Annotated in this window: 53 protein-coding genes, 1 pseudogene and 2 riboswitches (1 of these 56 only partly in view); of the genes and pseudogenes, 17 read left to right on the forward strand and 37 right to left on the reverse strand. The window is 39.1% G+C overall.

Going from position 1 to position 57,671, the window contains the following annotated elements:
- Window positions 1–98: 98 nt before the first annotated feature.
- The 3 genes from RCG17_RS09485 (at window position 99) to RCG17_RS09495 (ending at window position 4,347) form a co-directional block, all read left to right on the forward strand.
- Window positions 99–1,940 (forward strand): bifunctional diguanylate cyclase/phosphohydrolase, encoded by a 1,842-nt coding sequence (locus RCG17_RS09485; RefSeq protein WP_308174927.1) that lies wholly within the window; start codon window positions 99–101, stop codon window positions 1,938–1,940.
- Window positions 1,941–2,092: 152 nt separating this feature from the next.
- Window positions 2,093–3,769 carry a biosynthetic-type acetolactate synthase large subunit gene (gene ilvB, locus RCG17_RS09490; RefSeq protein WP_308174928.1) on the forward strand — a complete coding sequence of 559 codons (1,677 nt, stop codon included), beginning with the start codon at window positions 2,093–2,095 and terminating at the stop codon, window positions 3,767–3,769.
- Window positions 3,770–3,870: 101 nt separating this feature from the next.
- Window positions 3,871–4,347 carry a VanZ family protein gene (locus RCG17_RS09495; protein ID WP_308174929.1) on the forward strand — a complete coding sequence of 159 codons (477 nt, stop codon included), beginning with the start codon at window positions 3,871–3,873 and terminating at the stop codon, window positions 4,345–4,347.
- Here RCG17_RS09495 and RCG17_RS09500 read toward each other — a convergent pair.
- The 3 genes from RCG17_RS09500 to galE all read right to left on the reverse strand — a co-directional run bounded on the left by RCG17_RS09500 (window position 4,292) and on the right by galE (window position 6,172).
- Complete coding sequence (locus RCG17_RS09500) at window positions 4,292–4,681, reverse strand: SMU1112c/YaeR family gloxylase I-like metalloprotein (RefSeq protein ID WP_308174930.1); 390 nt, start codon at window positions 4,679–4,681, stop codon at window positions 4,292–4,294. The two genes, RCG17_RS09495 and RCG17_RS09500, sit on opposite strands and share 56 nt — an antisense overlap.
- 84 nt (window positions 4,682–4,765) lie before the next feature.
- Window positions 4,766–4,945 carry a hypothetical protein gene (locus RCG17_RS09505; protein WP_308174931.1) on the reverse strand — a complete coding sequence of 60 codons (180 nt, stop codon included), beginning with the start codon at window positions 4,943–4,945 and terminating at the stop codon, window positions 4,766–4,768.
- Between the two features lie 40 nt (window positions 4,946–4,985).
- A riboswitch (cyclic di-GMP riboswitch) is annotated at window positions 4,986–5,070 on the reverse strand.
- A gap of 130 nt (window positions 5,071–5,200) precedes the next feature.
- Window positions 5,201–6,172, reverse strand: coding sequence for a UDP-glucose 4-epimerase GalE (gene galE, locus RCG17_RS09510; protein ID WP_308174932.1), 972 nt, complete (start codon window positions 6,170–6,172; stop codon window positions 5,201–5,203).
- A gap of 1,225 nt (window positions 6,173–7,397) precedes the next feature.
- On the opposite strand from galE, the gene RCG17_RS09515 reads away from it, so the two are divergent.
- The 3 genes from RCG17_RS09515 (at window position 7,398) to RCG17_RS09525 (ending at window position 10,780) form a co-directional block, all read left to right on the forward strand.
- Window positions 7,398–8,726: an MFS transporter gene (locus tag RCG17_RS09515; protein WP_308174933.1), complete on the forward strand. Its 1,329-nt coding sequence runs from the start codon at window positions 7,398–7,400 to the stop codon at window positions 8,724–8,726.
- Window positions 8,727–10,085 (forward strand): amidase, encoded by a 1,359-nt coding sequence (locus tag RCG17_RS09520; RefSeq protein ID WP_308174934.1) that lies wholly within the window; start codon window positions 8,727–8,729, stop codon window positions 10,083–10,085.
- A gap of 383 nt (window positions 10,086–10,468) precedes the next feature.
- Window positions 10,469–10,780 (forward strand): spore coat protein, encoded by a 312-nt coding sequence (locus RCG17_RS09525; RefSeq protein WP_308174935.1) that lies wholly within the window; start codon window positions 10,469–10,471, stop codon window positions 10,778–10,780.
- A gap of 63 nt (window positions 10,781–10,843) precedes the next feature.
- On the opposite strand, the gene RCG17_RS09530 is transcribed toward RCG17_RS09525, so the two are convergent.
- Together RCG17_RS09530 and RCG17_RS09535 are read right to left on the reverse strand one after the other, a co-directional pair.
- Window positions 10,844–12,004, reverse strand: coding sequence for a serine hydrolase domain-containing protein (locus RCG17_RS09530; RefSeq protein ID WP_308174936.1), 1,161 nt, complete (start codon window positions 12,002–12,004; stop codon window positions 10,844–10,846).
- Window positions 12,005–12,149: 145 nt separating this feature from the next.
- Entirely contained in the window at window positions 12,150–12,320 is a 171-nt protein-coding gene (locus RCG17_RS09535) for a hypothetical protein (RefSeq protein WP_308174937.1), read from the reverse strand.
- Between the two features lie 397 nt (window positions 12,321–12,717).
- Between RCG17_RS09535 and RCG17_RS09540 the strand changes: the two genes are divergently transcribed.
- The gene (locus RCG17_RS09540) at window positions 12,718–13,878 is read left to right on the forward strand and encodes an iron-containing alcohol dehydrogenase (protein ID WP_308174938.1); all 1,161 of its coding nucleotides are present in this window, start codon (window positions 12,718–12,720) and stop codon (window positions 13,876–13,878) included.
- Window positions 13,879–14,122: 244 nt separating this feature from the next.
- On the opposite strand, the gene hxlB (RCG17_RS09545) is transcribed toward RCG17_RS09540, so the two are convergent.
- The 7 genes from hxlB (RCG17_RS09545) to RCG17_RS09575 form a co-directional block, all read right to left on the reverse strand.
- A complete protein-coding gene (gene hxlB / locus RCG17_RS09545; protein ID WP_308174939.1) occupies window positions 14,123–14,680 on the reverse strand; it encodes a 6-phospho-3-hexuloisomerase in 558 nt (185 codons plus the stop codon).
- Window positions 14,681–14,691: 11 nt separating this feature from the next.
- A complete protein-coding gene (locus tag RCG17_RS09550; protein WP_308174940.1) occupies window positions 14,692–15,750 on the reverse strand; it encodes an ABC transporter permease in 1,059 nt (352 codons plus the stop codon).
- 210 nt (window positions 15,751–15,960) lie between these two features.
- Entirely contained in the window at window positions 15,961–16,767 is an 807-nt protein-coding gene (locus RCG17_RS09555; RefSeq protein ID WP_308174941.1) for an ABC transporter permease, read from the reverse strand.
- The gene (locus RCG17_RS09560) at window positions 16,764–17,930 is read right to left on the reverse strand and encodes a sugar ABC transporter ATP-binding protein (protein WP_308174942.1); all 1,167 of its coding nucleotides are present in this window, start codon (window positions 17,928–17,930) and stop codon (window positions 16,764–16,766) included. Before RCG17_RS09560 ends, RCG17_RS09555 begins: the two co-directional genes overlap by 4 nt.
- 20 nt (window positions 17,931–17,950) lie before the next feature.
- Window positions 17,951–18,292, reverse strand: a complete 342-nt coding sequence (locus RCG17_RS09565; protein ID WP_308174943.1) for an ATP-binding cassette domain-containing protein — start codon at window positions 18,290–18,292, stop codon at window positions 17,951–17,953.
- Window positions 18,293–18,399: 107 nt separating this feature from the next.
- Window positions 18,400–19,413 (reverse strand): autoinducer 2 ABC transporter substrate-binding protein, encoded by a 1,014-nt coding sequence (locus tag RCG17_RS09570; RefSeq protein WP_308174944.1) that lies wholly within the window; start codon window positions 19,411–19,413, stop codon window positions 18,400–18,402.
- Window positions 19,414–20,044: 631 nt separating this feature from the next.
- Window positions 20,045–20,833 carry a DeoR/GlpR family DNA-binding transcription regulator gene (locus RCG17_RS09575; RefSeq protein WP_308174945.1) on the reverse strand — a complete coding sequence of 263 codons (789 nt, stop codon included), beginning with the start codon at window positions 20,831–20,833 and terminating at the stop codon, window positions 20,045–20,047.
- Between the two features lie 442 nt (window positions 20,834–21,275).
- Here RCG17_RS09575 and rpiB point away from each other — a divergent pair, with 442 nt between their 5' ends.
- The 7 genes and pseudogenes from rpiB (at window position 21,276) to RCG17_RS09610 (ending at window position 28,242) form a co-directional block, all read left to right on the forward strand.
- A complete protein-coding gene (gene rpiB, locus RCG17_RS09580; RefSeq protein ID WP_308174946.1) occupies window positions 21,276–21,755 on the forward strand; it encodes a ribose 5-phosphate isomerase B in 480 nt (159 codons plus the stop codon).
- Window positions 21,739–22,739, forward strand: a pseudogene (locus RCG17_RS09585) (dihydroxyacetone kinase subunit DhaK). The gene rpiB and the pseudogene RCG17_RS09585 overlap by 17 nt, the downstream one beginning before the upstream one ends.
- A 12-nt stretch (window positions 22,740–22,751) precedes the next feature.
- Window positions 22,752–23,402, forward strand: a complete 651-nt coding sequence (gene dhaL, locus RCG17_RS09590; RefSeq protein WP_308174947.1) for a dihydroxyacetone kinase subunit DhaL — start codon at window positions 22,752–22,754, stop codon at window positions 23,400–23,402.
- Window positions 23,403–23,500: 98 nt separating this feature from the next.
- Window positions 23,501–24,178, forward strand: coding sequence for a fructose-6-phosphate aldolase (fsa, locus tag RCG17_RS09595; RefSeq protein WP_308174948.1), 678 nt, complete (start codon window positions 23,501–23,503; stop codon window positions 24,176–24,178).
- Complete coding sequence (gene tkt, locus RCG17_RS09600) at window positions 24,162–26,177, forward strand: transketolase (protein ID WP_308174949.1); 2,016 nt, start codon at window positions 24,162–24,164, stop codon at window positions 26,175–26,177. Before fsa ends, tkt begins: the two co-directional genes overlap by 17 nt.
- 101 nt (window positions 26,178–26,278) lie before the next feature.
- The gene (glpX, locus tag RCG17_RS09605; RefSeq protein ID WP_308174950.1) at window positions 26,279–27,268 is read left to right on the forward strand and encodes a class II fructose-bisphosphatase; all 990 of its coding nucleotides are present in this window, start codon (window positions 26,279–26,281) and stop codon (window positions 27,266–27,268) included.
- Between the two features lie 87 nt (window positions 27,269–27,355).
- A riboswitch (FMN riboswitch) is annotated at window positions 27,356–27,490 on the forward strand.
- A 167-nt stretch (window positions 27,491–27,657) separates the two neighbouring features.
- Window positions 27,658–28,242 carry an ECF transporter S component gene (locus RCG17_RS09610; protein WP_308174951.1) on the forward strand — a complete coding sequence of 195 codons (585 nt, stop codon included), beginning with the start codon at window positions 27,658–27,660 and terminating at the stop codon, window positions 28,240–28,242.
- A gap of 171 nt (window positions 28,243–28,413) precedes the next feature.
- Here RCG17_RS09610 and RCG17_RS09615 read toward each other — a convergent pair whose 3' ends face one another.
- Both RCG17_RS09615 and RCG17_RS09620 read right to left on the reverse strand, forming a co-directional pair.
- On the reverse strand, window positions 28,414–29,661 hold the full coding sequence (locus tag RCG17_RS09615) for an NADP-dependent malic enzyme (protein WP_308174952.1): 1,248 nt from the start codon (window positions 29,659–29,661) through the stop codon (window positions 28,414–28,416).
- A 413-nt stretch (window positions 29,662–30,074) separates the two neighbouring features.
- Window positions 30,075–31,076: a homoserine dehydrogenase gene (locus RCG17_RS09620; protein ID WP_308174953.1), complete on the reverse strand. Its 1,002-nt coding sequence runs from the start codon at window positions 31,074–31,076 to the stop codon at window positions 30,075–30,077.
- A gap of 172 nt (window positions 31,077–31,248) precedes the next feature.
- Here RCG17_RS09620 and RCG17_RS09625 point away from each other — a divergent pair, with 172 nt between their 5' ends.
- Both RCG17_RS09625 and RCG17_RS09630 read left to right on the forward strand, forming a co-directional pair.
- Window positions 31,249–31,419 carry an acyltransferase gene (locus RCG17_RS09625; protein WP_308174954.1) on the forward strand — a complete coding sequence of 57 codons (171 nt, stop codon included), beginning with the start codon at window positions 31,249–31,251 and terminating at the stop codon, window positions 31,417–31,419.
- A 161-nt stretch (window positions 31,420–31,580) separates the two neighbouring features.
- Entirely contained in the window at window positions 31,581–33,611 is a 2,031-nt protein-coding gene (locus RCG17_RS09630) for a molybdopterin-containing oxidoreductase family protein (protein ID WP_308174955.1), read from the forward strand.
- Between the two features lie 45 nt (window positions 33,612–33,656).
- Here the strand turns inward: RCG17_RS09630 and RCG17_RS09635 are convergent, their stop codons facing one another.
- From RCG17_RS09635 to RCG17_RS09735, 21 genes are all read right to left on the reverse strand, one after another.
- Entirely contained in the window at window positions 33,657–34,085 is a 429-nt protein-coding gene (locus RCG17_RS09635; protein ID WP_308174956.1) for a VOC family protein, read from the reverse strand.
- A gap of 287 nt (window positions 34,086–34,372) precedes the next feature.
- Entirely contained in the window at window positions 34,373–35,212 is an 840-nt protein-coding gene (locus RCG17_RS09640; RefSeq protein ID WP_308174957.1) for an alpha/beta fold hydrolase, read from the reverse strand.
- 162 nt (window positions 35,213–35,374) lie between these two features.
- Window positions 35,375–36,487 (reverse strand): RNA-guided endonuclease TnpB family protein, encoded by a 1,113-nt coding sequence (locus RCG17_RS09645; RefSeq protein ID WP_308174958.1) that lies wholly within the window; start codon window positions 36,485–36,487, stop codon window positions 35,375–35,377.
- A gap of 380 nt (window positions 36,488–36,867) precedes the next feature.
- Window positions 36,868–38,211 (reverse strand): 2-hydroxycarboxylate transporter family protein, encoded by a 1,344-nt coding sequence (locus RCG17_RS09650; protein WP_308174959.1) that lies wholly within the window; start codon window positions 38,209–38,211, stop codon window positions 36,868–36,870.
- Window positions 38,212–38,329: 118 nt separating this feature from the next.
- Entirely contained in the window at window positions 38,330–39,037 is a 708-nt protein-coding gene (locus RCG17_RS09655) for a response regulator (RefSeq protein WP_308174960.1), read from the reverse strand.
- Entirely contained in the window at window positions 39,034–40,635 is a 1,602-nt protein-coding gene (dcuS, locus tag RCG17_RS09660; RefSeq protein WP_308174961.1) for a DcuS/MalK family sensor histidine kinase, read from the reverse strand. Before dcuS ends, RCG17_RS09655 begins: the two co-directional genes overlap by 4 nt.
- Before the next feature lie 403 nt (window positions 40,636–41,038).
- Window positions 41,039–41,782, reverse strand: a complete 744-nt coding sequence (locus RCG17_RS09665; protein WP_374120911.1) for a sulfite exporter TauE/SafE family protein — start codon at window positions 41,780–41,782, stop codon at window positions 41,039–41,041.
- A 156-nt stretch (window positions 41,783–41,938) separates the two neighbouring features.
- On the reverse strand, window positions 41,939–43,186 hold the full coding sequence (locus tag RCG17_RS09670; protein ID WP_308174962.1) for an NADP-dependent malic enzyme: 1,248 nt from the start codon (window positions 43,184–43,186) through the stop codon (window positions 41,939–41,941).
- Window positions 43,187–43,590: 404 nt separating this feature from the next.
- Window positions 43,591–44,139, reverse strand: a complete 549-nt coding sequence (hxlB, locus tag RCG17_RS09675) for a 6-phospho-3-hexuloisomerase (protein ID WP_308174963.1) — start codon at window positions 44,137–44,139, stop codon at window positions 43,591–43,593.
- A gap of 3 nt (window positions 44,140–44,142) precedes the next feature.
- A complete protein-coding gene (hxlA, locus tag RCG17_RS09680; RefSeq protein WP_308174964.1) occupies window positions 44,143–44,778 on the reverse strand; it encodes a 3-hexulose-6-phosphate synthase in 636 nt (211 codons plus the stop codon).
- A 106-nt stretch (window positions 44,779–44,884) separates the two neighbouring features.
- The gene (locus tag RCG17_RS09685; RefSeq protein WP_308174965.1) at window positions 44,885–45,856 is read right to left on the reverse strand and encodes a LacI family DNA-binding transcriptional regulator; all 972 of its coding nucleotides are present in this window, start codon (window positions 45,854–45,856) and stop codon (window positions 44,885–44,887) included.
- A gap of 249 nt (window positions 45,857–46,105) precedes the next feature.
- On the reverse strand, window positions 46,106–47,386 hold the full coding sequence (locus tag RCG17_RS09690) for an MFS transporter (protein WP_308174966.1): 1,281 nt from the start codon (window positions 47,384–47,386) through the stop codon (window positions 46,106–46,108).
- Window position 47,387: 1 nt separating this feature from the next.
- Entirely contained in the window at window positions 47,388–48,338 is a 951-nt protein-coding gene (locus tag RCG17_RS09695) for a sugar kinase (RefSeq protein ID WP_308174967.1), read from the reverse strand.
- Entirely contained in the window at window positions 48,335–49,105 is a 771-nt protein-coding gene (locus RCG17_RS09700; RefSeq protein WP_308174968.1) for a sugar phosphate isomerase/epimerase family protein, read from the reverse strand. Before RCG17_RS09700 ends, RCG17_RS09695 begins: the two co-directional genes overlap by 4 nt.
- A 325-nt stretch (window positions 49,106–49,430) precedes the next feature.
- Window positions 49,431–50,759, reverse strand: a complete 1,329-nt coding sequence (locus tag RCG17_RS09705) for a sensor histidine kinase (RefSeq protein ID WP_308174969.1) — start codon at window positions 50,757–50,759, stop codon at window positions 49,431–49,433.
- The gene (locus tag RCG17_RS09710; RefSeq protein ID WP_308174970.1) at window positions 50,752–51,423 is read right to left on the reverse strand and encodes a response regulator transcription factor; all 672 of its coding nucleotides are present in this window, start codon (window positions 51,421–51,423) and stop codon (window positions 50,752–50,754) included. Before RCG17_RS09710 ends, RCG17_RS09705 begins: the two co-directional genes overlap by 8 nt.
- A gap of 66 nt (window positions 51,424–51,489) precedes the next feature.
- Complete coding sequence (locus tag RCG17_RS09715; RefSeq protein WP_308174971.1) at window positions 51,490–52,032, reverse strand: hypothetical protein; 543 nt, start codon at window positions 52,030–52,032, stop codon at window positions 51,490–51,492.
- Window positions 52,033–52,213: 181 nt separating this feature from the next.
- On the reverse strand, window positions 52,214–53,620 hold the full coding sequence (locus RCG17_RS09720; protein ID WP_308174972.1) for a sensor histidine kinase: 1,407 nt from the start codon (window positions 53,618–53,620) through the stop codon (window positions 52,214–52,216).
- The gene (locus tag RCG17_RS09725) at window positions 53,574–54,284 is read right to left on the reverse strand and encodes a response regulator transcription factor (RefSeq protein WP_308174973.1); all 711 of its coding nucleotides are present in this window, start codon (window positions 54,282–54,284) and stop codon (window positions 53,574–53,576) included. Before RCG17_RS09725 ends, RCG17_RS09720 begins: the two co-directional genes overlap by 47 nt.
- 136 nt (window positions 54,285–54,420) lie before the next feature.
- Window positions 54,421–55,071, reverse strand: a complete 651-nt coding sequence (locus RCG17_RS09730) for a PspA/IM30 family protein (protein WP_308174974.1) — start codon at window positions 55,069–55,071, stop codon at window positions 54,421–54,423.
- A complete protein-coding gene (locus RCG17_RS09735; RefSeq protein ID WP_308174975.1) occupies window positions 55,058–55,510 on the reverse strand; it encodes a hypothetical protein in 453 nt (150 codons plus the stop codon). Before RCG17_RS09735 ends, RCG17_RS09730 begins: the two co-directional genes overlap by 14 nt.
- Before the next feature lie 144 nt (window positions 55,511–55,654).
- On the opposite strand from RCG17_RS09735, the gene RCG17_RS09740 reads away from it, so the two are divergent.
- A complete protein-coding gene (locus tag RCG17_RS09740; RefSeq protein ID WP_308174976.1) occupies window positions 55,655–56,083 on the forward strand; it encodes a VanZ family protein in 429 nt (142 codons plus the stop codon).
- A gap of 86 nt (window positions 56,084–56,169) precedes the next feature.
- On the opposite strand, the gene RCG17_RS09745 is transcribed toward RCG17_RS09740, so the two are convergent.
- Window positions 56,170–57,363 (reverse strand): FtsW/RodA/SpoVE family cell cycle protein, encoded by a 1,194-nt coding sequence (locus RCG17_RS09745; RefSeq protein WP_308174977.1) that lies wholly within the window; start codon window positions 57,361–57,363, stop codon window positions 56,170–56,172.
- Window positions 57,364–57,410: 47 nt separating this feature from the next.
- Window positions 57,411–57,671 carry the final stretch of an Nramp family divalent metal transporter gene (locus RCG17_RS09750; RefSeq protein ID WP_308174978.1) on the reverse strand. It continues 993 nt past the right edge of the window, so the window shows 261 of its 1,254 coding nt (coding positions 994–1,254); the start codon falls outside the window, past its right edge; its stop codon occupies window positions 57,411–57,413.

Raw genomic sequence — 57,671 nt, forward strand, 5'->3', positions numbered from 1 at the left:
GATGGAGATTAGTATAATAATGTAAAAAGGGAGAGGATGACTTTTTATCACTTCTCCTTATACTTTTTAATATAATTTAAATGTGAGTGATGAAGAACATGCAATCATTAAAAAAAGCACCCAATCTATATATCCTTTTTGTTTCAGTACTTGGCAGCTTTTCCTTTTTATCTTCTAGCGACCTTCGATCAATCACTACTTTCAACATCTCTATTTTATGCGCACTAGTTGTCGCAAATTTGATTTTAAACTATTTTTTAATTCCTGTTCCGCCTAATGGGAACAGTCTTTCCATGGATTCTGTTATCTATTTAACCAGCATTTTCTTATTTGGAACCCATTTTGCATTGTATGCATTACTTATTCATTCGATTATGAATACCATTCTCCTTTATAGGACGAAATGGTGGAAGCATATCTTTAATTTTTCGAATTACACCCTGATGATCGTTATTTCCAGTTTTGTTTTTACTTTTTTCGGCGGGAAAACGGGTTCTATTAGTCCCTCCCACCTTGTTCCCTATATTCTTTCTTTAACTGTTTACTTTTTGATCAATTCATCTTTGATTGGCATCTATTTCCTGCTGGCCGAAAGAGAAAGCCTCTATGTTCTTCTTAAAGAGTTAATCAAAGATAAAACTTTTATATTCAGTTATATTAATATCTTCTTGTTAACGTTTGTGTTAAGTATTCTATTACAAAATGTCGGTTTCTTTGGATTGATCCTTTTTGTCTGCATTGCGCTATTACTGTCCATTGCCTTTACCCAGCATTTTGAGCAATATCAAGAGATTTATGCGAAAGCCAACAAAGATTTTCTAACCGGCTTGAATAATCATGGCTACTTTAAAGAACTTCTGGAAAAAGCAGTGGCAGACTTTAAATGCCACGACGAGCCACTTTGTGTCGGGATTATTGATATCGATGATTTTAAAAAATATAATGATATTTATGGGCATATACAAGGAGATCATTTGCTTCAGGAATTTGGGAATCTATTAAAAACAGAGACTGAAGCCAAAAACTATACCGTTGCCCGCTATGGCGGTGAAGAATTTTCTTTCATGATGCCAAATACCAATCGAAATCAAGCATTTGCTTTTTTGGACGAGCTAAGAAAGAAAGCAAATGATACTTATATTAATGGGGTTGAAGGTCTCCCCTATGGCTGTTTGTCTTTTTCCGCAGGGGTTGCCGAGTGTGAAAAAGAGACGTACAGCATTTCCGAACTATTGAACAAAGCCGACCAAGCTTTATATGTGGCAAAAAATCAAGGGAAAAACTTAGTGAAGATCTTTAACAGTCTTTTAGACTATGGGGTAAAAAAATCCCTTTCGATCGAAAAAGAACTTGATGAAGTGGAACAGCAGCTGAAAATTTTCCTTTCGAAGGATGTTTATACATATCGGCACAGTAAGAGGGTGTACCAATATGCGGTCGATTTTTCCCGTCAGCTTGCTTTAAGCGAGCATGAACGAAAAACCCTTATACTCGGAGCACTAGTTCATGACATTGGAAAAATTGAAATCCCACGGGATATCCTTAATAAAAAAGGGAAACTTGATCCTGTTGAATGGGATATCATGAAAAAACATGTTACTTGGGGTAAGGAAATTATCTCTACCAACAAAAAGCTGGAAGAAGTCATTCCGCTTGTTGAACTCCATCATGAACGTTTTGATGGAAAAGGCTATCCATATGGACTAAAGGGAAAAACGATACCAAAGTTATCGCGGATTCTCAGCGTGGTAGATTCATTCGATGCGATGACAACAGAGCGCCCTTATAAAAAAACGAAAACAGTTACCGAAGCCATTGCTGAATTACGGGCATGTTCCGGCAAGCAGTTTGATCCACAATATGTCGAGCCATTCATTGGGATGATTGAAAAATTAGATAATACAGAGGAATTCGTAACGAAAACAACCGTTCATTCCTAGTGTAAAGCATGTCTTTCAAATGAAGGCATGCTTTTTTCTTTGAAAAGGACCCACTCTAAACAACCAGAATTTTCTCATTAGTATGACGTACTTCACATCTGATTTTTTTCTAATAATTTAAAATGTTAGAAAAGACGAAACTGGGTGAAAATATGTCATTAGTAATGAACACGTCAGAGGTGAAAGTGCTGTTCGATACCTTAACTGCTCATGGTGTCGAAATTGTATTTGGGAGCAATGAAAAGGAGCTATTGGATTGTGCGGTAGAGTCGGAGCTCCGTATATTCCAATTAAAACACGAACAAGGTGCCGTTCATGCGGCCGACGGATTTGCTCGTGTCACTGGAAAACCGGGAGTCGTTATTTTAACAACGGCTTCAGGAGTAGCAAACGGAATTACAGGGATGGCAACAGCATACAGTGACTCTGTTCCGCTTGTCATCATTGCTGGACCGCTCGTTGAAAAAGCCAGCAACCCTTCCTTTCAGGAATTTGATACCGCTGGAGTAACTATGCCCATTACCAAGCATGTTTTTTATGTTAATCATGCTAGTGAACTTGAAGCCGTTATTGGTCCTGCACTTTCAATTGCTGCCAGCGGAAGGCCAGGACCCGTGTTGATTGAGTTTACCCCTGATACGATTAAACGCCGTCCTGTCAGTCTTGGTCCCCGACACGGAAAAGACAGCAAGCCGAAAAAAGTGCAAAAGTTGATCGATTTAGCATCACAATATATTGAGTCGGCACATAAACCTGTATTTTTTATTGGCGGCGGAACAATTATTTCAGAAGCAACCGAGCTTTTAACGGAGGTTGCTCAGCAAGCAAAGATTCCAGTGGTCAGCTCATTGATGGGGATTGGCGCCTTTCAAGCTTCAGACCCGCTTTTTTTAGGAATGTTAGGAATGCATGGAACATTTGCTGCCAACAAGGCGGTCCATCAATGCGATCTATTAATTAGTATTGGGGTACGATTTAGCGATCGGACAACCGGAAAAGTAAACAGCTTTTCTCCTAAATCCAAGAAAATTCATGTGGATATCGATTCAGCTGAAATTAACAAAATTATTAAAGTTGACTTGCCAATCGTGAGTGATGCGAAAGAGTTTCTCAGTGGCATGAAAGCCCAATTAAATTTTGAACAAATTCGCTCCAATACGGAAAGCTGGGTAAATGAGGTGACCCATCTAAAACGAACTGTTCCCCGTTTTGAAAAATCGAACAGTATCCTTAGCCCACAAACGGTTATTCGCTTGCTTGACCAGTTTTCCGAGGATGATACGATCGTTGTTACAGATGTTGGACAGCATCAAATGTGGACCGCCAACCATTATAAATTTACTAGGCCTCGCACCCTGATCACTTCAGGAGGACTAGGAACAATGGGCTATGGATTACCTGCTGCCATCGGTGCAGCGAGTGCGGCCCCAGCAAAACAGGTCATTCTTGTTTCTGGTGACGGCAGCTTCCAAATGAATCTTCAAGAGCTCATTACTGCAGTTGCCTACAAACTTCCACTCAAAATCGCAATTATGAATAATGGCTATCTCGGCATGGTCCGCCAATGGCAGGAGATGTTTCATCAAAAACGTTACTCTGCTGTAAAAATATCTTCGCCAAACTTTGCGAAACTTGCGGAAAGCTATGGTGCAGTTGGTCTGAAAGCACGGACAGAGCAAGAGGCCAGGCAAATCATAGAGGCCGCCTTTAGTCAGCCTGGCCCGGTTATTATGGAGTTTGATGTAATGGAAGAAGAAAACGTCTTTCCGATTGTTCCTCCGAACCAGGGTAATGATCAATTACTTCTATCCCATTCAAAAAACAGCTGATAGAATCCATCAGCTGTTTTTCTTCCACTGTTAATAATTTGTTCATAATTTTCATTTATTCTATAATGAAAAGAACGATAACACTGCTGGGAGTTACAATTATGGTACAAAGTCCTACCACCGTAAAAATGAATCAAACACAAAAACGAAAAAAGATCCTTTTGGTTATTTTTTGGGGATTGATCTTATCTTTAAATACATGGACAGACAACTTGGATAAGATGTTGGAATTTCGGTCGATTGGGTTTCGCTGGGTCACATCGCCGAATTTTCGGTCATTTTTTTATGTTTACGATATCACAAGAGTCCATCATGATTTTATCATTGTAAAGCTTGGCCATTTCTTCGGTTTTGCGATCATGGATTTTCTTATTTTCCAGCTGCTAAATAAACATAAAGAATCCATTCTTGTCTCCATCACGTTTGCTTTTTTCACCGAATTCTTTCAGCTATTTTTTGGCAGAGATGGACGGCTTTACGATCTGATTATCGATACTTTAGGCGTATTGATGGTCTATCTCATTATGACCGTTCGTAAAGCTCGATCGGTAATCCATCTGGATCAGCAAAAAAGGTAAACCTTCGTTCGGTAAACGGATCCAAACGAATGGGTTCAACATCAAGTCCATGCCCTAATAAATCCTCAACGGCTGCATCAATATCATCTACCTCAAATGCTAAGTGTCTTAATCCAGCTGCCTCCGGGTAGCTGGGACGTTTTGGGGGATTGAGAAACGAGAACAATTCAATTTGATAATCTCCGTTCACCTGAAGGTCTAGTTTATAGGAGTCTCTTTCCTGACGAAAAACCTCTCGTATTGGATTCAGTCCCAGGATTCGCACATAAAAATCCTTCGACTTTTCATAGTCAGAACAAATAATTGCGATATGGTGAATTTTATTCAGCTTCATCTTGGATAGCCTTCTTTCTATTGTTAAAAATAAAAAACCCTGGAAAATCTCCAGGATTGATTGGTATAAGTTTCTACTCACATTTTATATACTGCATTCCATTTTGTAAAATAATTCAAGAACCTTGCTTTGATGATACAATGCCTTGATTTTAGATTTCGATTTCAGTTCTTCACTAAGACAATCCTCAAGTAATAATTCATGATGTCGCTGCTGAAACAGGTGCCAATAAAAACTTACTTTCACGAACTTTAACTTTAACACAAGTTTCCCTCCTTTGGTTACATAAATCGCAGGAGTCGTATTCGGTAACTGGCTGGCATTGTTGAGTAACATTAGCCCCTTAAGTTTTGCGTCACTATTTTTCAATAGCTTTGCCTTTTCGAACGATTTATGTGTGTCTATCTATTATATAGGACTATTTTTTCTAGGTAAAGTATGGAATCTGAATTTTTTTAATAGTGTTGCATATAGAGCAAAAAAGCCCTTGCCTTTTTATTAAAGACAAGAGCTATCTATTTAGTATGTTTGTTGCTGATGCCATTTCCAGGCACTTGCGATAATCGTTTCTAAATCCCGTTCTGCTTTCCAGCCAAGTTCAGAAAAGATTTTTTGAGAGGAAGCCACAAGTCTTGCTGGATCGCCTTCACGCCTTGGCGCGATCTCAACGGTTGCCTTCCTGCCTGTTACTTTTTCACAAGTTTCAATTACTTCTTTTACTGAATAACCGAGGCCATTTCCTAGATTATAGATTTCCGTCGATTTTTTCTCGGAGAGTAATGCTTCAACTGCAAGGATATGAGCATTGGCTAAATCCGTTACATGAATGTAATCTCGAACGCATGTACCATCTGGTGTATCATAATCTGACCCAAACACAGAAACCTTTTTGCGCTTGCCAACAAGATGCTGCAGGACAATCGGAATTAGATGTGTTTCAGGATCATGGCTTTCACCAATTTCAGCAGTATGATAAGCTCCTGCCGCATTAAAATAACGAAGAACAACATAATTCAAACCGTAAGCTTTGGAAAAATCCGCTAAGATACGTTCAACCATTAATTTGGATTGACCATAAGGATTAATCGGCGCTGTTGGGCATGTTTCATCAATGATTTCCACATTTGGAATTCCATATGTAGCAGCTGTTGAAGAAAAAATAAAGTTTTTGACGTCATGCTTCAACATCATTTTTAATAATGTCAAAGTAGAAGCTACATTGTTTTGATAGTACTTTAACGGATCGACGACAGATTCACCAACAAGACTATTCGCCGCAAAATGCATAACAGCCTTAATCGGATAACTTGAAAAGATCATTTGCAGATCTTCTTCATCGCCTAAATTACCTTTTACAAAAATAGCCCTGCTGTCAACCGCTTCTCGATGACCAGTCGATAGATTATCAAGTACGATGACATCTTCCTTTTTAACTAATTCCTTCACAAGGTGACTGCCGATATAGCCGGCACCGCCAACAACAAGAATCATGTTCATTTCCCCTTATGTTAAATTTCACATGAAAGAATCATACCTATACCTACATAATATATCTTCTCCCCCCTTGTCCGAGGAATCAGCTTACGTAGCATAGAATGGTTCAAGAATAAACATCAACCCTCACATTTTACCACAAAACAACAAAAAAAGAGAGCTATGACCATTTACGTTATAAAACGCCTATAAAGCTTCTATCTTTTTTTGCATTAATGAAAAAATATCAAAAATAGTCAGAATTTATCGAAGACAATAAGTTCACACTGTTTAGCTAGTACGATTCACTAAGTTTACTAGTATTCTTAGAGAGGTGGTTGACATGCCATTACTGCATATGAAAGAGATCTTTACCCCCTCAAATTCTTTGGTATTAAATTATTTAAAACCTTTGAAGGGGAAACCTATATTAAAATTGGCAATAAACCTCGAAAAAAACTTTTCTATTGAACTAAGATTTTCCAAAGGGCTCTCCAGACCTATCCTCATCACCTCCCCCTTTCTCTCCAATGTTTGTATCCTTCTGTTCATCTTTTTCTCTCTCTTGTCGTTTTAAAAGAAACTCCTTTCATTTTGGGTTTCATAGTTTAAATATTTAGATGCTTAGTAAAATTAATTTTTCACTAAATATGTCTAAATATTGTGAATAGATATTTTACTATATTATTATTTACAAATAATTTGAAAAGTTGTAATCTTTTTTTTATAGGGGGGATGAAAAAGGGGTTTTTTAATCAAAACTATTAATATTCCATAATAGTTCTAAATGTATTGAAGGTTCGTGAAAAAGAAAAATAATGTAAGCCCTTTCAAAAAGTAAGGAAATGCAATTTTAACTTTTCTTTATTTATTTTTTTATTTAAGAAGTTTCAAAAAGCAAAAAAGATTATAAATCCTTTCACACCACTGTAAAGCTTTCTAGTTAACTATAATCTTGTAAGCCCTTTCACAAACTTTTTCAACATTTTCATTAATTACAAGTTAATAAATTTATTCAGTTCGTCATGATTTATTTAGTTTCGTACATTTGAATTTATTTTACTTTATCGAAGTTCTCAACGAGTATTTGGTTCAAATCTATAAAACTAGTAAGGCTAGGTCCATAGAAAAAGATAAATACATTTCCCCGTTTTAGAGGGGAATTAGACAAGAAGAAATGAAATAGGGGAAAAGCAACAATCAGTAACATCGGGGATTTTTAATTACCAAGGGGGAGATTGTAATGCGGGGAAACTATCGTTATAAAATCATGATGATGATGGTCGTTATCACCATCATCAACTACATCGACCGTGGAGCCATTTCATACGGACAAGGATCCATTATTAAGGAATTTGGTTTTGACCCAATCGCTTGGGGAGCAGTACTTGGGTACTTTGGATACGGATATATTTTCGGTTCTCTATTAGGGGGAATTATGTCCGACAAAAAAGGACCAAAATTTGTATGGATTACCATTGGGATTGCTTGGTCCATTTTCGTTATGGCCACTGCCATCGCAGGTAATGTAGGGCAGGCATTCTTTGGCGGATCAGCTATTGCAGGATTTGCAATGGTTCGTATTTTGTTTGGATTTTCTGAAGGTCCAATGTTCTCAACAATCAATAAAACAAACGCCAACTGGGCAGCTCCAAAAGAGCGCGGTATTGCTGCATCTGTTGGACTCTTAGGAACTCCATTAGGACAATTGCTAACTGCTCCTATTGCTGTTGCATTATTATCTTTCACAAGCTGGAAAACAGTATTCGTTGTTCTTGGAGCTCTAGGTATTATCTGGGTTATCTTCTGGGCCAAAATGTTTAAAGACATGCCTGAACAACACTCGAAGGTTTCTAAAGATGAACTTGCAAGAATTCGTTCTACTGAAGGCTTATTGGCAAATGAAACGATTGTTACAAAAGAAGAACAAAGTGTTAAATGGTATGAATTCTTTAAAAACCCTACAATGGTTTTCAACGCAATCGGTTATTTTGCATTCCAATATGTTAACTTCCTATTGCTGACTTGGACACCAAAATACTTACAGGATCAATTCCACTTCCAATTATCTTCTCTATGGTATTTAGGAATGATTCCTTGGGTCGGTGCAGTATTTACCGTATTACTTGGCGGTAAAATTTCTGACGCTCTTCGTGCAAAAACAGGAAGCTTACGCATTGCCCGTTCTGGTCTTGCTGTTGTTTCCTTATTATTAACAGCTGCATGCTTCTTGATGATTCCAACTCAGCATTCCGTTGCAGGTGTTCTGACATTTATGGCAATTGGTAACGCCTTTAACTTCTTGCCTAACTCTGTTTATTGGACAGTTGTTGTAGATACAGAACCACGCCGTGCAGGAACTTACGGTGGAATCACTCATTTCATTACGAATATTGCAACTGTAGTTGCTCCAACATTAACTGGATATTTAGTTGTTACTTATCATGGTTATTCTGCTATGTTCGTTGCAGCAGCGATTGCCGCTGTTATCGGTATGATTGCTATGATGTTTGTTAAACCAGGAGTCAGAGCCGCAAAAGTTTCTTCTTCATCACGTAAGGTGGCAAACTAAATGGATTTAGTCACGACATCTAGACTCATCAGAAATAAAGAACTTTCACCCGTTGAGCTTGTTAACAATGCCTTGCATCAAATATCTGTAAAGAACTCGGAAGTGAATGCGTTCATTACTGTATGCGAGGACGAAGCTCTAGAATCTGCGAAAACCTTGGAACAGGAAATGCTGGACGGAAATCTGCGGGGTCCCTTGCATGGTATTCCTATTGCGGCAAAGGATTTAATTTTCACAAAAAACATCCGCACGACGATGGGTTCAAAACTATACGAATCTTTTGTTCCAGATAAAGATGCAGCAGTGATTGAACGGCTAAAAGGTGCAGGTGCCATCATTATTGGAAAAACCAATACACATGAATTTGCTTATGGACCAATAGGCGATCGCTCTTATTTTGGACCATGCCGAAATCCACATCAATTAGAAAAAATCTCCGGCGGCTCCAGCAGCGGTTCTGCTGCTGCTGTTGCTGCTGGGATGGTGAGCGGTGCGATCGGTACCGACACTGGCGGATCGATTCGCATCCCTTCCTCTGCCTGCGGGGCAGTCGGGGTGAAACCTACATTTGGTCTAGTTAGTAAAAGAGGCGTCTTTGATTTAGCTTATACCCTTGACCATGTTGGGCCGATTACCGCCAACATCTCAGATAATGCTTTATTGTTGAATACAATTGCTGGCTATGATGAAGGCGATCCTTATTCATTGAAATCGAATGTGGTTGATTATTCCCGTTTGATCGGACAGAATATTCAAGGTAAGGTGATTGGAATCCCTTCTTATTACTTCGAAAATATTGACGAAGAAGTTTCAGCTGCGATAGCGAACTGTTTGAATGTATTTGAACGGTTAGGGGTAGTGCTGAAAAAAGTTGATATTCGCTGTATGAAAAGAATTGCAAGCCTGCAAGTTGTAACCATTCAAGCTGAAGCCGCGGCTGTACATACAAATACGATCCAGTATCACCGTGGTGAAGTGGATGAAGAAGTTTATGAACGACTGGTGCAGAGCCAGAACGTAAAGGGCTATGAATATGTGTTGGCCCAGGTAGAAAGAAAAGGTTTAATCACTGAATTCAATCAAGTATTTTCTGAGGTTGATATATTGGTGACACCAACACTGCCAATTCTTCCAACCAATATCGGCCAGCGTGACGTAGTTGTCAATGGACAAGTGGAAGCTGTTCGGCATGCTTTGTTGCGTTTAACCTCTCCAACAGACTTTACCGGCAATCCATCCATATCGTTGCCGTGCGGTTTTTCAAAAAGCGGATTACCCATCGGAGTCCAGTTGATTGCTATGCATGGTAATGAAGACAAACTTTATCAATTTGGCTACGCACTGGAACAAAGTTTATAAAGAATATGGGTCCTTAGGGCCCATATTTTTTTGCCTTTTCATATGGGATATGGCCTTACGAGGACACACACTATGATGCCACTTCTCTCCTTTTTTTCATAAGATCCGGCATCATACGGGCTCTATGATGCCGCTTCTCCTCCCTTTTTCATAAGATCCGGCATCATACGGGCTCTATGGTGCCGCTTCTCTACTCTTTTTCATAAGATCCGGCATCATAACGGGCTCGATTATCCTTCATTCGTTCCATCCTTTTCTTCTCTCTAGCACAGCCTTAACAATAAGGATACCTAATTATAAATCATTAAAGATGGGCATATGCCTACTCTTCCTATAGAAACAATACATACACTGTTTTTGAAAAAGAAGAGGAGGAATGTTAAATGTTTGCTGGTGGAATGGGTGTTGGTTATCCAGGAGCAGGAGTTATGGGATACGGTGCAGGAGTCCCTGGACCGGTTGGAATGGGTGTTGGTTATCCAGGAATGGGGCATGGCATGGGATTCCCTGGTGGTTACGGCGGTTATCCGGGCTATGGCGGTGTCACTGGCTTCGCAGGTCACCCAGGTTATGGCTATAGCGGCGCCACTGGCTTTGGTGGATTCCCTGGCCATGCAGGAGTAGGAATGGGCTATGGGGGCTTCCCAATGGGAATGGGCGGCTGTGGCTGTGGTGGCGGCGGTTGCGGTTGTTAACCCCCTTTACATGAAACTAAATAAAAAAATTGGAAGACGAACCATTCGTCTTCCAATTTTTACTTATGATGATTTTCTTGCCAGAAGATAGAGTTGGTTATTAACGGGACCAAGTTTCACACCATTTTGGACATTGGATAAAAGGACAACATAAGTGTTTCCGTTTTTACTAAAACTGTTTAGACAGTTCCAACCTGGGAGCACACCGTGGTCAGAATAGCTTCCAGGGTCGCTGTACAAGCCAAGCGCGTAATTATGCTGGAATGGTGTAAAAAACTGCTTAAGACTTTTTTCTGACATCAGTTTTCCAGTATAGAGAGCATGGTCAAACAGGTACATATCGTAGGCCGTTGTGTATACATCTCCACAGCCAAACAACTGAGACATGTCAGGAAGGGAAGGAGATATCATGGTACCGTCCTTTACCTTGTATCCCTTAGAAGGAAACGGTTCCTCGTTAAATGTTGTGCCGAATCCTGAGTGGTCCATTCCAGCAACATCAAAAACATGCTTTTTTACATACGTATCAAGCGGAACCTTTGTGACCTTTTCTAAAATATAGGCTAAAATGGCATAGTTAGAATCACTATACAGCCAATTTGTACCAGGCTGGAATTTTAACGGCTTTTTTTCAATCTTCTTCATTAAATCCTCATGGGATATTTTCTCTGCCGTTTCTGAGTGTTCTGGAATTCCTGATGTATGTGTTAATAAATGATATAACGTAATTTGATTTCCATTCGGGAAGTCTGGGATGTATTTTGACAACGGATCATTTATATTTAATTTTCCCTGTTCCTGCAGCTGCATGATTGAAGTGGAAATAAATACTTTCGTAATCGATCCAATATAGTGTACCGTTTGCGGGTTATTCGGTATCTTTTTCTCAAGATCAGCATAGCCAAAGCCTTTATTTAAAAGAACCTTATTGTCTTTTACAACTATGGCAGTACCAGTAAAATTAATGCTTTTGAGGTAATCATAGATGGCAGGGTTATTATTAGCCTCTTCCCATTTAGAATTCATTTTTTTCATAGATGGATTTGCTTTTGAAGTAGCGTGCACGCTAATGTGGGAAACAGCTTTAGCATTTTTAGAAATATGATTGAAGTAACCGATGACAAAGGTGGTGAGTGCAGCTACAATTATAATCAAAACAAAGGAAAGGCGTTTCAATTCTTTTTCTCGCCGCAATTTATTTAGTTTTAAACGAATATCCGCCATGTATTGTGTCACCTTTCAAAAATTAAATCACTCAAACATAGTATAAAACATTAGGATACTAGATAGCTATATAAAAATGACCAATTTTTCAGGAAGTAAAAGACAAAAAAACGGAGACTCTTTTTCTCTCCGTTTTCGTAAATGATTATGCATCGTGTTTAAGTAAACAATCTCTTTCCCATTCATCATATTGCTTGGAGGCTGTCCAGCTTAGCCATGAAACCAAGACTTTTAAATGATTTGAACTAACATACCAGAATTCCCAACGATGTTTTCCAGAGTTTTGATAGATCCCTGTTCTGTTTACATTTCGCATTGAACACACTCCTTTTTGATGTAAAATATCCTCGGCCAAGAAGGCACCTAATTCAAACCATCTTCATTTTTGCTTTATATAGTAGTGTAGATTACTGATAATTATAAATATTCTACAAACTAATTCAAACTCCTTCTTTATCTCTCAATATTTTTCCGAAAGTGAATAATAATTTTTACATAATATGTTATTCATAAAAAGTTATTTGTGAATCTTTGAACATACTTAACACAAATTTCAACCCCTTATATTGACTGTGTTTTTAACATTTAATGAACATTTTGTGTCATTTTTCACAATTAATTGAATCTTATATTTAAATAGTATAAGATAATCATAGAAAACGCTTACATAGAATCAGCCTCAAAACATTCACTACATAGGGGGATTAGTAAGTATGGCAATTATTTCGCAAAGTGCATTTTTTAATCCATCAGTAAATCTATTTGGTCAAGGCACTGTCAATGAAGTTGGTACAAGATTAGCAGGCCTTGGCGTAACAAAAGCTCTATTAGTTTCAGATGAAGGTTTAAATGCTTTAGGGGTAGTCGATCAAGTTGCTGGTATTATTCGCGAAGCAGGCGTTGAAGTAGCAATTTTCGCAAAAGCAGAACCAAACCCCACTGATAAGAACGTTGCAGACGGATTAGAATTTTATTTTGCTGAAAATTGTAATGGCATAGTTACTCTTGGCGGGGGAAGTTCTCATGACTGTGGTAAAGGAATTGGTTTAGTTGCCGCAAACGGAGGCACTATTCATGATTACGAAGGCATTGATAAATCTGCTAAGCCAATGGTTCCAACAGTTGCGATTAACACTACTGCAGGTACCGGAAGTGAAGTAACAAGATTTACGATCATTACAAACACTTCTATAAAAGTAAAAATGGCAATCGTTGATAAACACGTTACACCAACTGTTTCCATTAACGATCCATTATTAATGGTAAAAATGCCTCCTTCTTTAACAGCTGCAACTGGTATGGATGCACTTACACATGCAGTAGAGGCTTATGTTTCAACAGCTGCTACTCCAATTACAGATGCTCTTGCCATCCAAGCAATCAAGATTATTCCTGAATTCTTACCTAAAGCAGTTGCTAACGGTGAAGATATTGAAGCAAGGGAAATGATGGTATTCGCACAAAGCTTAGCTGGTATGGCATTCAATAACGCTTCTTTAGGATATGTTCACGCTATTGCCCACCAATTCGGCGGATTCTACAACTACCCACACGGCGTATGTAATGCAATCTTACTGCCACATGTCTGTAAATTTAACTTAATTTCCCAAGAGCAAAAATTTGCTGATATCGCTGTTGCATTAGGCGAAAACGTTGAAGGACTTAGCGTTCGTGAAGCAGCTGAAAAAGGGATCAGAAAGATCGAGCAAATGTCCAAAGATCTTGGCATTCCTGTCGGATTCAAAGGAATGGGTGCGAAAGAGGAAGACATCCCAACACTTGCTGAAAATGCAATGAAGGATGCTTGTGCTGCTACAAACCCTCGTAAAGCTAAATTACAAGAAATTATCGGAATTATTCAAGGAGCTCTGTAATTTATTATAAAATAATTAATTAAAATTAATAAAAAGTACCTTATAGATACACTTTAGAAATCTTCTATAAGGTACTTTTTTATTACCAAGAAAAAAAGGACTAATATTGAAGAACAATCAAATCGTAATCATTTAACCTTAAATCATCTATTTCATATTTCAAAATTAATAAGGCATTTTGAAAAAATAAAAGCCGGATTCTTATTGAATACCAGCTTTGTGCGATAATAATCTTTTCATCCTATTATTCTACGTTTCTATGGTGTTCCGACATTTGTAAATAAGAAATGTTTAGCTCATCTGTTAACAGAATAATTATCATATCGAATAGAATCAAAAGTGACTGTTCGAATAAGTTACCCATTGGTTGTATAGATGGTACTACGTTATCCTTACCCTTATATACACAAGCCGGAATCCAAAGAACGACATCAGCCAATTTCGGTGTCTTTCTATCTGGTGTACCTGTCACCACTGCTATAGTTACTTTTGCACTTTTTGCCATTTCCGCCACATAGTGGAGATGTCCAATCTCTCCTGAACCCGATGTTAAAATAAGGAGATCACCTTTTTGTAAATTTGGCGTAGTGTCATCCCAAATCCAATGAACTTCCTTTCCCATGTGCATTAATCTCATTGCAAAAGCTCTAGTGGCTAATCCCTCTCTACCAACGCCAACACAAAATATTCTATTTGCTTTTTTTACGCTGTCCATAAATGATCGTACTGAATGCTGTTCTACGCGCAATAGAACTTCATTAAGTTCCTTTAGAATTTTATTCGATAATTCTTCAAAGCTCATATTATCCCTCTTTATCTAGTTTTTCTGGCTAAACTTTTATCGATAATAAAGTTTACAATTAGAACAATTAAAAGCATACTACCCCATAAAAGGTTTTTTGCATAAGGAGTAACTTGCCAGAAGGTAAACGCACTTTGTAAAATCTGTAGAATAAAAATACCAAGTACAACACCAGTGACCCTACCTCGACCACCGTTCGGATTTACTCCACCCAAAACAGCTACAAGTAATGCTTGAAGTAAAAAAGTATCACCATAACCTACCTTGGCAGAGTTTACACTCGATATCATAATGATAGAAGCAATTCCAGAAAGTAATCCACAAAAAGAATAAACTTTGATAATTAATGATTCGTTGTTAATAGCTGTAAATCGAGTTGCAACATTATTTTCACCGTAAAGGTATACCTTTTTTCCAAAGGATGTTTTAGAAAGAATAATCCCAACAATAACTGTTATAACTATAAACGCAATGAAAATATAAGGTACTCTTGAAACCGTTCCAATCGAAATATTAAGAAATCCATCAGGAAAGCCTACAATTCCCTGCCCATCAGTGATTGCCATTCCGATTCCCGAATAGAATAACATAGTTCCTAGTGTTGCAATGATTGGCGGAACAGACAGCTTAGCAATAAGAAATCCATTAATTAACCCCAATAAAGTTGAAATAACCAGTATTGCTACGATTGCAATGATAATGAGCAAATTTGGTGAAAGACTACTGTGGTGCCCAAATACCGCCCCTGTTAAGATAAATCCTCCAAAGATACCAGATAAATTGGCATTTGAAATAATCGAAAGATCAATACCTCCTGTTAGCATCGATAGCATCATGGCAAGCGCTAGAAAGCCAAAGGCAGGTATCTGGTAAGCCATTGAAGTAAGGTTATTTACCGAAAAAATTTTCGGGCTTAATGAAAGTTGCAAAAAGATTATAATCGCTATCGCCAAAATTACCAAAACAGTAAGGTTAATATCACTGCTAAAATATTTTTTTAACCCAAAGTCTTTCTTAATACCTTTTTCAATCCCAATATCTTTATTTCGTTCCTTTCCTACTTCAATCATATCTGGCACCTCACTATTCAGCAAAAACTAAATTTCTGCGATTTTTTTGTCGCTCTTGGTAAGAAGTAACAATTACACTTGCTAAAAGGATTATACCGACAAAAAACTTGTTCCACGAGGAAGAAAGGCCAATAAAAACCAAAGTTGAATTTAGCAAATAAACTAAAACCACTCCTAAAAATGTTCCTAATATCGTACCTTGCCCACCAGTTAATTTTGCCCCCCAATTACTACCGCAGCAATAATTGTTAATTCTGAACCTACTAATGAAATTGGATTTACTGCATTAACCTGTGCAACATAAATGATCCCCATGACACCAGACAAAAAGCCTATAAACGAAAATACAAAAAGTCTGATTAGTAATGGACGGAATCCAGCTCTTATAGCTGATTCTTCACTATTTCCTAATGCAAAAACGCCTCTTCCTATCATTGTACGATACAAGATAAACCATGTTATAAACATAATAAGAATTACAGGAATTACAAACATTGAAATACCTACAGGAGTGTGATCTTTCCCCGTCATTTGAAATAAGTAAGCTTCACCAAATTGAGTAAGTACTTTCGGCATAGATGTTGCCCCAATATTCTGTGTACCTATAAAAGTAGTCATAATACCATAAAATACTGCAGAAGTACCAAGGGTAACAATTAGAGTTTGAAGTTTAAAGAAATGAACAATTAAAGCATTAATAAGACCTAAAACTACCCCTATACCACAAGATATTACAAAGGCCACAAATAAGTTATCTATTCCGGTTGAGATTAAGATACGTGTAACTGTATATCCTCCAAATATCGCGATTGCAGTAAAGGAAACATCGATTCCTCCTGATATGAGCATCACCAAGACTCCCATTCCTAAAATCATTGTCCCAGAAGATGCACGAAACATATCAAATAGAGTTTCAAAACTTAGAAACGCTGGATTGATGATACCTACAACGATACAGTACAATACAATAATTGCTGCCAGGTATTTTTCAGTTAGGGTAAAATTCTTCCGTTTCATAAGCTTACCTCCTCTTTTTGAGTTTCATCACTATTTACGACACTTTCCAATTCTTTTCTAAATGATGGGGAGTTAATTTCTTCATCATCAAAATGGGAAACAATCCTTCCCTCTCTCATTACAAGAACTTTATTGCAATTTGCCCTTATTTCTTCATATTCGTCTGAAATGAGTATTACTGCCATACCTTCTTTTGCAAAATTGTGGATTTGTTCATATATCTCTGCTTTAGCCCCAACATCCACCCCAACCGTTGGTGTATCTAATATGAATAATTTGGGGTTTGTAACCATCCACTTCGCAATTACTGTTTTTTGTTGGTTTCCTCCTGAAAGAGCTTTAACAGGTAGGTCAACCGATGGTGTACGAATTCCAAAACGTTTAACATTTTCTTTGGCGATAATTTTTCTTGCTTTAACATCTACAGTGCCAAACTTCGTTTTCAATTTATCCACTTTTGCCGAAGAAATATTTTCATTTATGCTTTTGTCAAGAAACAGACCTTGTGTAGAACGATCTTCTGGTAATAAAGCAATCCCAATATTGACCGCATCTTGTGGGCTATCGATTTTAACAGTCTTTCCGTAAAACTTTATAGAACCGGAGTCATATCGATTAAGTCCAAACAAGGATAATGCTAGTTCTGTACGCCCTGAACCTAGGAGGCCAGTTATTCCAACAATATCCCCTTTTCGAACAGAAAAGTTAATATCTTCAAAATTGTTCTTTCTTGTTAAACCTTCAACCTCTATTATCGGTTCATCTTTTTGTTGAATACGTTTATACCGAGGATATTCAACATCCCTGCCTGTCATATGGTAAACAAGAGTCTTTTCATCTAGTGAACTACTTGCATAATCACCGACTTTTTTACCATCACGGAAGATCGTAATATTGTCTGAAACCTTAAAAACTTCATCAAGTTTGTGACTAATAAATACAATAGATAATCCTTTTGCTTTTAGATCCGTAACAATGGATAGAAGTCTTTCAACTTCTTTATTTGTCAATGCTGTAGTAGGTTCATCCATAAACAGAATCTTTGCATCCAGACTAAGCGCACGGCAAATAGCGACAAGTTGACGGTTTGCAATAGATAGCTCTCCAACAGTTTTATTTAGATCAATTGATTCACCTATAATTTCAAGTTGTTCTTTGGCCATTTTATATGTTTTTTTCCAGTCTACAAATCGGTTTCTCTCCGCAACCAACGGTTCATAACAATATTTTCAGCAACTGTCATATGGGTAAATAGGGATAGGTCCTGATAGATTACTTGAATACCTTCATTAATTGCACTAAGAGTGTTAAGTTTCCGAAAATGTTTACCATTTATACTAATTTTTCCTGAATCAGGTGTTATGACACCTGCAACAGTTTTTACAAAAGTAGACTTACCACAACCATTTTCTCCTGCTAAACAGCGAATTTCCCCCCTACCAATTGAAACACTAACATTATCTAGCGCCTTTATTCCCCCATAGGTTTTGGTAATATTTTCCGCAAGTAGAATTGGATTATTCATGTTGTTTAAAAGCCCCCCAAACTTATAACAAGGCTACTTGATACCAAACCTAACATCAAATAGCCTTGCATATTTTAAATATTTTCTAATTCAAAAAGTCTATTAGATTAAAACTTGTAATTATCTACATTATCCTTTGTAAATTCAACAGGAGCATTACCGATGATTAATTTCCCATTAACGGTACTCTTTTCATAACCAGGTTTCTTCAAATCTACAGTTCCAGAAAGTTTTTCTCCATTAAGAATCTTATAAGCTATCAAAGCTGTTACATAACCAGCATCAGCAGGTCTCCAAGCTTGGGCATAATCCATAATTCCGTTCTTTATGTACCCAGCAGACATAGATGGTAAAGCTAAGCTTGATAATGCAACATCATTTCTATTTTTATCTTGTAGTGCTTGTGCAACCCCGGCCCCAGATGCTGCCATATCAAAGAGGCCTTTAATATCGGGATGTGCTTTTAAAATTTCAATTGTTTTGTCGTACGCAACTTTGTTATCATTTAAATCCTCATAAGGTTTTGGATCGATCATTTCCATCTTAGGATATTTTTTCTTAATATAATCAAGACCTGCTTGATACCACTGCATATGTGTTGTCATTGTTAAACCGCCGACAAAACCAGTAAATTTCCCTTCGTAGTTCATGGACTTAGCAAGCCCTTCGAAGAATCTTACACCAAAGTCTTTGTTATTGAATGCTTCCATGTCATAGTCGACATCCTTAGAAATATCAGATGCTTCATGTGTTACTACCACAATTCCTGCTGCCTTTGCCTTTTTAAGAACTGGGTCAAGTGACTTTGGATCATTAGGTACTGCTAGGATAGCGTCTACTCCCTGAGCAATAAGATCTTCTACCATTTGAGCTTGTTTTGCAGGGTCTCCACCTTCTGGGGCAATTTGATATGCGTTTACATTATAATCTTTAGCAAATTGCTTAATCCCAACTCTCATATCGTCAAACCAAGAGATTCCTTCATGTTTTGCAACCATAACAATAGTAAACTTTTTCTTTTTTCCGTCTGCACTTGCAGTTGTTTTCTTGGATGCACCTGAACAACCAACTATACCCAACATAAGCATCACAACTAGAAAAACAATGAGGGATTTTTTCATAAATTTTCCTCCTGATGAATTTGTTTTTAAATTCTTTGCTTAATTAAGATCAGTACCTCCATCGTTAAGGATAGCGCTTTCAAATTTCATAGGAATTTTAAACCATATTCAGCTAAACTTACCAATAGGGTGTTTTGAAATTTCTTACAGTCACTAGAATTGTTCTAATTAAGAGTTTGACTAACGTAGAAATTAGTTTACTTTCCACATACCCCCTATTAAAAAATATTCTCATAATGAAATCATAGTTTTTAAACTTTTCGAATAAATAGATTTTCTATATTTATTTTATTGTTTACGCTCATTATTTGTCAATCCTTATTTTATTTTATTGTTTTATTTTGTTTTTAATCTATATCTAATAGATAATGAAAATTAATGATAAATAACAATAACTTCTTTTTATTGTTTCCTGTTTTAGAGCTCTATAAAGTTTTTATTTTGGGAAAAAATAATTCCCACCTAAAAAAATCCTTTTCTAGGATTCTTATTTAAGTGGGAATAATAATATTTTTTACTTAGCAGTATATTGCAGGCATCTGGAGAATCCAAATGCATAGAGGTTAAGTTACAAAAAAACTCTCCTCTCTCTTCATGAAATCCATACTACATATTTGAATCTAATAATCACTCATTCATTAAATGCAGCTTTAAACACTCTAACATCCCAATCTCTTATTTTTTCCATAAAATGGTTATCTATTTCCGTGTCAGTTATAATAATATCAATTTGATCCATTGAAGCAAATGAAGCAATGGAGTTTTTATTGATTTTCGTGTGATCTAATAATGCTATAACGCGATTTGACGCCTTTACCATTTCTTTTTTGAGCTCTACCTCATATACACTAAAATCAGTTAATCCAGATTCAATAGAAAACCCATTAGCTGAAGTAAACATCAGATCGATATTTATTTTTTTCAAGATATCGACTCCTAGGTTACCTTCCAAAGAAAAAGAGCCTCTTTTGACAATTCCCCCTAGCAGGATAACTGTTATGTCAGGATGCTCGTTTAATTCAAGGGCGGTGTTAATTCCACTTGTCACTACTGTTAACCTAAGAGACATATCCTTTAAAATACGGGCTAGTTCTAATGCAGTAGAACTTGCATCTAACAAAATACACATGCCACTTGTTATAAATTCAGAAGCCTTTTTTGCAATTGCTGATTTTTCACTTTTATTTTTTCTTTGTCTCATATCAAAACTTGTATCAAAATCTGTGTTTGAATCTGGAAGAATTGCACCCCCATGTGTTCTTTTAAGAAGGCCCTCTTCTTCCATTTTGGCAAGATCAGTTCTTAAAGTTGCCTCTGACACCCTAATTTCCTTAGAAAGCTCTTTAATAATAACCCTTTTTTGTTCGTTTAGTTTTCCCATTATCATATTTCTTCGTTCTGGAGCAAACATTTTTCCCATTGTATTCCTCCTTTTTTAATTTTATTCAAATTATTAACAAATTAAGTTCAACTCAATAATAAACATCAATAAACACAACAATTTATATAGACCTTATTAGAACTTTAAGGGTAGAAACTTATTGGCAAACTAAAATTGGGAATAATGAACATTTTTTTGTTTGTAAAGCTTCAACATATATATTAGCATATTTATTCGTTAGTGGGTGAAATACATTTTTACAAATGAAAGAAAATAATAAAAATAAATTAAGAAATAGAATATATCATTTGAATTTAGCTGTTTTTGTCCCTTTTTATACAAAAATATATAAATAAACGAAAAATAACAAAAGAAAATAAAAATATTATTGACAACAAAAAAAATAAATGAAAAAATATTGATAGCTATATATGAGAATTTTTAAAAAATACAAAACAAAAGACAGAGAGGAAGAGATATAATGAGAATTGGGCTAGGTTCTGACCACAATGCCTATGAAATGAAAGAACAAGTAAAAAAGTATGTTGAAGAGCTAGGCCATGAAGTCTTTGACTACGGCTGCTTTTCCTGCGAGGAGGTTGATTATCCAGGAGTAGCTTTTACTGTTTCAACTGCCATTAATGATAATAAAATTGATAGAGGTATATTAATTTGTGGAACTGGAATAGGTATGGCAATTTCAGCTGGTAAGGTTCCTGGTATTCGAGCTGCCCTTTGTCATGATACTTATTCAGCTGAACGTGCACAAAAAAGTAATAACGCCCAGGTATTAACTATGGGGGCCAAAGTTATTGGGGTTGAGATTGCGAAACAGGTAGTAAAAGCCTATCTTGAATCTGAGTTTACTGGTGGAAACTCAGGTAGAAAGGTACAACAAATTATCGATAAAGAACAAGAATTTTTAAAAGGCGGTAATAACTATTATGAAAAAACTTGTTAACAACCCTGATCATGTTGTAGAGGAAATGCTTCAAGGTTACGTTAAAGCTCATCCTCAATATATTAAACAATTATCGGAGAACGCTAGATCTTTGGTAACTATGAGAGAAACCCGCCCTGGAAAAGTTGGAATCCTAATTGGCGGTGGTTCTGGTCATGAGCCAACTTTTATGGGATATGTTGGTGATGGAATGGCAGATGGAGTTGCTGTAGGTAATATTTTTGCATCCCCTCCACCCGATCCCGTTTTAGAGGTGACAAAAGCCATTGATAAAGGGGCTGGAGTAGTCTACATAATCGGGAACTATGCCGGCGATATAATGAACTTTGGTATGGCAGCTGAACTTGCTGATTTAGAAAGTGTTAAAGTGGAAACTGTAATTGTAACTGACGATGTAGCATCAGCCCCAAAAGAGGAAAGCCACAAACGCAGGGGGATTGCAGGCGAATTTTTCGTGTACAAAACCGTTGGTGCAGCTGCAGATAAGGGCTATGACATAAATCAAGTCGTTGAAATTGCTAATAAAACAAACCAAAATACGAGAACAATGGGTGTTGGTCTCTCCCCATGTTATTTACCTCAACCGGAAAACCTAGTTTTGAACTCGAAGAAGATGAGATGGAAATCGGACTTGGACACCATGGTAAGCCTGGTATCGAGAAAGGTAAACTTCTCCCGGCTGATCAGGTTGTAGACCGCTTATTAGGCGATATTTTAAACGATATGCCTTTGATAGAAGGAGAAAAGGTTGCTGTACTTGTCAATGGTTTAGGGTCTACCACTCGGATGGAGTTATATATACTTTTTAGAAGAGTAGAAGAAGTACTAACTGAAAAGGGAATCCATATCCACCGTTCATATGTAGGAAATTATAGTACATCCTTAGAAATGGGCGGTGCGTCCATCACAATAACAAAATTAGATGAGGAACTGGCTGAACTTATCGATTATCCAGCAGATTGCCCAATGTATGTTCAAAAATAAGGAGGATTCGGTATGAAAATTACTTCTGAAAATTTGAAAACGTTTTTAAAAAATGTAGTTAATATAATAGAAGAAAATAAGGATTATTTATCAGAGCTTGATAGAAAACTAGGTGATGGTGATCACGGTGTCACCATGTCGATTGGCTGGCAGGCTGTGAATGAAAAGTTAAATGATGAGCTTTCGGAAGAACAAGATTGCACAAAGATCTGTATCACAACCGGCAGAACCTTTTTAAGTGCCGTTGGCTCGTCTGTTGGTCCATTGTACGCTACGGGATTTTTACGAGGTGCAAAGGCATTCCAAAATAAAACGGAATTAACAGATCAAGACCTTCATGATTTCTGGGTTGCTTTTATTGGAGGAGTAAAAGAAAGAGGTCAAGCAGAGGTTGGCGACAAAACCATGATTGATACCCTTCAGCCGGCAGCAGAAGCCTTAAAGAGCAGCTTTGAACAGTCAAACGATTTTATGATTGCGTTTTCAGAGGCTGTTGCTGCTGGAGAACAAGGAATGAAATCAACAAAAGATATGTTATCTAAGCGAGGCAGATCCAGTCGTCTTGGAGAGCGTTCAATTGGAAACCAGGACCCTGGCGCAACATCTGCTTTCTTAATTCTTAACACATTCTTATCCACGATTAAATCTTTACAACTAGTTTAATAGAAATTAACGAACACCTCTTCATAGTAAAATCTCCTTATTTTACAACTTGCAAGAGGTGTTCTTTCTTAAAACTAAATAGATTGGAGCGGGTAATCATGAAATTTTTCCTAGATACAGCAAATGTAGAAGAAATTAAACGAATCAATGCTTTAGGGCTTGTTGATGGTGTAACTACAAACCCTACCATTATTTCAAAAGAAGGACGTCCTTTTGAAGAAGTAATTAAAGAGATTTGCAGTATTGTAGACGGACCTGTCAGCGCAGAAGTAATTGGCCTCAAAGCAGACGAAATGGTGAAAGAAGCACGAGTCATTGCGCAATGGGCACCAAATGTTGTCGTAAAAATTCCAATGACTGAAGAAGGATTGAAAGCGGTTCATATTTTATCGCAAGAAAACATTAAAACAAATGTAACCTTGATCTTCTCTGTTGCCCAAGGCTTAATGGCAGCAAAAGCTGGTGCAACATTTATCAGCCCATTCCTTGGAAGACTTGATGACATTGGCATTGACGGAATGGATCTAATTAAACGGTTAAAAGTTGTTCTCGATAATTATGGATTAAAGTCGGAGATCATTTCTGCTAGCGTTCGTCATCTTGGACATGTCGAAGCTGCAGCCGAAGCAGGTTCACATATTGCTACCATTCCTGGCTCGCTCTTCCCTAAGCTATGGGCACATCCATTAACAGACAAGGGAATCGATGCATTTTTGAAGGATTGGTCTTCCTTTAATCAGGCGCTAGAAGGAGAAAAACATGCAGTCACTCGATAATCAAGTTGTCCAATCACTTCGCGTCCTTTCGATTGATATGATTGAAAAATCAAAGTCAGGACACCCAGGATTGCCAATGGGAGCAGCCCCTGCTGTTACAGCTTTATGGAAAAACCATCTAAAATTCAGTCCAAATCATCCGGATTGGTTTAACCGCGACCGCTTCGTACTATCCGCAGGTCATGGATCGGCCCTATTGTATAGCTTACTTCATGTGTTTGGCTTTGATATGCCTATGTCTGAATTACAGCAATTTCGGCAAATGGGCAGCAAAACTCCAGGTCATCCTGAATATAAACATACAGCCGGCGTTGACGCAACAACAGGTCCTCTTGGGCAAGGAATTGCAATGGGTGTCGGGATGGCTTTAACGGAAGCCCATCTTGCTGCAATGTATAACCGACCAAATCATGAAATCATCGATCATTATACGTATTTATTATGTGGTGATGGCTGTTTAATGGAAGGAATTTCATATGAAGCTGCCTCCTTTGCCGGCCATCTTGGCTTAGGAAAACTAATCTTACTATATGATTCTAACAAAATCTCATTAGATGGCGACTTGGATCATGCATTTTCAGAGGATATCACGGGAAGATTCCAATCCTGCGGCTGGCAGACACTGGTTGTTGAGGATGGCAATGATCTTGACGAGATCAATGAAGCAATCTCATCAGCAAAAGCTGAAAAAAACAAACCAACGATCATCGAAGTCAAAACGGTTATTGGCTATGGCAGTCCAAACAAAGCTGGAAAGTCTGCAGCACATGGCGCGCCACTTGGTGCAGAAGAAGCTGCATTGGCAAAACAAAGCTACGGTTGGGGACTCCCTCCCTTTACATTGCCGGAAGAGGTAGAAGCCTTAAAAGCTATTTATCGTGAAAAAGGAACTAAGTTTGAAGAAGAATGGTACAGTCGTTTTGTAAATTACCGTTTGGAGTTTCCAGAATTAGCAGCAGAAGTAGAAGCAATTGTTGATGGACGCTTGCCTGCTGGCTGGGATCAAATCTTAAAGCTTTATTCTGAAGATCATAAAGCAATGGCAACAAGGGATGCATCCGGTGTTGCTTTGAATCAAATTACTGAGAACTTGCCAACAATTTTTGGTGGTTCTGCGGACCTTGCTTCTTCCAATAAAACAGCATTAAAAGGTGCAGGCGATGTGAAACCTGGCAGCTTTGAAGGTAAAAATATTTGGTTCGGTGTCCGTGAATTTGCCATGGGCGGAATTTTAAACGGCATGGCTTTACATGGCGGAGTCCAGCCCTTTGGCGGTACATTCTTTGTCTTCTCCGACTATTTGCGATCAGCAGTACGGTCTGCAGCATTAATGGGCATCCCTGTCACCTATGTGATGACACATGATTCGATTGCTGTCGGGGAAGATGGACCAACCCACGAGCCAATTGAACAGCTCGCTGCTTTTCGAGCAATGCCAGGTCTAGCCGTGATTCGCCCAGCGGATGCTAATGAAACAGCAGAAGCTTACCGCTATGCTTTTGGTCAAAAAGAAAATCCTGTTATGCTTGCCTTGAGCCGTCAAGCCCTGCCGATTCTTCCTGGAAGCCAGGAAAAAGCAAGAGATGGCGTGACAAAAGGTGCATATGTTCTTTCTGAAGCAAAAGGCCAAAACGCCGATATTATTCTTATTGGTACAGGTTCAGAGGTCTCTTTATTAGTTGAAGCTCAAAAAGTACTAGGTGACCAGGGTATTACCGCTGCTGTCGTCAGTATGCCAAGCTGGGAGTTATTCGAAAAACAAACGGATGAATATAAAGAATCTGTCCTACCATCAAGTAATCAACGCCGTTTAGCTTGCGAAATGGGAACAACCTTTGGCTGGCAGAAATACGTAGGTCGGGAAGGCAGCATCATCGGTATTGATACATTTGGTGCCTCTGCCCCTGGTGAACATTTAATGAAACTTTTTGGCTTTACTGTAGAAAATGTGGTAGAACAAGCAAAAGCTGTTATAAATGAAGGGTTACTTTTAAAGTGAATTAGTATATCCTATAGACTGTATATCTATTTTTAAGGTTTACAGTCTTTTTTATTTGTATCATACTATTTTACATATCTATTAAAAAAGGAGAATCATTTATGAAGACAAATGCCAACCCTGTCGGAACTGTGTGCACCCAGAGTTTAGTAATGGATTTTCTTGCTGTGTCCCAACAGGCTGCCATTGCTTGCTACCCATTGATCGGACGCGGTAATAAAATGGAAGCCGATGGAGCGGGAACGGAAGCTATGCGGCATCGCATGAATCTGATTGATATGAACGGAGTCATTGTCATCGGTGAAGGTGAAATGGATGAAGCACCGATGCTCTATATTAATGAAAAGCTTGGTACAGGCAACGGCCCCCATGTTGATATTGCTGTTGACCCTGTTGAGGGGACAACAAAAATGGCAAAGGGGAAAAATAATTCACTTGCAGTTCTCGCCGTTGCCAGCGAGGGAAGCTTACTCCATGCCCCCGATATGTATATGAAAAAAATTGCTGTCGGGCCAAAAGCAAAAGGTTGCATTGACATTGAATTACCGCTTTCCGATAATATGAAAGCTGTCGCTAAGGCCCTTGGCAAACCAGTAAACGAGCTTACTGTTATGATCCAGGAACGCCCGCGGCATCAGGAGTTAATTGACGAAGTCTTTAAAGCCGGAGCCAGTGTGAAGCTATTTTCTGATGTTGATATTACCGGGGCCATTGCAACAGCCTTTGATGAAATCCAGGTGGATCTCCTAGTGGGAACTGGTGGTGCACCAGAGGGAGTTATTACGGCAGCAGCGCTAAAGTGTCTTGGTGGTGACTTCCAGGCAAAATTGGTGCCTCAAGATCAAGCTGAATTTGACAGGTGTCTAAAGATGGGCATCACCAACCCTGAGAAAGCATTGACACTAGATGATATTGTCAAAACTGATGACTGCTTTTTTGTAGCAACAGGGATTACCGACGGAATGTTGTTAAACGGCGTAAAGAAAAACAACCAAGGTGAGATGCTTACCCATTCTTTGGTCATTTCCGGCGGAAAAATGAAAAATGTTCAATTTGTAAATGGACGCTTTTCACCAGACAGCATCTATTAAATTTGGCATTTTTTATAAAAAAAATAGGGCATTTCTCTTATCAAATTGAATTTATTGCAGTATAATTAAGTTAAAATCAAATATTTGATCTATCTTCGGGGCAGGGTGAAATTCCCGATCGGCGGTATTGAAAAACTTTTCTAAGCCCGCGAGCCTAATTTTTAGGCAGGATTTGGTGTGATTCCAAAGCCGACAGTATAGTCTGGATGGGAGAAGGTGGAGGTTCTGCATTCGTTCAAAAAAATACAACATTGAACGTTTATTAAGCGTGCCTGATTATTCTCCCTCAAGTCGATAGCTTGAGGGTTTTCTATTTTTACAGGGCAAAAGCTGATAATGCTGGACCTTTCTTCTGAAGTGGATGGATCACAAAGGAGAGAGGAAAAAAAATGAAACATTCAAAGGTAAAAGTAACCGTATCAATTGCGATGCTAGGCAGCATTGCAGCCATTCTCATGCTATTAAATTTTCCAATACCGCCGCTTCCAAATTTTCTATTAGTCGATTTCAGCGATATTCCAGCGCTGATTGCTGCATTGATTTTTGGGCCAGTGGCAGGTATTTTAGTAGAGTTTATAAAAAATGTCCTAAACTATTTTGCAGTTGGAGCCCCGACAGGCGTTCCAGTTGGACAAATTGCTAACTTTATTGCTGGTATTGTATTTGTTCTTCCAACCTATTATTTATATCAAAAATTAAAAACCCGTAAAGGTATGGTAATTTCGTTAGTGATCAGCTCCATATCAATGTCTGTGATCATGAGTGTGTTAAATTACTACCTCATTCTCCCAGCTTACACTTGGTTTTTAAATTCACCGGCGATGTCTTCAGCGCAAGCACGCCAAATGATTGTGACAGCCATCCTTCCATTTAATCTGATTAAGGGAATCATCATGAGCGCAGTATTCTTCTTGTTGTTTACTCGGATGAAACCATGGATTGCCAAACAAGCTTCGTTAAAGAATGTATCGTAAAAGGAATATAAGGATAGATCAGACAAACGCTGATCTATCCTTTTTTTGCGATAAAGCCCTTATCTTTTATAATCACATTCACCTCTGCCGGGATGATTACCTTCTAATCATAGAAAAAGAGATGGGGTTTGAGAAACCTCCATCTCTTTTTTCTATAATCCTCAAAGTCTTTTAGGATAATATTGGTTGTTTTTGTTCTGCCATTTCTAATAAACGTTTTTTAATATCTTCAACATTGACAATCCTTTGGGCAACTTCTGTTTCCATTGCTGCAAAAGCTACTGCTGCTGCAACATGGGCTGCAACACGGGGATCGAATGGATCTGGAATGACATAGTCAGCGTTCAATTCCTCATCGGAAATCAATCCGGCAATCGCATTAACGGCGGCAATCTTCATTTCTTCATTGATTTCTTTGGCACGAACATCCAAAGCACCACGGAAAATTCCAGGGAACGCCAAAACGTTGTTCACTTGGTTAGGGAAGTCAGACCGTCCTGTACCGATCACAAGTGCTCCTGCTTCTTTTGCTTCATCTGGCATAATTTCTGGAACTGGGTTGGCCATCGCAAAAATAACTGGGTCACGGTGCATCGAGCGGACCATTTCTTTTGTCACAGCACCTGCTGCAGATACACCGACAAACACATCGGCACCAACTAATGCATCAGCTAATGTACCTTGTTTTTTCTCACGGTTTGTAATCTTGCCCATTTCATCTTTGAATGGATTCATACCGAAAGGACGACCCTCATAAATAATTCCCTTTGTATCACACAAAATAACATCTTTTACACCCATGCGAAGCATAAGTTTAACAATCGCTACACCTGCTGCACCTGCTCCGTTAACCGCAACACGGATATCCTCGATTTTTTTATGGTTTAATTTTAAGGCATTGAGCAATCCAGCAGCTGTTACGATTGCAGTACCATGCTGGTCATCATGAAAAACAGGGATATTACATGTTTTACGAAGGCGCTCTTCAATTTCAAAGCATTGCGGTGCTGCAATATCTTCCAAGTTCACCCCGCCAAAGGTTGGTTCCAACAGTTGAACAGTTCTAATAATTTCTTCCGTGTCAGTAGTTGCTAAGCAAATTGGGAATGCATCCACATCTGCAAATGATTTAAATAAAACTGCCTTACCTTCCATTACAGGCATTGCTGCTTTCGGACCAATATGTCCAAGTCCCAGGACAGCCGTTCCGTTTGAAACAACCGCTACAAGGTTTCCTTTTGAAGTATAATCATAAACTTTACTTTCGTCAGCATGGATATCCAGGCATGGTTCTGCTACCCCAGGAGAATATGCCAGGCTTAAATCCTTCCCATTACTTACCGAAACCTTCGAATAGATTCCAACCTTCCCCTGATGTTCTTTGTGCATCTTTAATGCTTCTTCTCGTAAGTTTGACATTTATTCCCTCTCCTCTTTGTGTTTGTCTCTCTCTAAATTATTTTGTTTTCATATGCCCTTCAAGTATTGTTATACTCCTATCTTTTTTTGTACGTAAGTGTTTTCACAAAATTGTTACCACTATATTGTGAAAAGTTCACAAAAAATTCTTTTTTGGCTTTTTTTCAGTTAATAACGTAAAAACACCATCCAGCTTTAGGTTGGTGTCCAGAGTGCCAAGAAATCCATTTGCACGAAGATGCCCTGGGCTTCGGACACATCTGCGGTATTTTTTCTTTTTCTGTCCGAAGATTTATTGACTTCGGACATACCTATGCTATTTTACTTCCCTCTGTCCAAAGTTAGGTTGACTTTGGACACAACCGCAGTAATTGAACATTCATGTGTCCGAAGATCAGATACGAGCTAATCATTTATCGGTAAAGATTTATTAAGTCCTTAAGTGCGGCGGCAGCGGCTCCTCTTGGATGTGAGGCTCCGCCTGTGCAGCAAATTTCTCCCATCTCTGTTGTTTCAAAAAGGATTCCTTTATTTGTACCCTTTACATGAATAAGCGGATGGTCTTGGCTTAGTTCACGGGGCGCAACTTCTAATGTAACTTGATTGTTTTCTTTGATTGCACGGCCCAGTAATTTGATCTGGCCACCCCTAAGTTTTGCGTTTTCCATATCCGCTTTTGTTACGTTTTCAATACCACTTATTTTTATATCTTTTAGAGAATAGTCTAATCCTAATAAACTATTCGAGAGCAGCAACAGCTTGCAGGCAGTATCAAAGCCTTTGACGTCTAATGCCGGATTCGCTTCGGCAATTCCTTTTTCCTGGGCCGTTTTAAGAGCCTCATCAAAAGTTAGTTCATTTTCATTCATGCTAGTCAAAATAAAATTGGAGGTTCCATTTAAAATGCCTTCAATTTTTGTAATCGTGCTTCCGGCAAGGCTGTATTCGCCAATATCGATGGTTGGAAGAGCAGCAGCAGTGGCCCCACTGTATTTCAATCTGGTCCCTTTTTGTTCTGATCTTTGCTTAATTTCCTTAAAAGAATGGACTAGTGCACCTTTGGCAACAGAAACCACATCCATCCCAGCATCGATGGCATTCAGAATATAGGTAAGACCAGGTTCACCGTTCTCGATATTAGTTGGCGTGCAATCAATCAAAACGTCTTGGTCAAATGTGGGTTCACTCAAATCTGGCGAGAAGTGCAAAAGTGCCTCTGAACCAACTCCCAATTCTACTAATTTTTGCAGCTGAATGCCTTCTTTTTCATAAACGATTCCTTTACTGCCTGCAATCCCGGTTACAACGAATTCTAATCCATACTTTCGTTTAATTTTGTTTGAATTCTCCTGAATCAACTTTACTAGTTCTCTCGCGACTGTTCCATATCCAGCGATTAAAATTCTTTTTTTCATAAAACCATCCCCCGTGTCTGATGATAAAAATATTATTTCAATCAATGATGTTTTTCGCAAGTTAAAAAAATTGTCGTAAACTTTAAACAGGATAACGACAGCGTTCGGCCTTATCAGCGGTTTTTTTCTATTATATTTTAATATAGAAATATAATAAGGCGAGGTGTGGGAAATGTATTTTGATCACTTATTGGATGCTGTATTTGGAATCCGAAAAATATTCCATGTCATAGAGTGTGAAGTTTGCGGGTTTGATGAGGTCTATTATGAAGATGTTGAAACAAAAAAATTGGTGGGCAGAGCATGTTCCCATTGCAACTTCGTGCAAAAATTTGATTTTTAAAATAAGGTTTCGATGTTCTCCTTAAGTCAGTCCCCAATTGTCGATTCTTCTATCATTACGAGTTCCCTTTTTAGTGACATATTCCGTTTTTAATAATATAGTAATTTCATGGTTTTTCATCTTTGATACGGACATCCTTATTAAGTGAAAGGAGCCTTTTCATGTCAGCTTATGTAAATCAGCCTAATGGTGTTTTTCCTTCTGTTTGTTCGCTCGATTGTCCTGATCAATGCGGCCTGCTTGTTCATAAGAAAGATGGAAGAATAGTAAGAATCGAAGGAGATCCCGACCATCCCGTAACAAAGGGGCATATTTGCAATAAAGTACGGAATATGACCCATCGGATTTATGACGAAAAGCGTCTGAAGTATCCATTAAAACGGACAGGCGAAAAAGGCTCTGGGGAATTTGAACGGATCAGCTGGGAAGAAGCGATACAAACCATTTGCTCCCACTGGAAAAATCTCATCCGAGAACATGGTTCTGAGAGTATTCTTCCCTACAGCTTTTATGGAAATATGGGAAGGCTTTCGGCTGAAGGCATGGATCGGCGCTTTTTTCATCGTTTAGGTGCTTCAAGGCTTGACCAATCGATTTGCAGTGCTGCTGGGGCAGTTGGCTATAAATATACGATGGGCGGCATGTATGGAACAGACCCGGAAGATATGGTACATGCCAAGCTTATTATTTTTTGGGGAATAAATGCTGTCAGTACTAACATGCATCAAGTCGCATTGGCCCAAAAAGCGCGAAAAAATGGGGCAAAAATCATTGTCATTGATGTCCACAAAAATCAAACAGCCCGCTTTGCGGATTGGTTCATTCCGATCATGCCTGGAACCGACAGTGCTCTCGCATTAGGGTTGATGCACATCCTTTTTGCCGAAAACCTGGTTGATCCTGCTTTTCTAGAAAAATATACAGTCGGCCATGAGAAGCTACGTGAACATGTCATCGAGTACGACCCTGTTACGGTTTCGGGAATAACTGGTGTTCCTGTGGAGGATATTTATCAATTAGCGCGCATGTATGGGAGAACATCACCGTCTTTTATCAGGATTGGGAACGGTCCGCAGCATCATGATAATGGCGGTATGTGCATTCGGACAATTTCCTGTCTGCCGGCTTTAACGGGGCAATGGCTTGTGAAAGGCGGCGGTGCGATCAAAGGAAATCCCAGCTATTTAACCATTAACAGCAGCTACCTCCAGCGTCCTGAATTGCTTCAAAAAAAGAATACACGTGTGATTAATATGAATCTATTAGGTAATGCGTTACTTTCACTAGACCCTCCGATAAAATCCTTATATGTGTATGGTACCAATCCGGCAGTTGTAGCGCCTGATGGAAATAAAGTCAGAAAAGGGCTGGCGCGGGAAGATTCATTTACGGTTGTGCATGATTTATTTTTAACAGAAACAGCCAAATATGCAGATATCATTTTACCTGCAACATCGTCGTTGGAAAACAGGGATTTATATACGTCTTATTGGCATCATTATGCGCAAATCCAGCAGCCTGTTATTCCAGCTTATGGGGAATCAAAATCAAATGTTGAAGTTTTCCGTTTGCTCGCTAAAGAGATGGGCTTTGATGATGCCTGCTTTAAGGAGACAGAATCAGATATGATTGCCGGGGCTCTTGATCATCCAAGTAATCCTTATTTGGAGGGTATTACTTATGAAGGCTTGCAGGAGCAGCAATATTTAAAGGCAAAGGTAAAACCATTGTTTCCTGGAAGTCTCGCAACGCCAAGCGGAAAAATAGAGTTATATTCCGAGAAAATGAAGAGTGATGGACATCCAGCTCTGCCAACATACATACCGCTAGAGGACGATGGAGATTTTCCATTTTTGTTTGTTCCTGGCCCAAATCAGCATTTCTTAAACTCTACTTTTTCAAACAATGAAAAACATCAAAGTCTTGAAAAAGAACTGCGCTTGTACATAAATCGGGATGATGCCGAATCCCTCGGGATTGGGGACGGCGAGATGGTTCGCATCTGGAATAATCGCGGCCAATGTGTAATTAGAGCAGCGGTTGGGGAAAGTGTACTGCCGGGAGTGGTTGTTACCCAGGGTCTTTGGGAAGGCAATGCTTTGGTTAACTCGCTTACTCCTGATCGAGTGGCAGATATGGGGAACGGTGCTACCTTTTTTTCTGGAAGAGTTCAGGTTGAACCAATATCGTGAAAAAAGGCTTTGTACGTGTAATGTGTACAAAGCCTTTTATGTTCATTAATGTTGCTTGCCTTCGGTAAAAAACTGAAAACTTATACCAAACTTATCAATTAGCTGGCCATAAGCAGGGCTAAAAAATGTCTCTTGCAGCGGCATTATTTCCTGTCCACCATCCTTAAGTGCATCAAACATTGTTCGTACTGCATCTGCATCGTCGGTTGAAATACAGATCGTAACCTGATTTCCGCTATGATGTTCCTGGCCTGGGAAGGTATCAGAAAGCATGACATCCGTTTCCCCAATTTTAATCGTTGCATGTGATATAAGGTCTTTTGCCTCTGCTGGCAGAGGATAGTCAGGATTTTCAGGCATTTCACCGAAGGATTGACTAAAAAGTACTTGAGCACCTAGTGCTTTTTCATAAAGTTGAATCGCTTCTTTTGCATTTCCATTCATCACAAAGTAGGGAATTAATCGTAGTGACATCGTCTCCAACTCCTATTTTCTCATTTGTAATTGCCCATCGGCACATTTCCTATTATTACCGATATTCCAATTATAAGACAAAGAACAAATGTTCGCAACAAATACGATTAAGTTTTCATGAGCACAGGCACCACACTCTTTAGTTCCCGTCCTACTCCTTTTTCCTGGTTCTGATAATGGTGTCACTACTGCTTTTTCTACGATTCAATAGCCCCCCGACTATTAACCTATTTACTAAAAATTATATAATAGATCCTAAAAAAGGAAGAGTTTTACACCCCTCTTTTTTAAGAATCTATTTTTTTCAAAAAACCCTCAATATAGCCGTTAATATCCTCACGGTTTTCAAAAACCATTGTGTAGTGATTGCAATCGGAAATCTCCATTTGAATGTTCTTCGTATATGCTTGTGTATCTTCGTAATCCTTTTGGTAAAAAAGCGGCGGAAGTGAACCAATTTCCCCTTTCGCATAAACAAGCAGCACTGGACAGGATATTTTTGAACAAACTTCCTTTGGAACATAGTTTTGGAAGCTTTCAAAGTCTGCTAAAATCCCTGACGCAGATGATTTATTTTCCCAGTGGTCGGAAACCCGCTCCACTTCGTACTCGGCAATTTCTTCTAGCGTTTCATTCCAAGTTACCCCCAGCATCGAGTATATCTGTTGGATTTCCTTTAAATAGCTTTCTTTGGCAGAATATTTTTTGCTCAGCCTCCCCAAGGCCGGTTGAACGATTGCTCTTTGGTGTTCGGACATTTTGGCTGCGCCGTCGAGAAGAATAACCGCTTTAACGTTGTTTAATTTACTCGCAACAATTGATGAAATAAATGCGCCCATGGAATGCCCTAAAAGAATCGGATGGTCAAGCTTTAACGTTCTGATTAATTCTAGAATGTCTTCAGCATGTTGAAAAATAGTAGACTCCGAACTTATTTTTGCACTATTCCCGCGCCCGCGTAAATCTACTGATAGAATTCGATACTCACCTTTTAATTTTTCAGCATAAAAATGCATGTATTTATGTGACCCAGTTAATCCATGAATCATGATTATCGGGCCCTTTTCTCCGGGGTAATCCACAACCTGGATGTCATGTCCATGGATCGTTTTTTTATAAAACTCCATTCCGCTTCCACCTCTCCGTATGATTAAAAAGGCCCTGTGAACTACCCACCACTTAGCTGACCTTACGGTATGCTTGAAGTGTTGGCTTCTCGACTTATCGTTACTTTTACTAGCTAACGAAAATGGACCGAGCTAACCCTCTTGTTCCAAGAGTTTTTGTTTCTATGATAAGGCTAATAAGCGTAATCCTTCATTTTTGATATTGATAGCTGAATTGTAGTCACGATCTACCACAAAACCGCCTGAACAACGGTAGGTGCGTTCAGATAGTTTCATAGGTTTTTCTGCATCACAACAAGAACACTTCTTAGTGGAAGGGAACCACTTATTAATTTTCACAAGTTGTTTTCCTTGTTCTTTTAGTTTGTACGCTAAGAAAGTAGTAAACATACCCCAACCGTTGTCGTGAACGCTTTTACCAAAATGAAGGACTTGGGACATCCCTTTCATATTCAAGTCCTCAATGGCGACTGCATCAAAGTTGGAAGCTAATTCTTTTGACTTATGATGAAGGAAGTTCATGCGTTGGTTCGCCACTTTCTCATGTAACTTAGCGACAACTAGACGTTGCTTGTTCCAACGTGCAGAACCTTTCTTACGTTTGGACAAAATTCGTTGTGCTTTTGCTAATTTTTCTGACATGACACGATAGTAACGAGGATAATTGGCTTTCTCATTCTCGCTACTCACGTATAATTCAGCCATAGCAAAATCTAGTCCAACGACATTTTCTATTTTTTTAGGCTGTATATCTTTCTCGTATTCTGTCAGGACAGACACATAATATTTTCCTGACTTTGTTCTGGAAATGGTACAAGATTTCAATTTATAATCGGCAGGAATTTCCCTATGTTGTTTAATTCTCACTAATTTTAGTTTAGGTAATTTGATATGAGCGTCTTTCAATTCGATATTTTCATTGACTAAATTAGTCGTGTAGGTTTGTTTACCTTTACGGTTTTTGAACTTTGGAAATTCGGCATTCCCCTCAAAGAAGTTTTTATAAGCAGTTTGAAGGTTGATTTGTGCATTCGCTAAAGCTAGTGAATCCACTTCTTTTAGGAATGGAAATTCACCTTTATATTTTGCAGGAGTTGGAAACTTTTGCTTTTTAAGCAGGTCTTTATCATTTTTGAACTTTTCATAGGTTTCCTTACGTTCTGCTAACATCTTGTTATAGACAAAACGGACACAACCGAAAGTTTTAGCTAATAACACTTCTTGCTTTTTGTTTGGTAACAAACGAAACTTGAAGGCTTTGTTTCGTTTGGTCATATCAATTCACCCCCTATACTTCATAGTATAGAACGGTTGTTTGTATTTTACTATTAATTTGGCTATCGCCAACCGAAATTCATCTCCCACCTACTCATTGGGCTACGCCCTTCACATTCCTTGAGGATGGGAGACTTCTTTCGGAAATCCTTTAAAACAGATAAGATAGCATATTAGAAGCAAATGGTATCCCACAATTTTAAAAGGCTGCGCGCTAACAAGATTAATACAATCTATATTATGTATGCGTTTTCTCTATTATGGTATATTTTCCAAATACCTGCAATCATTTTCTCCGAAAAAATGTAAATTCGGGCTGCATCAGACCCAGCCCGAAAAACAAAAAAACCGAGGCATGCCCAGCATACCTCGAGTATTTTTTAGCTAAATAGTTTCAATAACATGATTGCCAAAATGACTGTTGAAGCACCGCCGATTCTTGTGGAAACTTGGGCAAATGGCATTAATGACATCCGGCCTGAAGCTGAAAGAATCGCTACGTCACCAGTTCCGCCTAAACCGCTGTGGCAGCCTGTAACAATCGCTGCATCAACTGGGAACATTTTCATTAATTTACCTACATAGAAACCAGAAATCATAATGGCTAAAACTACAGCTGCACAAATAATCACATATCCTGGAGTAACAATTTTTACTACATCTTTAAGAGGAATATAGAGCATTCCTAAACCTACCATTAATGGCCAAGTCAAACTTCCAGAAACAAATTTGTATAAGTGGTAGGCACCTTGTTCCATTTTTGCTGGCATTACTTTAATGCTTTTTACTACTGCTGCTGCAATAATCATCAAAACTGGTCCAGGAATTCCTAAGAATTTATTTCCAAGACCACCTAAGATAAAGAAACTGCAAGCGATCAAAAGGCCTGCACCCATTAATGGGAATTCGATTGGCTTATCAATGGAAGTAGCTCCCGAGATGCCATCGCCGCCTTTTGTTTTGACTAAAACGCCATTACCAGTAAGTTCTGGTTTTCTTTTACCTAAGTTTGCAAGAACACCGGCACAAATAATCGCCACTGTATTTCCAATAACCGCAGCCGGAATCAACTGACCAACAAATGTTTCAGATGCTTTTCCAAGTACTTGTCCATATCCTAATGACAGAGGTAAAATTCCTTCCCCAATTCCTCCGCCGATAATCGGAACAACAATATAGAAGATTGTATGTTTAATATCATATCCAAAAAGCAAACCAACTAATGCGCCAACAACTAACCCGGCAATCGTTCCAACAATTAGCGGAACAAACATGCGTGTAAAGCCTTGAATCAAGACTCTGCGGTTCATACCAAGAATACTGCCGACAACTAAAACTGAGATATAAAGGTATAAAAAGTTCGATGTTTTCATTAACTGGGTTACAGCGTTCATACCCGTCAAGTTAATGACATTAAAAAATACTAATATAGATGGAACTAAAAGAGATAGAATCGCAGGACCGCCGATGTCCTTCAGCACCGGAATTCTCATTCCCATGTCGCCAAGGAAAATCCCCATGACCATAATTACGGCAAAGCCACCAAGCATATCTGCCGGAAGCTGTTTATATACAGCTGCTGCATAAACAACAAGCGCGATGATAATATAAAGTGGTAATGGCACTGCACCTATTTTCACACTACCAAATTTACCCCAAAAACTCTTTTGTTCAACTTTCTCCCCATCCGTAGAAAACGTTTCCAAATTTTTCGCTGTTTCCATTTTTATCCCCCTCTCTGTTATAGTTCAATAATATGTCATTTAAAAACGCTTTCATATATTATGTAAATTTTGAAATTGTTTTGTAAATAAAAAAAGTGGCAGATATAATTATATCTGCTCACAAAAAGTTTTTTATCAGATGTTCCTTTAAGAAATTAAATTCATGCTGATAAACAGGTCTTCCAACTGTGCCATAGATGACCTTTACATCAAGGATCCCGATATCCTTTAAAAAATTTAAATATTTACGGACGGAAACACGTGAGATGCCAACAAGCTTGACGACATCCTCTGTGGAAAACTGTTCATGTTTTAATTCCTGAATCGCTTCCCAAATTTGTTTCAAGGTATCTTTCGTTAATCCTTTTGGAAGTTCCTCCATCAGCGCCTTATCATCCCGATGCAATAGCTGCTGGTCCAATATATCCTGATTAATGTGATTTTGCGATTGAATGACTCTCGTTTGTTCTTTATAAGCGGCCAATGCTTTACTGAAACGCTCAAATTCAAATGGCTTAATTAAATAATCGACGACACCGTACCGTAAGGCCTTTTTGATCCGCTCCAGATCCGAGGCGGCTGAAATAATAATAACATCTGTCTCTTTTTCATTCTCACGAAGATAGGTTAACAGCTCAAGGCCAAGTCTCCCTGGCATAAAAATATCCAACAGAACAAGATCAATTTCCAGTTTTTCAAGTTTCTTTATCGCCTCGTCTACAGACCCTGCTGTTGCCATCAACTTAAATCCTTGCACTTGCTCCAGGTAGCGTTTATTAAATTCAGCAACCATCGGATCATCTTCAACAATCATCACTCGAATCATGGAGAGTCCACTTCCTCTTTATACGGGATGTACACAGCAAAAACGGTTCCTTTTCCCTGCTTTGATGAGAGAATCAATTCTCCCTCCTGCCTTTTTACAGCTTGGTCGACAAGATACAAGCCAAAACCACGATTCTCACCTTTTGTGGAGAATCCTTTTTCAAAAATATGGTTTTGCTGTTCCTCACCCATTCCTTTTCCAGTATCCCTTACTTCTATCGTTAAAATCTCATCCGCATAGTCGAAATTAACATCTATTTTTTTTACTTTACAATCGTTCACAGCATCAATCGCATTATCAATTAAATTACCAACGATCGTAATCAGTTCATGTGAAACATCAGAATCAACCGGCAGTGGCACAGGGTGATCACAGGACACGGCCAAGTCCACTCCCGATTCTCTGGCGTTACTTAATTTTCCAATTAGAAATCCCGCTAATACAGGGTCTTTGATTTTTTTTGTCACAAAGCCAATTTCGTTTTCTCGATGGTTCACGGTTTCATTAATAAAGTTCACCGCTTTATCGTAATAGCCCATATGCACCATCCCTAGAATGACATGAAGCTTATTCATAAACTCATGTGACTGAGCCCTGAGGGCGTCTGCGTAATTACGCACCCCTGTCAATTGCTCAGCGAGGACTCGAATCTCTGTCTTATCACGAAAAGTGGCAATGGCCCCGACGATATTATGACCAACTTTAACCGGGACACGATTGGTTAAAATCGTGATACCGTTTAAATCCTGCTCTTCATCCAGGTCGACTTTACCCGTTTTCAATAATTCATTTAAGCGGGTTGACGGCATATATTCTTCAATGTTTGTTCCAATTGGATTATCAGGCAGACCTGCTTTTTCAAAAAGCTTTAAAGCGGCCCGATTGACGAGAGTTATTTTCGATTCCTGATCGACTGCGACAATACCTTCACGTACCGATTGCAGCATGGAGCTTCGCTCTTCTAATAGTTTGGCAATCGCAAATGGCTCGAGGCCAAGCAGGATTTTTTTAATATATCGAGCTAAAATGACAGCCCCAATGATTCCGACCAAGATCCCAATAATCGTACCAATAAAGATCCCTTGCCGACTCTTATTAACAGCATTTTCTACATTAGCTAAAGAGATTCCGACTGCAACGGCTCCAATCTGTTTGCCTGTTGCATCCTTAATGGGCGTAAAAGACCTTAAAGATGGGCCTAGAGAACCTTTTGAAATCGAATCATATTCATGGCCTTTCAGGACAGGTCCTTGATCCCCTCCCGAGAAAGGTTTTCCTATTTTTTTAGGATCGGGATGTGATTGGCGAATCCCTTTCATATCCATGACAACAATAAAGTAAACGTTGGTCGCCTTTGTGATTTCTTTGGCAAACGTTTGAATATCTTTTTGATCCCGCTTTCCGCTCATGGCATCGATGACAAGCGGACTATTTGCGACCATCCGCGCCACGTTTCTTGCTTTTTCCGCCTGACTTTGCTCGGTTCCACTCGCAACCCTCGAACTAATCAGTATATCTGTGATTAATAGTGAAAAAGCCACAACCAGACAGACAAAAAGAATGATAACCGTCTGTAAACTCCATCTTCCCTTTTTCACATCTTCCCCTCCATCTTGGTACTATACAAATGTTCCCCCAAAAAGAGTCCAGAAAACACAAAAAGGCTGCAAAGTTTTCTAGAAGATTTACTTTGCAGTCTTCGGTTTTTTTGGATATTGCGGATTCTTCTTGGAATTTCGCCGAGTTTCTATTTTTCTGCGGATTCTGCCTGAGACTATCCGTAACTTTTTATCATTTAACCTGGACCCCTGATTTATTATCCGAAAATTTCACGGGTTTATCCGAACAAACCCCACGTTTATCCCCAAACTCCTACCATTTATCCGTAACCCCTGATTTATCCGAAAATTTCACAGTTTTTTCCGAACAAACCCCACGTTTATCCGCAAACTCCTACCATTTATCGGAAAGTTTCATCATTTTCCGCACAAAACCGTAAAGTTAACTTAACATCATAATGGCACCGGCAACAATCGGCGTAATAACCATCGCACTTTTTAGAACTGGCTGCGGTGCTAGGGCTGTGAACTTAGCCCCAACATAAGATCCAATCATGGTACCAGCTACCACCTCGGCTAAAAGTGTGAAATCTAAGAATCCCTGGAAGTAGTAACCCACACCGCCTGCTAATGCGATGGGCAAAATCACAAGCATCGTCGTACCGACTGATTCCCTGATCGTAAGCCCCATGACAACAAGCAAACCAATTTGAATGAACGGAGCCGAACCGATTCCAAAGGTACCTGACAGCAATCCGGTCACGATGCCTACAAAAGCCGCCCGCACAACAAGACCAGAGGCTTCCTTTTTGTCTGCTGTCTTTATTTTTCGAACAATAAATAAACGAGCAACCAAGAGCACCGCGGATAATAATAACATTCCGCCGGTTAACCAATGTAACGAATTTACAGGAATCAAGCCGGCAAGCTTTGAACCGAAATAGGAAGCAACTGCCCCAAATACCCCTACAATAACACCGGTCTTCACCGAAATATTTCCTTGGCGGAAATGGCTGTAAGCACCCGATAAAGTGGTAAACACCATCGCTGCCAGGGAAGTCCCTAAAGCTGTATGAATTGGCACCCCAAAGAGCACCGTTAAAATCGCAATAATAAAGCCAGAGCCGCCAGCCCCAACAAATCCCAGTAAAACACCCAATACAAACATCGTTAGCGCAATAGCCAAAACTATCCCTCCAACTAGTCACGTATGCGCCGAATACACACCTTGTTTTCTTCCATCCTTTATTATACTAATTATTCTCTCATTTCCAAAGTCTGAAAGACTATCCCGAAAACGAGATAGTCTTCAAAATTACGAGTTTAATTATCCGAAACTAACTTAAATAAGTGCAGGCTGACTTTTTTCTGAGAATGTTAACAAGCGCTTTTTGATATCCTCCACATTCACAATCCTTTGGGCAACATCCGTTTCGATTGCAGCTTTGGCCACAGCTGCTGCAACATGTGCCGCTACACGAGGATCAAATGGATCTGGAATCACATAATCAGCATTCAATTCTTCACCGGAAATCAATCCAGCAATAGCATTTACCGCTGCCAACTTCATTTCCTCATTGATTTCTTTGGCATGAACATCAAGAGCACCACGGAAAATTCCAGGGAATGCCAAGACATTATTCACTTGGTTAGGGAAATCGGAACGTCCTGTACCGACCACAAGTGCCCCAGCTTCTTTTGCTTCACCTGGCATAATTTCTGGAACAGGGTTCGCCATTGCAAAGATAATAGGGTCACGATGCATCGAGCGAACCATTTCCTGGGTAACCGCTCCTGCTGCCGATACACCAACAAACACATCAGCACCAACTAGTGCATCTGCCAATGTTCCTTGTTTTTTCTCACGGTTTGTAATTTTGGCCATTTCATCCTTGAATGGATTCATGCCGACTGGACGGCCTTCATAAATGATTCCTTTTGTATCACATAAAATCACGTCTTTTACACCCATGCGAAGCAATAACTTCACAATCGCTACACCCGCAGCTCCTGCTCCATTCACAGCAACGCGAATATCTTCGATGTTTTTATTATTCAATTTTAAGGCATTGATCAATCCTGCTGCTGTTACAATCGCCGTTCCATGCTGGTCATCATGGAATACAGGAATCTCACATTCCTTACGCAGGCGCTCCTCAATCTCAAAGCATTGCGGTGCAGCAATATCCTCTAAGTTTACACCCCCAAAAGTTGGTTCCAGCAGCTTAACTGTTTTCACAATTTCGTCAGTGTCGGTTGTGCCCAAGCAAATTGGAAATGCATCGACATCTGCAAACGCCTTGAATAAAACGGCCTTTCCTTCCATAACAGGCATCGCAGCTTTTGGTCCGATATTTCCAAGCCCAAGGACTGCTGTTCCGTTTGAAACAACCGCTACAAGATTTCCTTTTGACGTATAATCATAAACCTTGCTGTCATCTGAATAGATTTCCAAGCATGGCTCGGCAACACCAGGAGAATAAGCTAAACTTAAATCGTTGGCATTATTTACGGGAACCTTTGAATAGATTCCAACCTTGCCCTTGTGCTCCTTATGCATTTTTAATGCTTCATCACGTAAAGTTGACATTGATAGTCCTCCAATCAATCTATTGAAAACGTTTTCATCAATCTCTTATTTTTATACCTTTATATTAGTACTAACATTGGTTTTTTAATAGTTTTTGTAAATAAAAAAAGTAAAGGTCTTTTATGGAAAAATGAACTTCATTTGGTACCCGCGATTAGCAGACAACATATATTATGATAAAGGTACGAGATGATATGGAGTGATTCTATGGGATTCTGGGACATTTTTTCAAGTAAATGCGAGATTTGTAAAAGAAAAACAACACCTCTAAGAAAATACTATAATGAAAAAGGAAAGGTTATTAAACTATGTTTACCCTGTTCACAATACGCTGAACGCAGGGCTTATCGGATTAAAAAGTAAAAGGTTCCATCCAATCGTTTGGATCGAACCTTTTACTTTTTCTATTCTAAATTACTATGACGTTTAAAAGCTTCCGCATTATCAATGTCGTTCAGTTTGCTGAATTGCAGACAAATGGAATCGAAAACGATGTGAACGCATTGGTCGAATAAAGAACCGAGCGGCTGGATGGTTTGCAGTTCATTCTCGCGGCGGTATTTGGTAGCTGCTGGTACATGAAGAATTTCCGTAGCTGCAGCCGCTAATGCCGACTCAGGATTAGTTGTCACCGCAATTACCTCACAGCCAAGTGACTTTGTTTTTTCAGCCGTCCATACAACACTTTTCGTTGTGCCCGAACCGGAAACAGCCACCAAAAGGTCACCTGCTGCAATCGCAGGAGTGATCGTTTCTCCCACCACATAAACAGTTGCTCCCAAGTGCATTAATCTCATCGCAAACGATTTCGCCATCAGTCCGGAGCGGCCTTCTCCGATGATAAAAATTCGTGGTGCTTTTTGCAAGGTGCTTGCAATTTGCTCTAGCTGACCTTCTTCTACCTGACCTAAAACTGTTTCAATTTCTTTTAATATGGTTGGAATGAGTGCCATCTTTTATTTCCCCTCTATTTCTGCAATTTTTTGTTTAAATTGGAATGCTGCTTCTGACGGATTGCCTGCCTTTGTAATTGCGCCGCCGACAATGACAACTTCAGGGTTCACTGTCGCTTTTAACTGCTCCAAGGATTCGAGCGTGATTCCGCCTGCTGCGGCAATCTGAAGACCAACGCTGAATTTGTTATCAGCTGTTCCTCGATTCGCCATGCCAGCTTCCTCTTGCTGATCCTTGCTGACATGCAGACAAAAAATCGCATCCTTGTACTTTTGCAATTCTAGTTTTTGCTGTTCAGATGTATTTAATAAATCAATCATTACTTTTTTGTTGTAGTGTGCCGCCACTTCCATACAAATATCAATTGTAACAAGTGGGGATACGCCCATGACCGTCGCCACATCAGCACCGGCCTCAAAACACATTTCAAATTCATAACGGGCATTATCGTTCGTTTTGACATCTGCCACAATCGTTTTAGTTGGAAAAGCATTTTTCAGTTCTTTAATACTGGTTACCCCAAATTCTTTGATCAAAGAGGTCCCCACCTCAATCCAATCAACAGAATCCTCCACTTTTTTGGCCAAATCAATTGCCTCAGCAATTTTTAATCGATCCAATGCTAATTGTATTTTCATGGTGTTTAAGCTCCTTTTTGGTAGATAAACCGATTTACTAAATCGGTTTATAAAAAGATTATACTTCAAATGTAAGCGTTATTCAATAGAGGGGGAATCCCCCTCCCTACTCACGCCAACTTGGAAAAACATATTCCTGCGGCTCTCTGTCCACTTTATTGATTTGTTCCAATAAAAGCTCTGCCGCTTTTTCGCCCATTTCAAGCGCTGGCTGGTTGATAAATGAAATTGGCGATTCAAGCAAATGTTTAAATGGAATATTATCAAATACAACCAGGTCTAAATCCTGGCCAAGTTTAATTCCCTTATTTTTCAAAAACTCCATTACCACCAAAAAGACCCGATCATTTCCAGCAAATAAAGCGGTAGGTTTTTGCGGTAATGAAAAAAGCTGCTCCAGTTTGCTAGCCATTCCAGGTAAATCAGACTCAATGACATAATCAGGGTTCATCTTGAGCCCTGCATCGGCCAAGGCTTTCTGATACCCTTCAAATCTTCCTTTTCGGGTACTAATTGTTAGTGGCTGAACGACAAAGGCAATATTCTTGTGCCCTTCTTTAATAAAATCAGTAATCGCTTTATGGGTGGACTCTTGATTGTCAGTTATAACAGAAAAGGCCTGTTCCACTTTTCGATCGACAAACACAACCGGATACCCTTCTTCTACCATCCGTTGATACAAATCGTTATTTTGCCCGCTTGGAAACACTACTAAACCGTCAACCTGCTTAGCCCGCAGCATCTCAATATACTTTTTTTCTTTTTCTGGGTCGTCATCAGCATTACATACGATTGCGTGCAAATCATGCTCTTGGCAAAAATCTTCAATCCCTCGAATGACGGATGTTGAAAAATAATGCAAGATATTTGCTACAATCACACCTACCATTGACGTCCGCTTCTGCTTTAAGCTGCGGGCCAGGTAATTGGGCTGATAGTCCAGCTTTTCAATGGCCTCTTCAATCTTTTGCTTAGTTTTTTCACCCATATACTCAAAACGTTTATTTAAATATTGAGAAACTGTGCTTTTTGAAACTCCTGCTTCCTTGGCCACATCGGCCATCGTCACTCTTTCCATCGCTTTGTCCTCTTTCGTTTCCCTTTGGATGACTCCATTTTAGCGGCAAAAGCCGGCTATATCCAGTTACTTTTTTCAAAACATTTTGGTTGTTTCTTCCTAATTATTGGCAAAACGTGCAAAGCCATTCAAAAATCGTGCAAACCCTGCCTAAAAACGTGCATTGATTGGTGAAAATCGTGCATCAATGCTCTAAAATCGTGCATTGACCAAAAAGGATGACAGCTGCAACCGTCATCCCCTTGGCAATTATGCACTTACATTAACTTTCGTTTGATTTTTGCTTTTTTTCGCTGCTTTAATTGCCCATACAGTTAGAATAGCTGATAGGAATAACGAACCTGCCATAAAGATATAGCTGGCAGAAAATCCGCCTGTTGCCCCGTTCAAATAACCAACGATATAAGAGCCTGCAAATGATCCAAGTGCACCCATGCTGTTGATTAATGCCATTGCACCACCGGAAACATTACGTGGCAGAATTTCTGGAATGATCGCAAAGAACGGACCATATGGAGCATACATTGTTCCACCAGCAATCACGAGCAGGATAAATGAAATCCAGAAGTGGCTTGTTCCAATAGCGTATGAGATATAGAAAGCGATTGCACCAATCAGTAAAAATGGCCATACAAACGCACTGCGGTTTAACGTTTTATCCGAGAAGTATGAAGCAACAAGCATTAAAATGACTGATAAAATATATGGTACGGATGATAACCAACCTGTTTCCACAATACTCATATTTGGAGCTGCTTTTATAATAGAAGGAAGCCACATAACAAATCCGTAAACACCAATACTCCAAAGGAAATATTGCGCACTTAACAAAATAACTGGTTTAGATTTAAACGCTTCGCCATAGTTTTTAACAGGGGCGATGCCTTCTTGTTCTTTTTCTAATTGTGCTGCAAAATCATGTTTTTCTTGATCAGATAACCATTTTGCATCTTTTGGTTTATCGTCAACGATTTTCCACCAAATAAACGCCCAAATTACTGCAGGAAGACCTTCCGCAATAAACATCCATCTCCAGCCAATAGAGTTAACTAAATAACCAGAAACGATTGACATCCATAATACCGTTGCCGGGTTGCCTAAAATTAGGAATGTATTGGCACGAGACCGTTCTTTTTTTGTAAACCAGTGGCTCAAGAATACAAGCATCGATGGCATAACGGCACTTTCAACGACACCAAGGGCAAATCGTAGAACAAATAAGATTTTAATATTGTTAATCATACCTGTAGCAGATGCTAATAAGCCCCATAAAATCAATGACCAGAAAATCAGTTTCTTGGCGCTCTTTTTCTCCGCGTAACTAGCACCAGGTACTTGGAAAAAGAAATAGCCTAAAAAGAACAACGAACCGAGCAACGAAGATGTTCCTGCTGTAATGTGAAGATCCTTCGCTAATCCTGATGCAGCACCAAAGCCATAGTTGGCACGGTCAAGATAAGCTAAACTGTAAGTAATAAAAGCAATCGGAATCAAACGCATCCATCTTTGTTTTGCAATTACTTCTTTCATGTTAGTTCACTCCTTTAGTGATAAATTCTTGCAACTGATTTTTTGTTGGGTAGCCATCGTTGTCACCAGGTGATTGAACGGCCAATGCACCGATTGCATTTCCCCGTAATACCGCCTCACGGATTGGCAATCCTTCGATAATGCCGCTGATGACACCAACAGCAAAACCATCTCCAGCCCCAACGCTATCGACTACTTTTTCTACCTTAAAGCCAGGAACCGTACCTTCTTCATCTGTTGATTTATAAAATGCCCCCTCGGCACCAAGCTTAATCACGACAAGCTTTACACCTTTCTCTAAGTAAAAGGAAGCAATATCCCGCGGCTCTTTGTCACCGGTTAAAATTTCGCCCTCGGTAATACCCGGTAAAACATAGTCGGAACCAAATGCGACTTCATTAATTTGTTCAACCATTTCCGCTTTAGATTTCCAAAGGGTTGGTCGTAAATTGGTATCAAATGAAATAGGGCGACCATTTTTTTTCATAAAGCTTTGAACATGCTTTGAAAAAGCTCTTGTCTCTTCTGATAACGCTAATGGAATTCCTGTCATGTGCAAAAGGTTAGCATGTTGAAAATATTCTTCATTAAAATCTTCAATACTGAGATGACTTGCCGCCGATCCTTTTCGGAAATACTCCACCTCAGGGTCACCTGTTGTGACCTTCGATTTTAATTGGAAGCCCGTTGGGTATCGTTCATCCGTGAAGATATGGTCCGTGTCAACGCTTTCAGATTTGAGCCTTTCAACGATGAATCTTCCAAATGAATCATTCCCTACTTTAGAAGCATAACCAGACTTGAGTCCAAGCCTCGCAAGACCGATCGCAACATTTGTTTCTGCTCCTGCCAGCTCACGTGTAAATTGTTCCACTTCGTGTAAAGCACCGGGCTGATTAGCAATAAACATTGCCATCGCTTCCCCAAAGGTAACTGCATCTAATTTTTTCATACCAACACCTCGCTCTCTAGTTGCTCAATAAACCTGACATAATCTTTTGTTTTTTCAATTGGCTGGATCGGAAATTCCAGGGCCTTGGTTAATTCGGCTGGAAAAGTATTAAATACCCTCTTCCAACTGTGACTTTGTCCTTTTTGCAATGGCACCGTTACAAGCCCTTTTTGGTTTTTTTCAACCTGTTTTAAATGCAGATAATGGACGAATGGTGCTAGCTCCGTTAACGCTTCTTCAACACTCTGATTGGCATAATACCAATTTCCGGCGTCAAATGTCATTTTTACGGGAACCTTTATTGCTAATGCGCTTTCAAAAAAGGTTTTAAGGTTCTGTATATTCCCGCCATAGAGCGTCTGATCATTTTCAACCAACAATTGAATTTCCGTTTGTTGTTTTAAAAAGTTGAAAAGATCGATAAGGTTAGATTGATCTTTTTGAAAATGGCCCAGCGATACCTTAAGCCAGCCTGCTCTGAGGGTTAGAGCTTCTTCAAATACCGTTGTTAACATTTCTATATTTAATTGATGATCCTCTTTCCATAATTCAATTGGTGCAGAATAGACCGTGAATAATCCGAAACGGGCGATTTCCTTTTTGATTTGAGTTAATTGCTGAACTTTTTCATTCTCGGGCAAAAGTTCTCTGCGAACTTCAACCCCATAGGCACCCGCTTTTGCGATGTGCTCAATGTAGAAGAGCTGCCCACTTTCCAGTACTTCGTCTCGTCCGAAAGCATTCAACGGTATAATTACGTTTTGCATTTCGAAGATCCTTTCTAAGTTGCATTATTGATAAATCGATTTAGTAAATCGGTTTACTAAATCGATTTATCTTGATTATAAACCAGGTGTAAGCGTTTTTCAACCATTAAATATAAAAAAAAACGCCTAAGCATTGTTCAATTGATAGAACCTGCTTATCGCCCTTTTTCTGCATGTTCATCTGGTTACCTTCAATGCCTTTATTCTCTGTTAAAGTGCTTCAGAACGCTCATCTGATTACCTTCGTAGAGGCAGTCTTTTGTACAGCTTTCAATTTTTAAAAGAAAAGTTCTTTTCTAGAAAAGCATTATGGTGACACAAACGGTCACAGCTTGGCCGCCAGACGAATTTGAAAAATGGCTCCTTGTGGTATGTTTGGCAAAGCTGTGATCGATCCGTTATGTCCTTCAATGATGGCTTTTGTAATCGCCAAACCAATTCCTGTTCCACCTGAATCCCCGCTATAAAAACGTTCAAAGACTTTTGTTTCCTCACCTGGTGAAAATCCAATTCCGTCATCCTTTATTTCAAGAACAACTAGATCATTCTTTTTATAGACAACGACCTCAATCGTGTTTTTAGCATAACGAAGTGCATTACCCAATAAATTAATAAACGCCCGTTTAAGCTTCTCTTCATCCATTAAAATCGAATCCGAAATTGAATTCTCGATGTGGATCGTAATCCCGTTTTGTTCAGCAATGGCCCCGACACTTTTTACCGCATCCCTTAATACAGCATCAAGTGGTGCCGCCATAAATTGAAAGGATTCCTCGACATTCTCGAGTTTGGCTAAATATGTAATGCTTTCTACAATTTTTTTCAAGCGCTGACTTTCAAGAATAATCACATTCAAGCTGTGCTCCGCTTCTACTCCCGTGACAATCTGATCCAAGATCAGCTCAGCATTGCCTTGGATCGCCATTAACGGGGTCTTTAATTCATGCGAAGCATTTTGGAAAAAGGACTTTTGATTTTCATTATACTGTTTGATTCTCTGGGACATCATGTTAAAGCTGTCCGCTAATTCCTTTATTTCATCATTGGTCTCAATCTTAATGGCTTTATTCTCTTCTTTTATCGAAAAATTCCTCATTGCTGAGGCCAACAACCGGATCGGTTTTGTTAAACTTCGTTGAAAAATCATTCCTAACAAGAGTGCGAGAAGGGCCGAGATCACTAAACTAATCAGTTGTGAACGCCGCATCATTTGGTTAATTTTTTGCAAATCATCCAGTTTTTCCACAAGGGTAACCGATCCTTTGACATCACCGTTTGCCGAATAAATCGGCACGTTTTCTGAAACAAACGTTTTTCGCTGCTTCTGGTACTGTTTTAAGAGGGCTGGCCGCAAATCCGTATAAATAATAGCCTGATTTTCATTGAAGATAATCATTTTCGAAGACATAAGTTTTTCCGAAATGACAAAGGCCCGTCGCTTTTCAAGCTTTGCTTGGACATTCTCATTGGAAAGGGCATCTTTACTCAATAAGCGGCTGATGACTTTTGCTTCTTTTTGCAACTGTAGCTTTGTTTCGTGAATTAAATAATTCTGGGAGATAAAGTGAAAGGAGAAACTGGTTACGATAAAAATGCAGCCTATCAGTAAAAAATAGGTTAAAAACAGTTTTCCACCAATTTTCATCTTACTCATCCAGTCTGTACCCATATCCCCAGATGGTCGATAGCTCCACAGAAGAATGGTACATTTCTAATTTTTTCCGAACCCGTTTCACAAGATCGTCGATCAGCCTACCATCGCCGGCATACTCATAGCCCCAAATCATTTCCAGCAGTTCTTCTCTTGTAAATGGCTTTCCTTTATGACAGGCCAAAAAGACAAACAGATCATATTCCTTTGTGGTAAGTTTGATTTCTTGACCATCTTTTTCAATATATCTCTTTTCTTGGTCAATCGTTACATCGCGAACATTGATGGTTGATTGTACACTTGTTTTTTCCATCCGTTTAAAAATATTTCTTATCCGTATCATCAGTTCTCTCGGGCTGAATGGCTTTGTTAAATAATCATCACCGCCCAGCTCTAATCCTAAAATCCGATCAAACTCACCATCGCGGGCAGATACAAAAATGATCGGCAGGTCGCTCACGCGGCGAATTTGCTTACAAAGCTCAAGCCCATCCAAATACGGCATCATAATGTCAATAATCAGCAGGTCTGGTTTTAAGCGCTGCATTTCGTCATATACATTTCGGCCATCTGAAAAAAGCGTAACTTTATAGCCTTCGTTTTCGATATATTTTTGGAGAACATCACGGATGTTTTTCTCATCATCTACAACAAAAATATGCTTCACTATTCTTCACCTCACTTTTCATTATAGTAAAAATAGAGATAGGTTTCGAAACCTATCTCTACTTTTTTAAACTCCAGTCTTCGTTTGAAAAACTCCGATTAATTGATCCAACTGGGCAATCTTTTCTTTCATTTTGGCGTTTATTTGCTGATGGGTGGAAATAAGCTGGTTAATTTGGCTTGTCACATCGCTTGAATTATTTTTTACAGCCTGTTTAAGGGAGGCTCGTTCAGTTTTCCCTTCTTTTACAAGGTTTTTAATATCTTGATTGAGCGATTTTAATTGTGGTTTTAGAGCTTTTGCCTGCTTGATTTCATCCTTATTCTTGCTGGTTTTAGCAGCAAGGAATAAATCTAGTAGCTGGTCTCTTTTTTGAAGCAGTTGCTTTGATAAATCCAAACGATCTTCTTTTAACTGGTTGATTTGATGAATTTGGTCTTTATGCTGATTGAGAAAATTGAATCGTTTCCCGACATGTTGCTGGATGTTGGCCTTTGGTGCTTGTACCACTTGAGTTGAATTTGTATCGGCTAATGCACTCTTGATTCCAAAAATGCCTCCGCCCAGCAGCACCGCCATACTGACACCCACTAATATTCCTTTTTTCATACAATCACTCCTTCCTTGTCTACTCTTTTAAGTATAGACAATAGAATCGGGATTTTTGGGGGAAGATTGTATGAAAAGTGTGTGAAAATCTCACGGATTGCGATTTTGCGAAATAATTGCTGGTTTTGGCGAAATAATAATGTTTTTCGGCGAAATTAATGCCTATTTTGGCGAAATACTCCTAAAGTTTGGCGAAATCCCCATCAACCTGGCCTGGGATTCTCACCGCAAACGTACTTCCTTTTCCTACTTCGCTTGCTAATTGAATCGCACCGCCATGTGTATCAACAATCCATTTAGCAATCGAGAGTCCTAAGCCATGGCCCCCAACCTGCCGCGAACGTGATTTATCCACGCGGTAAAAACGTTCAAAAATGCGGGGGAAATCCTCTTTTTTAATACCTATCCCTGTATCCTGGACGCTAAACCAAAGTTCATTTCCTCCATTTTTAAGTACTAACTTTACTTCGCCTCCTCGAGGTGTGTATTTAATGGCATTATCCAAAAGAATATACAATAATTGCGATAATCGTTGTGAATCTCCCGTCGCCTTCAATGCACTTGGGGCATCCATACTAAGGGAAATTTCCTTTTCAGCCGCCAAGGGACTAACTGACTCAATTGCTTTTTCCGCAAAAGGCCGAAAATCAAAGGTCTCTTTTTTCATCACATTTGCATTTGAATCCGATCGCGCCAAAGTCAACAAGTCACCAACTAAGCCTGTCATTCGTTTCACTTCCTGTCTCATATTGGACAGCAGCTTTTCAACAAATCCCTCTGGCTCTACCGTCATTTCCATCGCATCAATGGAAGACAGCAGCACACTTAAGGGAGTCCGCAGTTCATGGGAGGCATCGGCGACAAATTCGCGCTGTCGGCTAAAGGCAACGCTAATCGGAACCATCGCCCGCTTTGACATCACAACACTAATAAACACAGCCACACCGAAAAAAGCAATCCCTAACATCACAAGAATCAGCAACAGCCAATGAAACAGCTGATAGGCGAAAGAGATATCTTTTCCAATGTACAGTCTGCCAATATACTGGCCTTTCACATAAATCGAATGACTGGCAATCATGAGATGAATATCTTGGTTCATTTCATGCGGCCGAAATTCTCCTCTGCCTCTCGGGCCTGTTTCCACATGGAGGGTTTCCTTGCGAATTTCGTTATCGTTTTGAATTCTCCCATTCACGAGATTAAGAAGACTCTGGCGCAGACGGTGATTGGCTTCATTGCCCATCATCATCCTGCCATTTTGGTCCACCGCATAGTAAAAATATTGGTCAACACCCGCAAACACCACTTCTTGATTTTGAAAACTAGTTAAATCCTTTTGTGTATTTTTCACCATATAATCTTCAATAAAGCTGGCCTCTTGACCTACTAATGATTGAAGCTCATGCTCTTGATTTTTGATAATAACTACATAAAGGACGGAATAGACAATAAAGATAAAAACAATCAAAAACAGCATAATCAATCCGCTATACGTTCGCGTCAGTCTGTTCTGTGTACTTTTAAAAACATCCTTTTCATTACGATTGAGAAGTGCCCGAATGAGCGAAACAAGATTCGCTTTCAATTTTGTACCCTACCCCTCTTATACTTTGCAGCAGGTTCTGCTTTCCGAAGCCTTCTAGCTTTCTTCGAATCAATTTAACTGTTGCATCAATGGTTTTAGGCGCAACCTCGCTGTCCAATCCCCAAATTCGGTCTAATATGACTTCACGGGGCAGGACTTGTCCTTTATTTTGTACCAATAAATCCAGAAGTTCAAATTCACGGGGACTCAATTGGACATGCTGATTTCCCATGGAAACTACGTGACTAAGCCGATTCAGGGCCAAACCAGCAATTTCAATTTCTTCTTCCACAATCGGAGCAAAGTTTCGACGGGAAAGGGCACGGAGCCGTGCTAATAATTCCCCAATTTCAAATGGTTTAACCAAATAATCATCGGCCCCCGCATCTAAACCATAAATACGGTCTTCCACTGTATCTTTTGCGGTCAAAATCAAAATGGCCCCCGAATACACTTCCTTCCGCAGCCGACGACAGACTTCAATCCCGTCTCCATTTGGCATCATCCAATCGAGAATAAGAATGTCGTAGTGTCCAGAAGTAGCGTAATAATAGGCATCCTCACCATTTATAACAAGATCAACCTTATATGGGCCTTTCTTTTTTAACATATAAACAATTAAATTTCCCAGACTTGGGTCATCTTCAGCTAATAAGATATTCATCTTCACTGAACTCCTCTCACTTTATATTCCGAAGTCTAGCAGAGAGAACTTTATTTTTACTTAAGAATGCTGATGTTCGCAAAATTGTGCGAAAAAACAGGAGCACATCTAACATGATGTACTCCCCTTGTTCTGGCTATAACGTTACTTTCTCCGCTTTTAGTTTTTCAATTTCCACCAACAATTCTTCATCATCGACAAGATTTTGGAAGGCCGGTTCATATGATACGTTTCCAGCTTGTACTTTTGCCTCCATTAATAGGATTTGTTCTTCTGCCCGCGCTACGCCTCTGGCAATCGTGTCAGTTTGGAAGGAAACAGTTGCTTTTTGAATTTCCTGCATCGATTGGGCAACGTTCGCACGTGAAGCTAAAAGGACTTTCTTTTGCAGTAGCTCATGGTACGTATCTTTGAGCCCATTTAACTTTTCAGTCAGCGTTTGCGTTTGCTCTTTTAAAGTTTCATATTGTGCCTCATAAAGCTTTAGTTGTTTTTCATGGGTTAACTTTTCCTGTACGGCTAATTTAGCCATGGCCTCGTCGCCTTTTTCAATGGCTAGCTTTGCTTGACGGGTTCTTTTATCAATTAATTCTGTCGTATTTAAAATAAGGGCAGCTTGCTTTTTCTCGGTAAAAATTTGTCTTGCTAATGCTTGTTGGCCTTTATCAATTTCTTGTTCCATTTCCCGTGAATATTCATTCAGCATCGCTATCGGATTTTCCAGTCCATCCAATACTCCATTCAGCTCTGCTTTTGTAATCCTTTTTAGTCGTTTAAAAATTCCCATCTTTTTCATTCTCCTTTTTATTTTTTAAAGATTTTTCCCATTGATCTAAAATATTTCCATTCATCGTACTTACAGGTGTATATGAACTTACGAAAGGTGTATCAATCAATTGCTGCATTGAAGAAGATTTTGTCTTTCTTCTTAGCCATCTCAACACGAGAATCACAATGGCTGCGGCAATGATTAGGAATAACAAAACTCCAAAAATATGAAAGTCTCCTCCATGATGGTGGCCATACATAAATTCATGCCGCCCAAAACTACTTTGGCGGCCCATCATTCCACCTTGAGATCCCATCATTCCACCTGAGCGGAATCCATTAGGTCCAACCGAAAATTGGCGACGTGGTTCAAATAGATGTCGGACAATATTGATTCCAACGAGGATAAAAGCTACGATTGCTCCCCAGAAAATTCCTTTCTTTACTCTAGCACTCAACCATGTTTCCTCCTTTCATTCTTGATGATTAGAAGTTTAATAGAGAATGGTGAAAACTTGGTGAAAGGATACGTCTTGATTTTGAAAAAGAATACTATTTTCAGTTTAGAAAATTTAGGATAAAATGACTCAGAGGTGGAAAGTGTGAAGTATCGTTGGATATGGTGGGTTTTGGTTATCTTATGGTGTATACAAATATTCTATTTTACCGCCCTGCCAGTTTATAATGATGAACATACAAGAGGATTTTTGGAAAAGCTACTGACTCCTGTTTTTCCAAAGGACTCATTTGTTATAACTGTGATTGATTATCTGATTCGAAAAGGGGCCCACATTACCGTTTTCGGTATACTTGCGGTTTTATTCAAAACAGCACTAAATCGGAAATGGCGCAAGGAGTATTTGTTCGCCTGGCTATTTACAGCTTTTTATGCTGGCACGGATGAATGGCACCAATCTTTTGTACCTGGCCGAACATCTTCTATTTATGATGTCATGATTGATTCAGCTGGGGCATTTATCTTTTTATTTTGTTTATTTTTATGGAAAAAAACTAAGCGAAGATTTCACTAATCAACCTGTTTAACCCAATTATTATTACTACACGAAAAGACCAGTCCCTTCCGGAACTGGTCTTATGTATTCATATAGCAATTCCTTTAATCCCTAACTAGATAGATGTTTTCCTTTTTAACAGAGTTGTGCTCCTGTTTGTTTTTATATTTTCTTTCATAATTAACAAACATCGAAACATTTACGAGTATTCCCATCGCAATGGCCAATTGTATGAGTGATGAACCCCCATAGCTGACAAATGGAAGCGGGACACCTGCAAGCGCAATAAGACCGGAAACCCCAGCAAGATTGATAAAAGCCTGAATCCCAATCATGCTTGAAATCCCTATCGCTAGTAAACTGCCAAATGGATCCCTGCATTTCATAGCCGTATAGAAGCCTCGTAAAACTATATAGGATAATAGAAGAATCACAAAGCCTACACCCCATATACCCAGTTCCTCACCTATGACAGCCATAATAAAGTCTGTATGGGATTCCGGCAAATATCCGAGCTTTTCGACCCCTTGCCCTAACCCTAAACCATTAATACCACCCGAACCCAGCGCCAGGAATGAATTGACAAGGTGATATCCTGTTGTTTGCTGGTATTTAAACGGATCACTTAAAACGGAAAATCGACTCATTCGGTATGGTGCAAAAATTTTATTATGAAACACAAGGACAACAGGGATGGACACAATCGCAGCAAAAAGAACCAGCTTCCCAATATTTTTAAAACTCATGCCGGAAGAAATAATCATTGCTGCTGCAAACAACAGAATAATTTCAACAGTACCGAAGTCTGGCTGGCTGGCAATCAACATACAAACAAGTCCTAAATAAATTAAAGGCGGAACAATTCCTTTATTAAATTCATTAATATAATGTTGTTTTTTGGCATAGATAGCAGACAGATAAATGATTACACAAAGCTTGATGAACTCAGATGGTTCTATGCTTAAAGGACCAATCCGAATCCAGCTTTGGGCTCCGCCTGCAACGTGACCGAAAAGAGTGAGAATCATTAAAACACCTAATGATGAAAAAACCATTGTCATGAGGAATCGGGTATTTGTAAGGATTTTATATGGAAATAAAGCAGTTACCACAAAGAGAATGGCAGCGATAATCAAAAATAATTTCTGTTTTTGATAAAAATAATCACTTGAAACACCATATCTTTGGACTGCTGTCACCATGCTTGCACTATAAACCATTATTAAACCAAAAAGTGATAATAGCACAACAGCAATTACTAAAGAATAATCATATGATCTTAGCATTTTCTTAAACATCTTCTCGCCACCTTTCCACACATTTTTAATTTTGATTTCTCGACAGATTAAAATACTGATAACACAACCAGGATTAACGATAAAATCACAAGGATAACAATGGTAGCCCATCCGATGATATTATTGAACAATTTATTGGTATGTTTTCCCATGACCTCAGGATTGTTTACCAAAATCATCATACAGATCAGAATGACTGGTAACAGAATTCCATTTATTCGCTGCGACCACAAAGTGATTTCTATTAATGGGGCATTTGGAATTAAGATAATACCTGCAGAAATAATCAATATCACCGTGTATAGCCA

Source organism: Neobacillus sp. PS3-12 (assembly GCF_030915385.1).
GTDB lineage: Bacteria > Bacillota > Bacilli > Bacillales > Cytobacillaceae > JAEVLT01.

Excerpts from the sequence above, each read along its gene's own strand:
- RCG17_RS09485 (WP_308174927.1), top strand. The coding sequence starts at position 99 with ATGCAATCATTAAAAAAAGCACCCAATCTATATATCCTTTTTGTTTCA.
- ilvB (WP_308174928.1), top strand. The coding sequence starts at position 2,093 with ATGTCATTAGTAATGAACACGTCAGAGGTGAAAGTGCTGTTCGATACC.
- RCG17_RS09495 (WP_308174929.1), top strand. The coding sequence starts at position 3,871 with ATGGTACAAAGTCCTACCACCGTAAAAATGAATCAAACACAAAAACGA.
- RCG17_RS09500 (WP_308174930.1), bottom strand. The coding sequence starts at position 4,681 with ATGAAGCTGAATAAAATTCACCATATCGCAATTATTTGTTCTGACTAT.
- galE (WP_308174932.1), bottom strand. The coding sequence starts at position 6,172 with ATGATTCTTGTTGTTGGCGGTGCCGGCTATATCGGCAGTCACCTTGTG.
- RCG17_RS09515 (WP_308174933.1), top strand. The coding sequence starts at position 7,398 with ATGCGGGGAAACTATCGTTATAAAATCATGATGATGATGGTCGTTATC.
- RCG17_RS09520 (WP_308174934.1), top strand. The coding sequence starts at position 8,727 with ATGGATTTAGTCACGACATCTAGACTCATCAGAAATAAAGAACTTTCA.
- RCG17_RS09525 (WP_308174935.1), top strand. The coding sequence starts at position 10,469 with ATGTTTGCTGGTGGAATGGGTGTTGGTTATCCAGGAGCAGGAGTTATG.
- RCG17_RS09530 (WP_308174936.1), bottom strand. The coding sequence starts at position 12,004 with ATGGCGGATATTCGTTTAAAACTAAATAAATTGCGGCGAGAAAAAGAA.
- RCG17_RS09535 (WP_308174937.1), bottom strand. The coding sequence starts at position 12,320 with ATGCGAAATGTAAACAGAACAGGGATCTATCAAAACTCTGGAAAACAT.
- RCG17_RS09540 (WP_308174938.1), top strand. The coding sequence starts at position 12,718 with ATGGCAATTATTTCGCAAAGTGCATTTTTTAATCCATCAGTAAATCTA.
- hxlB (WP_308174939.1), bottom strand. The coding sequence starts at position 14,680 with ATGAGCTTTGAAGAATTATCGAATAAAATTCTAAAGGAACTTAATGAA.
- RCG17_RS09550 (WP_308174940.1), bottom strand. The coding sequence starts at position 15,750 with ATGATTGAAGTAGGAAAGGAACGAAATAAAGATATTGGGATTGAAAAA.
- RCG17_RS09555 (WP_308174941.1), bottom strand. The coding sequence starts at position 16,767 with ATGAAACGGAAGAATTTTACCCTAACTGAAAAATACCTGGCAGCAATT.
- RCG17_RS09560 (WP_308174942.1), bottom strand. The coding sequence starts at position 17,930 with ATGGCCAAAGAACAACTTGAAATTATAGGTGAATCAATTGATCTAAAT.
- RCG17_RS09565 (WP_308174943.1), bottom strand. The coding sequence starts at position 18,292 with ATGAATAATCCAATTCTACTTGCGGAAAATATTACCAAAACCTATGGG.
- RCG17_RS09570 (WP_308174944.1), bottom strand. The coding sequence starts at position 19,413 with ATGAAAAAATCCCTCATTGTTTTTCTAGTTGTGATGCTTATGTTGGGT.
- RCG17_RS09575 (WP_308174945.1), bottom strand. The coding sequence starts at position 20,833 with ATGGGAAAAATGTTTGCTCCAGAACGAAGAAATATGATAATGGGAAAA.
- rpiB (WP_308174946.1), top strand. The coding sequence starts at position 21,276 with ATGAGAATTGGGCTAGGTTCTGACCACAATGCCTATGAAATGAAAGAA.
- dhaL (WP_308174947.1), top strand. The coding sequence starts at position 22,752 with ATGAAAATTACTTCTGAAAATTTGAAAACGTTTTTAAAAAATGTAGTT.
- fsa (WP_308174948.1), top strand. The coding sequence starts at position 23,501 with ATGAAATTTTTCCTAGATACAGCAAATGTAGAAGAAATTAAACGAATC.
- tkt (WP_308174949.1), top strand. The coding sequence starts at position 24,162 with ATGCAGTCACTCGATAATCAAGTTGTCCAATCACTTCGCGTCCTTTCG.
- glpX (WP_308174950.1), top strand. The coding sequence starts at position 26,279 with ATGAAGACAAATGCCAACCCTGTCGGAACTGTGTGCACCCAGAGTTTA.
- RCG17_RS09610 (WP_308174951.1), top strand. The coding sequence starts at position 27,658 with ATGAAACATTCAAAGGTAAAAGTAACCGTATCAATTGCGATGCTAGGC.
- RCG17_RS09615 (WP_308174952.1), bottom strand. The coding sequence starts at position 29,661 with ATGTCAAACTTACGAGAAGAAGCATTAAAGATGCACAAAGAACATCAG.
- RCG17_RS09620 (WP_308174953.1), bottom strand. The coding sequence starts at position 31,076 with ATGAAAAAAAGAATTTTAATCGCTGGATATGGAACAGTCGCGAGAGAA.
- RCG17_RS09625 (WP_308174954.1), top strand. The coding sequence starts at position 31,249 with ATGTATTTTGATCACTTATTGGATGCTGTATTTGGAATCCGAAAAATA.
- RCG17_RS09630 (WP_308174955.1), top strand. The coding sequence starts at position 31,581 with ATGTCAGCTTATGTAAATCAGCCTAATGGTGTTTTTCCTTCTGTTTGT.
- RCG17_RS09635 (WP_308174956.1), bottom strand. The coding sequence starts at position 34,085 with ATGTCACTACGATTAATTCCCTACTTTGTGATGAATGGAAATGCAAAA.
- RCG17_RS09640 (WP_308174957.1), bottom strand. The coding sequence starts at position 35,212 with ATGGAGTTTTATAAAAAAACGATCCATGGACATGACATCCAGGTTGTG.
- RCG17_RS09645 (WP_308174958.1), bottom strand. The coding sequence starts at position 36,487 with ATGACCAAACGAAACAAAGCCTTCAAGTTTCGTTTGTTACCAAACAAA.
- RCG17_RS09650 (WP_308174959.1), bottom strand. The coding sequence starts at position 38,211 with ATGGAAACAGCGAAAAATTTGGAAACGTTTTCTACGGATGGGGAGAAA.
- RCG17_RS09655 (WP_308174960.1), bottom strand. The coding sequence starts at position 39,037 with ATGATTCGAGTGATGATTGTTGAAGATGATCCGATGGTTGCTGAATTT.
- RCG17_RS09670 (WP_308174962.1), bottom strand. The coding sequence starts at position 43,186 with ATGTCAACTTTACGTGATGAAGCATTAAAAATGCATAAGGAGCACAAG.
- hxlB (WP_308174963.1), bottom strand. The coding sequence starts at position 44,139 with ATGGCACTCATTCCAACCATATTAAAAGAAATTGAAACAGTTTTAGGT.
- hxlA (WP_308174964.1), bottom strand. The coding sequence starts at position 44,778 with ATGAAAATACAATTAGCATTGGATCGATTAAAAATTGCTGAGGCAATT.
- RCG17_RS09685 (WP_308174965.1), bottom strand. The coding sequence starts at position 45,856 with ATGGAAAGAGTGACGATGGCCGATGTGGCCAAGGAAGCAGGAGTTTCA.
- RCG17_RS09690 (WP_308174966.1), bottom strand. The coding sequence starts at position 47,386 with ATGAAAGAAGTAATTGCAAAACAAAGATGGATGCGTTTGATTCCGATT.
- RCG17_RS09695 (WP_308174967.1), bottom strand. The coding sequence starts at position 48,338 with ATGAAAAAATTAGATGCAGTTACCTTTGGGGAAGCGATGGCAATGTTT.
- RCG17_RS09700 (WP_308174968.1), bottom strand. The coding sequence starts at position 49,105 with ATGCAAAACGTAATTATACCGTTGAATGCTTTCGGACGAGACGAAGTA.
- RCG17_RS09705 (WP_308174969.1), bottom strand. The coding sequence starts at position 50,759 with ATGAGTAAGATGAAAATTGGTGGAAAACTGTTTTTAACCTATTTTTTA.
- RCG17_RS09715 (WP_308174971.1), bottom strand. The coding sequence starts at position 52,032 with ATGAAAAAAGGAATATTAGTGGGTGTCAGTATGGCGGTGCTGCTGGGC.
- RCG17_RS09725 (WP_308174973.1), bottom strand. The coding sequence starts at position 54,284 with ATGAATATCTTATTAGCTGAAGATGACCCAAGTCTGGGAAATTTAATT.
- RCG17_RS09730 (WP_308174974.1), bottom strand. The coding sequence starts at position 55,071 with ATGGGAATTTTTAAACGACTAAAAAGGATTACAAAAGCAGAGCTGAAT.
- RCG17_RS09745 (WP_308174977.1), bottom strand. The coding sequence starts at position 57,363 with ATGTTTAAGAAAATGCTAAGATCATATGATTATTCTTTAGTAATTGCT.